Origin of the sequence: Burkholderia stabilis (genome assembly GCF_001742165.1) — a bacterium.
Taxonomy (GTDB): Bacteria; Pseudomonadota; Gammaproteobacteria; order Burkholderiales; family Burkholderiaceae; genus Burkholderia; species Burkholderia stabilis.
In genome coordinates this window covers 1,413,030-1,466,908 of the sequence record NZ_CP016442.1, presented here as the reverse complement: position 1 = coordinate 1,466,908, position 53,879 = coordinate 1,413,030, and the positions used below count along the sequence as shown (strand labels likewise).

Below are 53,879 nucleotides of genomic sequence, written 5' to 3'. Positions count from 1 at the left end.
GCCGCCCGTGCGGCCTTCGTACTGGATGCCGGTATCCGCGCGCAGCGTCTGCAGGCAGTCGCGGCTGTATTCGGCGAGGCGGACCATGCGGCCCTTGTTGACTGCATAGCGCTCGGCCGTGCAGTTGCGCAGCATCTGCCACATCCACTGGAGCTGGAAGCGCGTGCCGTCGAGGCGGATCGCGAGCGGCGCGTGCTTCTCGAACATCCATTTGACGGCCTTCAGCGGCACGCCGGGCGCGGCCCACGGTGCGGCATAACCGGGGGAGATCTGGCCTGCGTTCGCGAAGCTCGTCTCGAGCGCCGGGCCGGCTTCCCGGTCGATCACCGTGACTTCATGACCGGCCCGCGCGAGGTAATACGCGCTTGCCACGCCCACCACACCGCTGCCCAGAATGACGACTCGCATAGCTGCTCCAGATGGAAGGGACCAGATCGAGGCCGGGCGCACCTGCGGCTCCGTGTAACCTCTAGCTGATCTAGTTTTTTGCGCTATGGTATTGTCGAATGTCCAGGTTTTGTTATCGTATTTTTCAGGTTTTCAGCATAAAAAAATGAGAACGCAACGTCAGCCCGTACGCTCACTCGACAAGCTCGACCGGCGCATCCTCAAGCTGCTCCAGGACGACGGCCGGATGGCGATGAAAGACCTCGCGGAACAGGTCGGACTGACCGTCACGCCGTGCATCGAGCGCGTGCGGCGCATGGAGCGGGACGGCGTGATCACCGGCTATCACGCGCGGGTCGACCCGGGGCAACTGGGCGCCGCGCTGCTGGTGTTCGTCGAGATCACGCTCGGCCACAAGGGCGGCAACATGTTCGAGCAATTCCGCCGGGAAGTGATGAAGATCGACGAGGTGCTCGAATGCCATCTCGTGTCCGGCGATTTCGATTACCTGATCAAGGCGCGGATCGGCGAGATGGCCGATTACCGGAAGCTGCTCGGCGACATCCTGCTGCAGTTGCCCGGCGCGGTGCAGTCGAAGAGCTATGTCGTGATGGAAGAAATCAAGGAGACGCTGACGATTGCGGTCGGCGACTGACGTGCCGGCGGCCCGCTGTCGGGCCCCTTATCCCGCCCTTGGCATGCTGCGCCCAATACTGTATAAATGTACAGTATTGGGCGCAGGCGAATGGGTGGGCACATGGACGATCGGTTCGACAACGAATTTCCGGTAGCGCCGCCCGCGCCCCGCAAGGGGCGCGGTGCGGTCGACAACCTGCAGGGGCGGTACGAGATCGCGCAGCGCGAGGCGGTCGACGACGGCTGGACGCACGAGTCGGACGATGGCGACTTTCCCGCACCGTTGCGCACGCAGGTATTCGAGGAGCGGGCGAAGAGCATTCTCACGCACAACCAGTCGCCCGATATTCCGTTCAGCGTATCGCTCAACCCGTATCGCGGTTGCGAGCACGGTTGCATCTACTGCTTCGCGCGGCCGACGCACAGCTATCTCGGCCTGTCGCCGGGGCTCGATTTCGAAAGTCGCATCTATGCGAAGGTGAATGCGGCCGAACTGCTCGAGCGCGAGATTGCGCGGAAGCGCTACGTGCCGGAGCCGATCGCGCTCGGCGTCAACACCGACGCCTACCAACCGGTCGAGCGCGACCTGCGCATCACGCGCAGCGTGATCCAGGTGATGCACGATCACGGGCTGCCGTTCGCCGCGATCACGAAATCGTCGCTGATCGAGCGCGATCTCGACCTGCTCGCACCCATGGCCGAGCGCGGGCAGGTCATGGCGGCGGTCACGATCACGACGCTCGACGCCGATCTCGCACGCACGCTCGAGCCGCGCGCGGCGACACCGGCGCGCCGGTTGCGCACGATCCGTGCGCTGCGCGATGCGGGCGTGCCGGTTGGCGTGAGCATTGCGCCGATGATTCCGTTCGTCACCGAGCCCGACATGGAACGTGTGCTCGAAGCCTGTGCGGAGGCCGGTGCGACGCATGCGAGCTACATCATCCTGCGGCTGCCGTGGGAGGTCGCGCCGCTGTTCAAGAACTGGCTTACCGCCCATTTTCCCGATCGTGCGGAGCGCGTGATGAATCGCGTGCGCGACATGCGCGGCGGAAAAGACTACGACTCGGATTTTTCGAAGCGGATGAAGGGCGAGGGGATCTGGGCCGACCTGTTGCGGCAGCGCTTTCGTCAGGTCGTCAAGCGGCTCGGGCTGAACGAGCGCACGAACGGTATTCTCGATCTGTCGCAGTTCCGCGGTGCGCCGTCTGCGGCGGTGCCGGCGCAGCGCATTGCTGTTCGTTCGGTCGGTGCGAAGCCGCGCGACGACATGCAGTTGAACCTGTTCTGAGCGACAGGCCGATCCGCTGCCGGTCGGGGGCGGAATAGGGCACAGCGGCGAGCGACGGGTGTTGCTGCGTTGCGCCCGCTTCGCTTACTGCGAAATCTGCTTGGCCGCTTCGACCTGCGATTCGAAATACGTCTGGAACGACAGCGCGAGAGCGGTCATCAGCAGGAACGCGCCGATCAGCAGCGAGAAGATCACGACAAAGATCACGGCCCAGCCCGAGCGGCTGTGTTTGCCTGTTTCCGCGTTGAATTGCGCGTCCCACTTTTCGTCGGGGCGCAACCCGTAGACGAGTGCGGCGAGGAACGCCGCCAGCAGCGAGATCGCACCGGGCAGCGCGAGCCACCAGCCGAGGCCGGCCGTACGCTGGGTGGCGGCGAGCAGGAGGAAGCCCGGGATGCCGACGATCGTCGCAAGCAGGTGCGCCCAACCATACACGTCGCGAAGGCCGTACAGATAGAAGCGGTGCGCGCCGAGCGAGCCGAACAGGAAGGCGAGGGCGGCGGTGAGCGTCTTGGAGCGGAAGCGGCGGGACGGTGCGGTGCTGCTGGACATGGATGGCGGCGTATTGTCGTTGGCATGGGCGGCCGGCAGGCCGGCGCGGGCGCGCGGCCCGGCACGCATTCTACGATGCCCGGTCGGGGCCGGTCACCCCCGGGCTGCGTCAAGGTGCCGCATAAGTCACGCGGTAGATGGCACCCGCATAGTCGTCGCTGACGAGCAGCGAACCGTCCGGCAACGGCAGCACGTCGGCCGGTCGTCCCCATACCGTGCCGTCCGGCCGCAGCCAGCCCGTCACGAACGGAGTCTGGCGAGCCTGGCTGCCGTCTGCCGAGACGACGACGCGCATCACGCGATAGCCGACCTTCGTGCTGCGGTTCCATGAGCCGTGTTCGGCAATGAACACGTTATTGCGATACGACGCCGGAAACATCGGCCCGGTGTAGAAGCGCATGCCGAGCGATGCGACGTGTGCGCCGAGTTTCAATACGGGCGGGACGTAACGGCGGCATACGTCGGCGCTGCCGAATTCGGGGTCGGGCGTGTTGCCGCCATGGCAGTAAGGGAAGCCGAAGTCGAGGCCGGCGCGCGGCGCGCGGTTCAGCTTGTCGTCGGGCACGTCGTCGCCCATCATGTCGCGCCCGTTGTCGGTAAACCACAGCTCGCCCGAATCGGGGTGCCATGCGAAGCCGACCGTATTGCGCACACCGCGGGCGAAGACTTCGCTGCCGCTGCCGTCGGCTTTCATGCGTGCGATGATCGCGTAGCGGCTGCGATCGGCGAGGCAGACATTGCACGGCGCGCCGGTCGGCACGTAAAGCTTGCCGTCGGGGCCGAACGCGATGAATTTCCAGCCATGATGGTGTTCGGTCGGCAGTGCGTCGGTTACGACGACGGGGGCTGGCGGCCTGGCGAGCCGGTCATCGATGCGGTCGAGACGCAGGATGCGCGATACCGCAGATATATAGAGCGCGCCGTCGCGATAGGCAACGCCGACGGGCATGTCGAGCCCGGACGCGATCACGTAGCGTGCGCTGATCCGGCCCTCGTGCATCACGAATGCATGCACGCGTCCTTCCCGTGTGCCGACATACAGAATGCCGCGCGGCGACCACGCCATTTCGCGCGCGGTCGGTACCGCATCGGTCAGGACCTCCACGCGGAAACCGGGCGGAACAACGAGTTCGTCCACCGGCAACGGCGCCGCGAACGCCGTTGCGGACACGAGGCAGGCGAGGCCGGCAAGCAGTGCCGCGAACGGTGCTGCGCGCGGGCGCGTCGAGGCGGTGCGAAGGGGCGACATGACGACGGGGAACGTCCTGAACACGACGATTGTAGGCCCGTCGGACAGGGCTTCCGCGGATTTTTTCCGCGTAAGTGTTTGTTGTACCTCTGGTTTCCGGCTATAATCGCGTGTTTCAGTAGTTTCGAACCCGGTTTTCCGAAGGACATCATATGGTTATCATCCGTCTGGCTCGTGGCGGCTCGAAGAAGCGCCCGTTCTACAACATCGTTGCTACCGATTCGCGTAACCGTCGTGACGGCCGCTTCATCGAGCGCGTCGGCTTCTACAACCCGGTTGCCACGAAGGGCGAATCGCTGCGTATCGCTCAGGATCGCCTGACGTACTGGCAAGGCGTTGGCGCGCAACTGTCGCCGACCGTCCAGCGTCTCGTGAAGGAAGCGCAAAAGGCGCAACCGGCTGCCTAACATGGCACGGTGTGCCGGTCGTGCCGGCTGTGAGGTGCATTGATGGCGGGTCACGATTCCGGTAATGCAAGGCGCGGGCGTGCGTCATTTGGCGCATTCGTCCGCAAGCCGGTCGAGCGCGACGTCGTCGCGAACGCCGGTGAGGCTGCCGAGCAAGGTGGTCTCGAAGCGGCGCAAGCCTGGCCCGACGATGCCGTCGAGGTCGGGGCGGTAGTCGACGCCTACGGCCTGAAGGGCTGGGTCAAGGTGGCGACGCATGCCGACGCCGGTCGCGGCGGCGACGCGCTGCTCAAGGCACGCCGCTGGTGGCTGGAACGCGGTGCGGAGCGGCTGTCCGTTCGCATCATGCAGTCGAAGACGCACAGCGACACGGTCGTTGCGCAACCCGCGGGCGTCAGCGACCGCGATGCTGCGCTGGCCATGCGCGGCTTTCGCGTGTTCGTGCGCCGGGAAGATTTCCCGGCACTGGCCGCGGACGAATTCTATTGGGTCGACCTGATCGGTCTCGATGTCGTCAACGAGCAATCGGTGGCACTCGGGAAAGTGAGCGGGATGATCGACAACGGCGTGCATTCGATCATGCGTGTCGAATATCCGGCGACCGGCAAAGACGGTCAGCCGACCACCGACGAACGGTTGATTCCGTTTGTCGGCGTATACGTCAAAACGGTGGACCAGGCGGCGCGTCGCATCGTCGTCGACTGGGAAGCCGATTACTGAAATGAACCAGGTTACCGAGAGCGCGGTGCAGTTCGACGTCGTCACGCTCTTTCCCGAGATGTTCCGCGCACTGACCGACTGGGGAATCACCAGCCGGGCCGTCAAGCAAGGGCGCTTCGGGCTGCGCACCTGGAATCCGCGTGATTTCACGACGGACAACTACCGCACGGTCGATGATCGTCCGTACGGCGGCGGTCCGGGCATGGTGATGCTGGCCAGGCCGCTCGAAGCCGCGATCGGCGCCGCGAAAGCGGCGCAGGCGGAGCAGGGTATCGCGAGTACGCGCGTCGTGATGATGTCGCCGCAGGGCGCACCGCTCACGCACGAGCGCGCGGTGCGGATGGCGCAGGAGCCGGGTGTCGTCGTGCTGTGCGGCCGCTACGAGGCGATCGACCAGCGCCTGCTCGACCGTTGTGTCGACGAGGAAATCAGCCTCGGCGATTTCGTGCTGTCGGGTGGAGAGTTGCCGGCGATGGCGATGATGGATGCAGTCGTACGGTTGCTGCCCGGCGTGCTGAACGATTCGCAGTCGGCCGTACAGGACAGTTTCGTCGACGGCCTGCTCGATTGTCCGCATTACACGCGCCCCGAGGAGTACGACGGCGTGCGCGTGCCGGACGTGCTGCTCGGCGGGCATCATGCCGAGATCGAGCGGTGGCGGCGCCAGGAAGCATTGAGGAATACGTTGCGGAAGCGGCCGGACCTGATCGTCCGGGCGCGCCGCGAGAAGTTGTTGAGCCGTGCCGACGAGGCATGGCTTGCGAACCTCGCACGCGAAGCGAAGAACGCCTCCTGAGGCGAAGTCGCGGGCGGGAATTGGCGGTGCTGTACATGCGTGTGCGGTGCCTGATGTGAATCCATCCTCTATCGGGGCCAGGCCTGGAAGCAGGCGGGTGCCAACGCCGACACGATGGCATAAGGAGTCAGTAATGAATCTGATCGCAAAACTTGAGCAGGAAGAAATCGAGCGCGCGCTCGCCGGCAAGACGATCCCCGAATTCGCCCCGGGCGACACGGTGATCGTGAACGTGAACGTGGTTGAAGGTACCCGCAAGCGCGTTCAGGCTTACGAAGGCGTCGTGATCGCGATTCGCAACCGTGGCCTGAACTCGAACTTCATCGTCCGCAAGATTTCGTCGGGCGAAGGCGTCGAGCGTACGTTCCAGACGTACTCGCCGCTGCTGGCAAGCATCGTCGTGAAGCGCCGCGGTGATGTGCGTCGCGCGAAGCTGTACTACCTGCGCGAGCGTTCGGGCAAGTCGGCTCGAATCAAGGAAAAGCTGGTGTCGAAGGATCGCACCGCAGCAGCTTCCCAAGAGTAAGAGCTGTAAGGAAAAAGCACCCGACCTGAACTGACCCCACAAAGTTGGACAGTTTAAGAAGGCTAGGCGCCCAAGGGCTGAGTTCTGTATTGAACGGGACTCAGCCCTTTTAGTTTGAGCTTGATGCGATCGTGGTTGTAGTAATGGATGTAGCGATCCAACGCATCGCGTAACTGTTCGACGCTAGCAAAGCGTTGCAGCCTGTAGCACTCTGACTTGAGCGTACCGAAGAAGCTCTCCATCGCGGCGTTGTCCAAGCAGTTGCCTTTGCGTGACATGCTCTGCGTCAACGCGTGCTGGCCAAGCAGCCGACGATACGCTGGCATCTGATACTGCCAGCCCTGATCCGAATGCAGCAGCGGTCGATCCTTGCGTCCAAGCTTGGTCAGCGCCTTCTTCAGCATACGGCTGACCATCTCGAAGCTTGGCCGTCGATCCATCTGATAGGCGACGATCTCCCCGTTGTACAGATCCATCACTGGCGACAGGTACAGCTTCTGGCCACCGACGTTGAACTCAGTCACGTCGGTTACCCATTTCTGATTCGGGCGCTCGACATCGAACTTGCGCTGCAGCAGATTAGGCGCGACACGACCAACTTCGCCTCGCCAGGAGCGGTATTTCTTTGGGCGCACCAAGGACTTCAGTCGCAATTGTCCCATCAGTCGTTGCACGGTCTTATGGTTGATCGCGTGTCCTGCCTGCCGGATTGTGGCGGTGATTCGCCGATAGCCGTAACGACCTTGGTGATGCTCGTACACGGTCCGGATCCTGGCTTTGAGATCGGCATGTCGATCACCGGCATCCAGCACCTTCAACTGATAGTAGAACGTGCTGCGCGCCAGATCTGCTGCTTTCAGAAGGGCTGCTATCGGATGGCATTGCCTGAGCTCGCGCACTATTTGCGCTTTTTCTTTGGCGCTGCTTGCTCCTTTGATCGCAGCAGCGCATCGAGCTTTTTTAGGTACGCCACCTCCGCACGCAGATATTCGTTCTCTTTGAGCAGGTCGTCGCGTGAGAGCGTGTCCGGCGTGCGTGCCTCATCGGGCTGCAGCGGGAACTCCGGTTTCATGTCTGGTTCAGGCTTCATGCTGGGCGGGCGTCCTCGTCGGCGAGGCTTCAGAGCATCTATACCGCCGTCATGATACAAGCGCACCCAAGTTGCCACGGTTCGGTCACCACGAATGTTGAATAGTGTCGCGACCTCGCGATACGAAAGCTCATCGCGCCACATACGCTGTAAAACCGAAAGCTTGAACTGCTCATCATAGTGGCTGTATTTCTTACTCAGTCCGGCAACGCCGTGCTCACGATACCGGGCGACCCACCGGTGCACTAGCGTATAGCTCAGGCCGTATCGCTTGCCCAACGCCTTCACTCCAGCGTTGCCGGCAAGGTACTCGTCTACGATTTGCCGCTTGAACTGCTCGTTGTACTTCGTCATGAAAAAACACCCCAAAGGTTGGATCGATGTCCAACTTTTGGGGTGCAGTTCAACCGGGTGCTTTTTTCATTCTGGCGCGACAATATGCTCGATACGACACGAACCCGAGAGCCCCATTGAATCGCCGCCCCATCATCGATCCCGAAGTATTGCCGGTCGAAGGCACCGGCGCCGGCCTGCCCGCCATTGATCCCCGCCTGTTGACGCCGTCCGGCCTGCGCGACCGTTTTGCGCGCACGCTCGAGTGGAGTGTCGAGCCCGGAGAGGCGAGACTGCAGGAAGGCATCGATCCGCGCAGCGCGGCCGTCCTCGTCCCGCTCGTCGTCCGCGAGTCGGGCCTCACCGTGCTGTTGACCCAGCGCGCCGATCACCTGAATGACCACGCCGGGCAGATCAGCTTCCCCGGCGGCCGCCGCGAGCCGTTCGATCGCGATGCGACCGCAACCGCGTTGCGCGAGGCGAAGGAAGAAATCGGGCTGGCCGCCGAGCGCGTCGAAATCCTCGGCGCGCTGCCCGACTACCTGACCGGCACCGGCTTTTGCGTGACGCCGGTGGTCGGCCTCGTGCATCCGCCGTTCACCGTGCAGGCCGACACGTTCGAAGTCGCTGAAATATTCGAGGTGCCGCTCGCGTTTGTGATGAATCCGGCGAATCACCAGGTCCGCGTGTTTCGCTGGGAAGGCGGCGAACGTCGTTTTTTTGCGATGCCCTATCCAAACGGCAAACCGGGCGGGCATTACTTCATCTGGGGCGCAACTGCCGCCATGTTTCGCAATCTGTACCGCTTCTTGGCCGCCGGCTAGGCGCACACACCGGCCGGCGCGTACGGCCGGCTGCCGGGCAACCGCGCCGGCAGCCATGCGGTGCTTACGCTGTGCTATCGTTATGCAAAAAATGACATAACTCCGAAGACGGCGCCACGCATGACTTTCTTTTCGGTTCTCCTCGCCCTCATCATCGAACAGGTCCGCGCGTTGTCGCCGAACAATCCGGTGTTCGCGCTGTTCCAGTTTCATGCGGAAACCGTCGCGCATGGCCTCGACGCCGGCAAGCAGAAGCACGGCATCCTCGCATGGCTCGCGGTCGTGCTGCCGTGGGTGCTGATCGTCGCACTGATTTATTTCCTGCTGTACAAGGTGAGCTTCGTGCTCGCGTTCGCGTGGAACGTCGTCGTCGTGTATTTCACGCTCGGCTTCCGCCAGTTCAGCCATTACTTCACCGATATCCATCTCGCGCTCAACAACGACGACGTGCCGCGCGCGCGCGAAATCCTGCACGAGTGGACGGGAATCGACACGGTCGACATGCCGGTCGGCGAAATCGTCCGTCATACGCTGATTCACGCCGTGGTCGCATCGCATCGCCACGTGTTCGGCGTGTTCTTCTGGTATGTGCTGCCGATCGGCCCGGCCGGTGCCGTGCTGTACCGCATTTCGGAATATCTCGCGCGCAGCTGGTCGACGCCGGGTGACGACCGCACGGCCGCATTCTCGACGTTCGCACAGCGTGCGTTCTTCGTAATCGACTGGATTCCCTCACGGCTGACCGCGCTCGGCTTCGCGATCGTCGGCAACTTCGAGGATGCGATCTACGCGTGGCGCAACCACACGCGCCAGTGGCCCGACCCGAACGACGGCGTGTTGCTCGCAGCCGGCAGCGGCGCGCTCGGCGCGCGTCTCGCGGGGCCGCTCGCGGAACCGTCGAGCCTCGATGCGCTGGCGGTCGGCGACAGCGGTCCGCTGACGGTCGGTGACGATTGCACGCCGCGTACGCTGCAGTCGGCAGTCGGCCTCGTCTGGCGCGCGGTGATCCTGTGGATGATCCTGCTGCTGATGCTGACGCTCGCCGTCTGGGTGTCGTGACGGGGTAGCGCAGCACCCGATGAAAGAAAAAGGCCGGCTTGATGCCGGCCTTTTTGCTGTGCTTCAGTCGTCAAGCGGATTGCGCATGGCGCCACACTGCCAGCACGCGGTGAACTGGGCTTCGAGCGCTTCGCCGCATTGCCGGCAGCGCCACGGCGCGGCACCGGCCGACGGGCCGTGCGACGCGGCATCGAGGAGCCGGCGCGCGAGCGCGTCGTCGCGTTCGTCGTCGAGCCACAGTTCGGGCGTGCACGCGTCGGCGGGTAGGCCGCCGAGCGCGCCGGTCGCGTAGCAGTTATGCAGCTCGCAACCGATGCCGGCCGCCTGAAGCACGTTGGCCCAATGCTGCGCGGTCGCGAGATTGGGTGCCTTGAAACGCATGACGGCTCCTGTCGGTGAAGGCCGGCCGCCGCGCGCCTGCCGCGCGCTCAGCGGACGATCTGGCTCGCCTCGTGCACGAGCTGCGCGTACAGCGCATGCCGCGACGGCGCGATGCGGCCGTCGGCGACGGCTTCGAGAATCGCGCAGCCGGGCTCGTGCAGATGATGGCAATTATAGAAACGGCAGTCCGCGAGCAGCGGCCTGAACTCCGGAAATGCGCGCTCGAGACGCCCTTCGGTCAGATGGTAGAGGCCGAATTCCTGGAACCCCGGCGAATCGATCAGCGCACCGCCGCCCTCCAGCGGGTAGAGCCGCGTGAACGTCGTCGTGTGGCGGCCGCTGTTGAGCGCGGCCGAAATCTCGCGCGTCGCGGCTTCGGCATCCGGAACGAGCAGGTTCACGAGCGTCGACTTGCCCATCCCGGACTGGCCGAGCAGGATCGTCGAATGGCCGGTGAGGTGCGGCATCAGTTGCGCGCGCGCGTCGTCGGGCGAACCCTTCACCGACAGCTCGAGCACGTCGTAGCCGAGCGCGCGGTACGGCGCGAGGCGCTCCCGTGCGACCGGCAGCGCGGCCTCGACGTCGATCTTGTTCAGCACGACGAGCGGCTTCAGCTCGTTCGCCTCGGCGGCGATCAGCGCGCGGCCGAGCAGATCCTCGCTGAAATAGGGCTCGGTCGCGAGCACGATCAGCAACTGGTCGAGGTTGGCCGCGAAAAGCTTCGACTTGAACTGGTCGGAGCGATACAGCAGGTTGCGCCGTTCGCCGATTTCGACGATCACGCCCTGGTCGGCCGACGCCTGCTCGTACACGACGCGGTCGCCGACCGCGATATCGCTCTTCTTGCCGCGCGGGAAGCACTGCAGCATCGGGCCGCCGTCGTCGGGCGCGACGATGTAGTGGCGCCCATGAGCCGCGATCACGCGGCCTTCGACACGCTGTGCGCCCGACGCGCGCGGGGCCGGCTTGCGGGAGGTCGGCCGGCTCATGCGTGCTGCATCAGGCGGTCGATCCGCTGCGAGGCGGGCGGATGCGAGTAGTAGAAGGCCGTGTAGACGGGGTCGGGCGTCAGCGTCGACGCGTTGTCCTCATAGAGCTTCACGAGCGCGCTGACGAGATCCTGTGCGTCGGTCTGGCTGGCCGCGAACGCGTCGGCCTCGAATTCGTGCTTGCGCGACGTGAGGCTGCTGAACGGCGTCGCGAAGAACAGGAACACGGGAATCGCCAGGAAGAACAGTACGAGCGCGGCGCCGGCGTTGCTCGTGTCGAGCGACGGCGTGACGCCGAGCCCTGTATAGAACCACGTGCGCTGCGCAAGCCAGCCGAGCAGCGCGAGGAGCACGAGGCTCAGCACGAACGACACGAGCATCCGCTTCATCACGTGGCGGCGTTTGAAATGGCCGAGTTCGTGCGCGAGCACCGCTTCGATTTCCTGGCCGGACAGGCGCGCGAGCAGCGTGTCGAAGAACACGATCCGCTTCGATGCGCCAAAGCCCGTGAAGTACGCGTTGCCGTGCGCGGAACGGCGGCTGCCGTCCATCACGAACAGCCCCTTCGCCGCGAAGCCGCAGCGCTTCATCAGCGACTCGATGCGCGAGCGCAGCGCGTCGTCCTTCAGCGGCTCGAACTTGTTGAAGATCGGTGCGATGAAGGTCGGGTAGATCAGCAGCACGAGCATCTGGAACGCGACCCAGACGATCCAGGTCCACAGCCACCACAGGCTGCCGGCCTGGTTCATCAGCCACAGCACGACGAACAGCAGCGGCAGGCCGAGCGCGGCGCCGAGCAGCGAATTTTTCAGCATGTCGGTGAAGAACAGCCGCTTCGTCATGCGGTTGAAGCCGAAACGCTGTTCGATCCCGAACTGGCGGTAATACTCGAACGGGACGTCGATGACGCTCGTGACCACGAGCACCGAGGCGACGAGCGCGACCTGCTGCCCGTAGCCGCGGCCGATCCAGCCGGTCAGCAGCGTGTCGAGCGCACCGACGCCGCCGAGCAGCGTGAGGCCGACCAGCGCGGCCGCGCTGACGACGATCTCGAGCATCGTCAGCCGGGTGCGCTCGACCGTATAGTCGGCCGCGCGCTGGTGGGCGGTCAGCGGGATGGTTGCGCTGAACTGCGCAGGCACGCCGTTGCGGTGCGCGGCGACGAAGCGGATTTGCCGCGACGCGAGCCAGAGCTTGGTGACGACCATCGCGAGTACGGCGAGCGCGAACAGCAGGGTGAACGAAAAGGGTGACATCGAAGGCGCCAAAGGGTTCTATGCGAGAATTATATGTTCTTGCGGACCGGGCCCGCTGATGCGATGCCGGCCGCCCGGGCGGCGCTGCGCGCCGCCTGCCATTTTCCAGGATGACTCATGACCGATACCGCCGCTTCCACCAGCCAGCCCGCGCTCGTGCGCAACGAGTTGAACCTCGTCTGGCTCGACATGGAGATGACGGGCCTCGACCCGGATAACGACCGTATCATCGAGATCGCGGTCGTCGTGACCAATTCCACGCTCGACATCGCGATCGAAGGCCCGGTGTTCGCGATCCACCAGAGCGACGAAACGCTCGCGAAGATGGACGACTGGAACAAGTCGACGCACGGCCGCTCGGGCCTGATCGACCGCGTGCGCGCGTCGACCGTGACCGAAGCGGAAGCCGCCGCGCAGCTGCAGGCGTTCCTCGCGCAGTACGTGTCGCCCGGCAAGTCGCCGATGTGCGGCAACTCGATCTGCCAGGATCGCCGTTTCATGGCGCGCTGGATGCCGGAATTCGAGAAATTCTTCCACTATCGCAATCTCGACGTCAGCACGCTCAAGGAGCTGTGCCGCCGCTGGCAGCCCGCGATCTACAAGGGCTTCCAGAAGCGCGCGATGCACACGGCGCTCGCGGACATCCATGAGTCGATCGACGAGCTGAAGTACTACCGCGAGCATTTCCTGATTCCGGCCGCGTCGGCGTCGGCTGGCGAGTCCGCGCCGGCCGCCTGAGCGGGCCGGCACGCGCTCAGCGCTGGGCGCTTTTCGGCCGGAACGCCGCGACCACCGCGGTGTCGGTCTCGACGTACGGGCCGCCGATCAGGTCGATGCAGTAAGGCACCGCGGCGAAGATCCCGGGCACCGTCGACTTGCCGTCGGCGTCGCGCAGCCCTTCGAGCGTTTCCCGGATCGACTTCGGCTGGCCGGGCAGGTTGATGATCAGCGCTGCATGGTCGGCCGTCTCGCGGATCACCGCGACCTGCCGCGACAGAATCGCGGTCGGTACGAAATTCAGGCTGATCTGCCGCATCTGCTCGCCGAATCCCGGCATTTCCTTCGTCGCCACGGCCAGCGTGGCCTCCGGCGTCACGTCGCGGCGCGCGGGGCCCGTGCCGCCCGTGGTCAGCACGAGATCGCAGCCGGCGACGTCGACGAGTTCGGCGAGCGTGGCGGAGATCGTCGGCGCATCGTCCTGGATCAGCCGCGTCTCGGCGCGCCACGGCGACGTCAGCGCGCCGCCGAGCCATTCCTGCAACGCCGGAATGCCCTTGTCCTCGTAGACGCCGGTGCTCGCGCGGTCGCTGATCGACACGAGGCCGACGACGAGTTCGTCCGGATGGTTACGCTTCGTCGTCGTCATGGTCGTCTCCGGCATCGTCCGATGCTTCGTCGTCCGCATCGGGCGTGCCGCTCGCGGTCTTGATCCACTGGAACAGCTCGCGGAAATAGCGCGGCGGCTTGCCTTGCTGCGCTTCCTTGCGTGCGTTGCGGATCAGCGTGCGGCCTTCCTGGATGTCGGCTTCCGGGTGTCGGCGCAGGAATTCGGTCAGCGCGTCGTCGTTGGCGAGCAGCTGTTCGCGCGTGCGCTCGATCCAGTGCAGGCGGGCCGTCGCGGCCTTGTTCACGCCGCGCTGCGCGTCGAGCGCGGTGCGCAGCGCGGCCGTCTCGTCGTCGGTCAGCGTGCGCATCACACGGCCGACGTACTGCAACTGGCGGCGCTTGCCTTCGTGATCGGTGATCCGGCGGGCCTCGCGGACGGCGTCCGAGAGACTTTCGGGCATCGGCATGCGCTTCAGCGCGTCTTTCGGCAGGTCGACGAGCGCTTGGCCGAGCACCTGCAGCTCGTGCATTTCGCGCTTCAGTTGGGATTTGCTGGGGCGATCGTAGCCGTTGTCGTCGTCCTCGACGGCATGCTCGATCGGCTGGATTCGGGTTTTGCGTGTCATAGGCGGCATTGTATCGCGGCGCGGACACCCCAAGCTTGTCTGTGCCCGGCCCCGGACCTTGCTATGATCGCGGGATACGCAACATTTTGAACATGCGGGCGCCCGCCCGCCACCGGATACCAAGACGATGGCAGCCAATCTCGACGTACAAGCGCGCTATTTCCCGCACACGCAGGACCAGCTCAAAGAAATCGCCTCGGACATCCTTCGCCATGCGAAGGCACTCGGCGCGACGGACGCCGCGACCGAAATTTCCGAGGGCGACGGCCTGTCGGTGTCGGTGCGCCGCGGTGAAGTCGAAACGATCGAGCACAACCGCGACAAGATGGTCGGCGTGACCGTGTTCATCGGCAAGAAGCGCGGCAATGCGAGCACGTCGGACTTCTCGCCGGCCGCGATCAAGGATACCGTCGCCGCCGCCTACAACATCGCGCGCTTCACGGCCGAGGACGAAGCGGCCGGCCTCGCCGAGGCCGAGCTGCTCGAAACCGATCCGCGCGACCTCGATCTCTACCATCCGTGGGCGCTGACGGCCGACGAAGCCGTCGAGCTCGCCCGCCGCGCGGAAGATGCCGCATTCGCGGTCAGCCCGCAGATCCGCAATTCGGAAGGCGCGAGCGTGTCGGCCCAGCATTCGCAGTTCGTGCTGGCGACGTCGCGCGGCTTTCTCTCCGGTTACCCGTACTCGCGCCACTACATCGCATGCGCGCCGATCGCGGGCAGCGGCCGCCACATGCAGCGCGACGACTGGTATTCGTCGAAGCGCAGCGCGATCGATCTCGCCGAGCCTGAAGCGGTGGGCCGTTACGCGGCCGAACGCGCGCTCGCGCGGATGGGCGCACGCCGCCTCGACACCCGCAAGGTGCCCGTGCTGTTCGAGGCGCCGCTCGCGGCCGGCCTGCTCGGCGCATTCGTGCAGGCCGTGAGCGGCGGTGCGCTGTACCGCAAGACGTCGTTCCTCGTCGACAGCCTCGGCAAGCCGGTGTTCGCACCGCACATCCAGGTCGTCGAGGATCCGCACGTGCTGCGTGCGATGGGCAGCGCACCGTTCGACGAGGAAGGCGTGCGCACGCGCGCGCGCAGCGTCGTCAAGGACGGCGTCGTCGAGGGTTACTTCCTGTCGACCTATTCGGCACGCAAGCTCGGCACGCAGACCACCGGTAACGCGGGCGGCTCGCACAATCTCGCACTGCGCAGCTCGAACACGCAGCCGGGCGACGATTTCGACGCGATGCTGAAGAAGCTCGGCACCGGCCTGCTGCTGACCGAACTGATGGGGCAGGGCGTGAACTACGTGACGGGCGACTATTCGCGCGGTGCGGCAGGCTTCTGGGTCGAGAACGGCGTGATCCAGTATCCGGTCGAGGAAATCACCGTCGCGAGCACGCTGCAGGAGATGTTCCGGCATATCGTCGCGATCGGCGCCGATTCGATCGTGCGCGGGACGAAGGAAACGGGCTCGGTGCTGATCGAGCAGATGACGATCGCCGGGCAGTAAGCGGCGCGCGGCGCCGGCCGCGATCAAATGAAAAAGCCCGATCGGCGCGAGCCGGTCGGGCTTTTTTCATGCCGCGCGACGTGTCAGCCGCGCTTGCGCTCGTAGACGACGAACGCGTAGCCGAACGTGTTCGGTGCAGCCGCCTCGTGCGCATCGCGCGAGACTTCCTGCCAGTGCGCGGCGTCGGGCGCCGGGAACGATGCGTCGCCGTCGAAGTCGGCATCGATCTCGGTGACGACCAGCTTGTCGGCGAGCAGGAGCCCTTCCGCGTAGAGCTGTGCGCCGCCGAGCAGGAATGCCTCGGGCACGCCGTCGCGCGCGGCGAGCGCCAGTGCATCGGCGAGCGACGTGACCGTGTCGCAGCCATCGAAGCGGCGCGTTGCGTCGCGCGTGACGACGATGTTGCGGCGGCCCGGCAGCGGCCGGCCGATCGACTCGTGGGTCTTGCGGCCCATGACGATCGGCGCGCCCATCGTCGTGCGCTTGAAGAACGCGAGATCTTCGGGAAGTTTCCAGGGCAACTGGTTGTCGCGGCCGATGATGCCGTTGCGGGCGCGCGCGACGATCAGGGTCAACGTCGTCATGAAGGTCGGGGAGGAGGAAAACCGGAATGGCGCCGATTCTACCGGAACGGCGGCGCGTGCCGGATTCCGTGTGGGTGCGGAATGCATCCGCCTCCCTGCGCTGCGCGCCGCGACGCGGCATGCAATGCATCGCGGCGGCGGATCGAATAAAAAGAGTGCCCGCCGGGGGACGGAGCACGAAACCGTTTCGTGTCGCGAGATCAGCGGCGCCGGTCCCGATCGTTGCTATCCGGCCCGATCAAATCAATACGCAATCCTCATCGAATCGATTGGCGTATAGATCACTGGTGCGTACTGCCTTGTGCGTTTCCTTCCATCGCGTGCTGTGCTTCGCCTGGCTGCGGGGCCGGGAGCGGCATCGGCAACTGGGGCGGCGGCGGGATCTCGTCCCACAGCGTCACCGAAGTCTTGCCGGCCGACAGCGGTCGCGGTGCCGACACCGTCACGATGCCGAACCCGCTGCCGTGCTGCATGCTCGGCGCGTTGGCGGCAAGCAGCATGGCGCCATCCTGTTTCACGCTTTCGTCCGCATGTGCCGGTGCGGATGCGCAGGCGGCCGCGAGCGCAATTGCCATCGGTACGAAAGAAAGTAAAAGAAGTTTTCGCATGGTTACGGTCTCCGATGTATTCCGTATTCAGCGAAATACATGCCATCGTGCCGGGACCGTTGTCGCCACTGCGATTCGCGCGCAAGCGTTGCGAATTGTGGCCAAAAACGCCTGAAAATGTTTCATGCCTGAAACGAGGGGGCTCGGGAATACTGCGGATTCAATCAATACGCTTCAAGGATGAAAATCGACGCGTGTGTCGATGGAAGAACATTTCGCTGCGCACGTGCTATGTGCAGATGATTGACATGCGTCGACCTCCTGAGCGATCCGGCCGCATCGCTCACGGCACTGAAATCGGTTTGTCGTATTCAGTGCCTATAACTAAGCTGTCTTGACCAAAATACTGGACGCGAGATAAGCGCCATCATGCGAGGCCTTGCGTTGCCGCGCATTGATATGGCGAATCGAGCTGCCTTCGGCTGACCCGATTCGATCTTTTCCGCACGAGACTTAACGTGCGCGGCAATCGTTAGATGGTTGATGAACGGGGTGAGCATATGGGAGCCGATCAGCGGCACGTCATCTATTACTCGCGCGAACCGAACGACGCGTTGCGCGGCCATTTCGACGAATGCGGCTGGCGTGTCGATCTCGCGGAGACGGTACGCGATGTACGGCGCGTCGTGCAGCATGGCGTCGCGACGGCCGGCCTGCTCGATTTTTCGCCGGGCTTCAAGCCCTCGGATCTGCGCGAGCTCGAAACCTGTCTGAGCATTCAGCACATCGGCTGGATCGCGGCGACGCGTCGCGGCCAGTTGCAGGACGCCACGCTGCGCCATCTCATTCGCGACTATTGCTTCGACTACGTGACGATGCCGTACGAGACGTCGCGGATCGTCGAGACCGTCGGTCACGCGCACGGCATGGTCGCGCTGACCGAACCCGTTGCGCCGCCTGTCGGCGCCGGGCGCAGCGAAGGCGAGATGGTCGGCACCTGCGATGCGATGCTCGGGCTCTTCAGGACGATCCGCCGTGTCGCGGCGACTGATGCGCCGGTGTTCATCTCGGGCGAATCGGGCACGGGCAAGGAACTGACGGCGGTGGCGATTCACGAGCGTTCGTCGCGCGCACAGGCGCCGTTCGTCGCGATCAATTGCGGTGCGATCCCGTCGACGCTGCTGCAGGCCGAGCTGTTCGGTTATGAGCGCGGCGCGTTCACCGGCGCGAACCAGCGCAAGATCGGCCGCGTCGAAGCTGCCAACAGCGGTACGTTGTTTCTCGACGAGATCGGCGACCTGCCGCTCGAAAGCCAGGCCAGCCTGCTGCGTTTTCTCCAGGAGGGGAAGATCGAGCGGCTCGGCGCGCACGTGTCGGTGCCGGTCGACGTGCGCGTGATCTGCGCGACGCACGTGGACATGGAAGCTGCGTTGCGCGAAGGACGTTTCCGCGAGGACCTGTTCCATCGCCTGTGCGTGCTGAAGATCGACGAACCGCCGCTGCGTGCGCGCGGCAAGGACATCGAGGTGCTCGCGCGCCACATGCTCGAGCGTTTCAAGGGCGATGCGCATCGCCGCCTGCGCGGTTTTTCTCCTGACGCGGTCGCCGCGCTGTACGGTTATTCGTGGCCGGGCAACGTGCGTGAACTGATCAATCGTGTGCGCCGCGCGATCGTGATGTCGGAGGGCAGGATGATCACCGCGGCCGATCTCGAGCTGAACGACTACGCGACGCTCGCGCCCGTGTCGCTGCTGGAGGCGCGCGAGGCCGCCGAACGGCAGGCGATCGAGCAGGCGCTGTTGCGTCATCGCGGCCGTTTCGCCGATGCCGCGCGCGAACTCGGCGTGTCGCGCGTCACGCTCTACCGGCTGATGTGCGCGCACGGCATGCGCGATCGCGGCGACACGCTGGCAGGGTTTTCGGCGCCGTTGCCGGAGCTTCCCCGGCACGCTTGCTAAAATTGGCGGGTACGGCCGCCCTCGCGGCCGAAGGAACCCGCATGAAACAGTATCTCGACCTCGTTCGTACCATTCTCGATACCGGCACCTGGCAGGAGAACCGCACGGGGATCCGCACCATCAGCATGCCCGGCGCGATGCTGCGCTTCGACCTGCAGCAAGGCTTCCCGGCCGTGACGACCAAGAAGCTCGCGTTCAAGTCCGCGATCGGCGAACTGGTCGGTTTCCTGCGCGCGTCGCGCAGCGCGGCCGATTTCCGTGCGCTCGGCTGCAAGGTGTGGGACGCGAACGCGAACGAGAACGCGCAGTGGCTCGCGAACCCGTATCGCCAGGGCGTCGACGATCTCGGCGACGTGTACGGCGTGCAATGGCGCCAGTGGCCGGGCTACAAGGTGCTCGACGCGGGCGCCGACGCGCAGATCGCCGACGCGACGCGCCGCGGCTTCCGGATCGTCACGCGTTTCGACGAGGACGGCGCGCCGAAGGTGCTGCTGTACAAGGCGATCGACCAGTTGCGCCAGTGCCTGGACACGATCATGGAGAACCCGGCCGACCGCCGCATCCTGTTTCATGCGTGGAATCCGGCCGTGCTCGACCAGATCGCGCTGCCGGCGTGCCATCTGCTGTACCAGTTCCTGCCGAACGCCACGAAGCGCGAGATCTCGCTGTGCCTGTACATCCGCAGCAACGACGTCGGGCTCGGCACGCCGTTCAACCTGACGGAAGGCGCTGCATTGCTGTCGCTGGTCGGCCGGCTGACGGGCTATACGCCGCGCTGGTTCACGTATTTCATCGGCGACGCGCACATCTACGAGAACCAGCTCGACATGCTGCAGCAGCAGCTCACGCGCGAGCCGTATGAAAGCCCGCGGCTCGAGATCGCCGCGCGCGTGCCCGAATATGCGAAGACGGGCGTTTATGCGCCCGAGTGGCTGGAGCAGGTCGAGCCGTCCGATTTCTCGCTCGTCGGCTACCGTCACCACGAGCCGCTGACCGCGCCGATGGCGGTCTGATCGCCCGGCCGGGCCGGGCGGTTTCACCGATTCGTGTCCCGACGAAAGAAAGCCCGACCGGCATCAGCCGGTCGGGCTTTTTTGTTTCATGTTTGCGGCAGTTACTGGCGGTGCCGCTCTTCGTGACCGCCTTGCGGCGGCGGATTGCTCGGGCGCGGCGCCTCGACGTGCGGCGCCGGTTGCGGTCGCGGTTCCATGTGCGGCGCGGGCGTCGGCGGCCGCGGTTCCATGCGGGGCGCAGGCATCGACGGCCGCGGCTCCATGCGCGGCGCTTGCGGCTGCTGACGCGGCATTTCATGCACGGCGGGGGCCGGTGGGCGGTACTCGTTCACGCGCGGCGGCGTGATGTCGCGATGCGGCGCGGGTTGCGCGAATTCGGGACGCGGTTGCGGTGCCGGGGCGGCCCGTTCCGGTTGCGTCTGCGCTTGCCGGGCCGGCGTCGGGAAATCGGGGCGCGGACGCGGCTGCGGAATCTGCGCCACGTTGTCCACCCGCGGTTGCGGCAGCGCGCGCGGCGCCTCGTTCCGGCTGCCGGGCTGCGCGGCCTGCGGCGCCGGCGCGCCGTCCGGATGCGGGACCGGCACGGCACTGCGCACGGGCGGCAGCGCATTCTGTCCCGCCGCATGCAGTGCGGTCGGCGGAGCGGGGCGCTGACGCTCCATCGGCGTGTGCGGCTGCATCCACGCGGGCGACGGCGCCTCGGCTGCGTGCGCGTTGCCGATGCCCGACGGAGCGTTACCGGCCACCGGCGGATGCGGGACGCCGTTTCCGGGCCCGAATGCCTGGTGCGGCACCGGGTTGCCGGGTGCCTGAGGCATGCCGCTGTTTGCGAAGCGCGGCGCGCCCGGGCTTTCGCCGTTCGCGGGCCGCGCGACATTCGGCGCACCCGGCACCGGCGCGCCCGGCCGTCCGGCCTGCATGGCGGGCGGCTGGCCTTCGCGCGGCGCGCGTCCCGGCTGCACGACGGGGCCGTGCGGATTCACGAGCTGCACGTTGTGCATCGCCCATGCGCCGCCGCCCGGGCTGCCCGGGACGCGGACCGGGCGAGCCGTATAGTCGGCCGGCACGTTCGTCTTCACGACGGGAGCGCCGGCGCCCGGTACGCGCCCGCCTTGCTGTGCGAGATGCGCGGCAGCCTGGTCGCGATACGCGGCCGGGACGGCAGGATTGCGCGTCGCGACGTACGGGTGCTGTGCAATTGCCGCCGGCGGACGGTAGGCGGCATTGCGCAGCCCGCCGGTAAAGCTCTGGCGCACCGGCGCGATGCCGGGCGTACCCGGCGTGACGTGCGCATTGCGCCATTGCTGCGGATCGACGTGCTGCGAGAAGTGCGCGACAGGCTGGCCGTGCACGAACGCGGAGGCCGGCACGGCCGTGATCGCGTGCGGCGCGCGGAAGTTCACGTACGTCTTGTTGATGTTGGTGATATTCGTGATGTTCGTCACGTTCACCGTCTTGTTCACGTTGATGTTGTTCACCACGACGTTGCGATTCACGCGGTCGTAGTAGTGCGGGCTCCAGCCGCCCCAGCCCGGGTGCCACGGTTCGCCGGGGCCGAGCGCGAACCATGCGCAACCGGCCGCGGCGACGCCGCCGACCGTGAGCGCAACGCTCCAGTCGGGACCGCCGCCGCCGCCCACGAATGCGACCAGTGCCGGCGCATAGACCGGCGGCTGGCTGACGACGACCGGGCCGGGCACCCACGCCCAGCTGTCGTCCACGTATGCCCAGCGGCCGTAGTGATACGGCGCGAAGCCCCACGGTGCGTCGTCGACCCACGTCCAGCCCCACGGCGCCTGCCAGATCCAGTGGCCATCGTGGTACGGCGCCCAGTCGGCCGGCGTGTCGTTCGGCACCCAGACCGCGCCGTAATTCGGGGTATCGCGCCACGTGCCGTTCGCGTCGAGATCCTGGTAGCCGGGAACGTCACGGGAGACATAACGCGCCGATACCGAGCGCTCCTCGGCCGCGTCGCGGCTGCCGGCCCACTGGTCGAGCGCGTCGGGGCCCGGCGCGGCCGATTGCTGCGCGACCTGCAGGTCGGTGCCCGTGAACACGACCTGCTGCCCGGGCGACAGCGGGTACTGGCCGTTGCTGCCGTAGACGGTGGCGCTGCCGCTGCGCATCGTGACCGTCGTGCTCGCACCGTTCGGCGCGACATCGACGCGATAGTCGCCGGGGCTCGTGATGCCGAGTGCGAGGTTCGGCGTGTCGATTTCGTATGATCCGCCGGCCGGCAACTGGCGCACGTGCGTCGAGACGGTGCCGAGGCCCACTTTCAGTTGCGTCGCCGTGTCGTCGAGGTTCAGCACGGACAGGCTCGTCGATTCGCCGAGCCGCACCGCGGTCGAGCCGATGTGCAGTTCCGAGCGCGCGCCGGCATCGTTCCAGAGCTGGTCGCCGGTTGTCAGCGGCCGGTTCACCGCGGCATACGACCAGGTATCGGTCCCCGCCGGTTCGGTCGTCACCGCGCCCGACAGGTAATTGAGCCGCGCGACGCGGCCGGGCGGATCGCCGCCCGGTTGCCGGGCCGCGGCCGCATACGGAGCGGCATCGGCCGATTGCGCGAATGCGGGGGGCAGGGCCGCAAGCGCGATGAACGCGAGCAGCGTGCAGCGGGCGGTTCGCTTGAGCGTGAACAGGGTGGCCATGATGAGCGTCTTCGTTATCGCGGCGCGTCGATTCGTGCCGTTGAATTCACAATATCCGCTCGGCCTGTTTCAATGCTCGGTGTTTTGTAAGTCGAATGGCACGCGATGTAACAAAACCTGTCCATCGCGCGCCGTTGTCGTGCAGCCGCAATGCAGGCGTCAAGCGGACGTAAGCCACGCGTCGAAAACCTGCTGTCCGGGCACGGTGACGCGCAGCACGCGCGGCCGTGCGGCGCGCTCGATCCAGCCGTGCGCGCAGAAGCTGTCGAGCAGCGCCGCGCCGAGCGCGCCGCCGAGATGCGCGCGCCGTTCGCTCCAGTCGAGGCAGCCGCACGCGAAGCGGCGCCGGCGCGTGCGCTGCTGCGCGACGTCGATGCCCCATTGCGCGAGCGCCTGGGTGCCGAGCTCGGTGGTCTCGATCGCATCGCCGTCCGCGAGCAGCCAGCCGCGCGCGGTGAGCCCGTCGAAGATGCGCACCGCGAGTTCGCCGGCCATGTGGTCGTAGCAGGTGCGCGCATAGCGCAGTTCGGCCGGCACCGTGCGCGACGGCGGCGGAACCGGGCGGTGCGGCGCGGCCGCGCGGGCGACGTTCGCGAGCGCCTCGAGCGACGCCGCGATATCGGCCGACGCGATGCGGTAATAGCGGTGCCGGCCGCGCACCTCGGGCGCGAGCAGTCCGCCTTCGGTCAGCCGCGCGAGGTGCGCGCTCGCGGCGGACGGCGACAGCCCCGCGATCATCGTCAGTTCGCCGGCAGGTCGTGCGCTGCCGTCCATCAGCACCCACAGCATCGCGGCGCGCCCCGGGTCGGCGATCAGTGCGCCGATGCGGCTCAGGCCCGGGAAGTGGTGGTCGTCTTGATCGGTCATCGTCGTGTCTCGTCAGGCGGGATGACTTGCAGTGTAGTGGGTGCAGGCATTCGATGTTTCGCGTCCGGCTGAAATGTCGGATGCCGCGGACGCGGGCGAGAGCGCCGCCGATGCCGCGGATCGAACCGCGGCCCCGTGCGGGCCGCGCGTAGAATGGCCGGACGCGGCGGCAACGGGCCGCCGCACGTGACGCGATGCAACGATGAAGACGATTTTCTGCCTGTTGGTGGCCGCGCTCGTTTGCGCGGCCTGTGCGCAAGGCGGCGCGGGCGCCGCCGGCGAGCGGGGCGGCAGCCTCGAGATGTACGGGACGATCGACCAGGGCATCACGGTGCGCCGCTGAACGGCGCCGTCCGGGTGCGGCCGGCGCAGCCCCGCCACACGGGGCGCGCCGCGACGCGTTGCCGCAGTGCAACGTATAATGGCCCGATTACAGCGCCCCCGCCGCCTGGAGCCAACAAGATGTCCCAACCGTCCCCCGTACCGGCCGCCCTCGACCGCACCGAAACCGTATTCCGCTTCCTCGCCGAGCCGTCGTCCGTGAACTTCGGCGGCAAGGTGCATGGCGGCGCGCTGATGAAGTGGATCGACGAGGTCGCGTATGCGTGCGCGGCAGTCTGGTCGAGCCGCTATTGCGTGACGGTCAGCGTCGGCAACATCCGTTTCCAGCGTCCGATCCTGGTCGGTAATCTCGTCGAGCTGAAGGCGCGCGTCGTCGCGACGGGCCGCACCAGCATGCACATCCATGTGTCCGTGCACGCCGGCGATCCGAAGGGCGGCGTGCTGCGCCAGACGACCGATTGCCTCGTCGTGTTCGTCGCGGTCGACGAGAACGGCAACCCGGTGCCGGTGCCGCCGTTCGTGCCCGAGACCGACGAGCAGAAGGTGCTTGCGAAATATGCGGCCGACGTGCGCGCCGCGCTCGACAAGATCGTCGAGATGAAACCGGAAGAAGTCGCGAAGGGCGCGGTCTGATACCAACGGGCGCCGCGCCGCTCGCGCCGCGCCCGTCGTGCAGCCGTTACTGCGACCCGATCATCTGTTCGGGGCGCACCCACGCATCGAATTCCGCCTCGGTCAGGTAGCCGAGCGCGAGCGCGGCGGCCTTCAGCGTCGTGCCTTCCTTGTGCGCCTTCTTCGCGATCTGCGCCGACTTGTCGTAGCCGATGTGCGGATTGAGCGCCGTCACGAGCATCAGCGATTCGTTCAGCAGCAGGTCGATGCGCGCGCGATTCGGCTCAATGCCCACCGCGCAATGATCGTTGAAGCTCTGCGCTCCGTCGGCGAGCAGCCGCACCGATTGAAGCAGGTTGTGCGCGATCATCGGCCGGAACACGTTCAGCTCGAAATTGCCGCTTGCGCCGCCGAAGTTGACCGCGACGTCATTGCCGAACACCTGGCAGCACAGCATCGTCACGGCCTCCGACTGCGTCGGGTTCACCTTGCCCGGCATGATCGAGCTGCCCGGCTCGTTCTCCGGAATCGACAGCTCGCCGAGCCCGCAGCGCGGCCCGCTCGCGAGCCAGCGGACGTCGTTTGCGATCTTCATCAGGCCGGCCGCAACCGTCTTCAGCGCGCCGTGCGCGAACACCAGCGCGTCGGCGGCCGCCATCACCTCGAACTTGCTCGGCGCCGTCACGAACGGCAGCTTCGCGAGCCGGCCGATTTCGTCGGCGACGCGCACCGCGAATTCCGGATGCGCGTTCAGCCCCGTGCCGACCGCGGTGCCGCCGAGCGCGAGTTCGTACAGGTGCGGCAGTGCGGATTCGACGTGCCGGATGCCCTGGTCGAGCTGCGCGACGTAGCCGGAGAACTCCTGGCCGAGCGTGAGCGGCGTGGCGTCCTGCAGGTGCGTGCGGCCGATCTTCACGATGTCGGCGAACGCTTTCGATTTCGCGTCGAGCGTCGCGCGCAGCGTGCGCAGCGCCGGCAGCAGGTGGTTGACGATCGCGTACGCGGCCGCGATGTGCATCGCGGTCGGGAACACGTCGTTCGACGACTGCCCGCGGTTCACGTCGTCGTTCGGATGAACCTTGCGCGCTTCGCCGCGCTCGCCGCCCATCAGCTCGCTCGCGCGGTTCGCGATCACTTCGTTGAGGTTCATGTTGGTCTGCGTGCCGGAGCCCGTCTGCCAGACCGCGAGCGGGAATTCGCGCGGATGCTTGCCGGCGATGATCTCGTCGGCCGCGTCGATGATCGCGCGCGCCTTGTCGTCGGCCAGCACGCCGAGCGACTGGTTCACGGCCGCCGCGGCGCGCTTGACGATCGCCAGCGCGTGGATCAGCTCGGGCGACTGCTTCTCGGTCGAAATCCGGAAATTCTGCAGCGAGCGCTCGGTCTGCGCGCCCCAGAGCCGGTTGGCCGGCACGGCGATTTCGCCGAACGTGTCGCGTTCCATCCGAACTGCTTCATTCATGATGCACTCCTCCTGGAAAGGGGAAAGGCCGCGCGTCGCGCGGCGTCAGACGTATCGTGAGGCAGTCGCGCCGCTCGCGCGGCGTCTTGATGTCTCGGGCCTTCAACCGACAAGCATAGCGTCGGCCGCGATTTCGTGTCGTGTCGCGCTCAGTGCCGCGTCGCGATGAGCGACGCAGTCTTCAGATGAAAGCGCCATGCCATCAGCGCGGCGACGCTCGCGAGGCCGGCCGCGAGCCCCCACCACAGGCCGCGCGCGCCGAGGCCCGCGTGGAACGCGAACCAGTAGCCGGTCGGAAAGCCGATGCCCCAGTAGCCGAAGGTTGCGGCGAGCATCGGGATGCGCGTGTCCTTCAGGCCGCGCAGCGCGCCCGACGCGACGGTTTGCATCCCGTCGACGATCTGGAACACCGCGGCGATGCCGAGCAGCGAAGCGGCGAGCGATACCGTGGCCGTGTTGGCCGGGTCGTCGAGGTGCAGGTACAGGCCGACGATCGCATGCGGCGCGACGATCATCACGATGCCCGACAGCGACATGAACGCGACGCCGAGCGCGAGCGCGACGAAGCCGGCATGCCGCGCGGCGACGGGCGAACCCGCGCCGACCCAGTAGCCGACGCGGACATTGGCGGCCTGGCCGATCGCGAGCGGCACCATGAACGACACCGACGCGACGTTCAGCGCGATCTGGTGCGCGGCGAGCGAGGTCGCGCCGAGCACGCCGACCGTGAGGCCGGTGGCGAGGAACAGCGTCGATTCGACCCCGTACGTGATCGCGACGGGCCAGCCGATGCCGATCAGCTCGCCCATCACGGGCAGCTTCGGGCGCGCGGCGGTCACGAAATGGCGGAACCGTTGGCGGCCATGCAGCAGCCAGATCAGCGCGAGCGCGGTGAGCCAGATCGTGATCGTGGTCGCGACCGCCGAGCCGAGAAAGCCGAGGCGCGGCAGCCCGAATGCACCGTGGATCAGCCCGTAGTTCAGCACGCCGTTGATCCCGACGCCGCTGATCGACACCCACAGCAGCCGCCGTGCGGCGCCGATCGCCGGCAGGAACGCGCGCATCAGCCCGACGCCGATCAGGCTGCCGAGCGCGGCGAAACGCAGGATGCCCGTGTATTCGCCGACGTGATGCGCGAGCAGCGGCGGCTCGTGGAACATCAGCAGGATCGGTTCGGCCAGCGACAGCGCGATGATCGCCGGAATCGCGAGCAGCACGGACAGCGCGAAGCCCGTCCAGTAGATGTGCGGCACGCGGTCCTCGGCCTGGGCGCCGCGCGCATGCGCGACGCTCACGCTGATCGACGACAGCACGCCTTGCAGGATGGTGACGATGACGAAGAAGAAGTTCGCGCCGAGCCCGCCCGCCGCGAGCGAATCGGGGCCGAGCGAGCCGAGCAGCACCGTGTCGGTGACGCTCATCGCCATCTGCGAGAGTTGCGCGATCGCGAGGGGAGCGGCGAGGCGCGCGGTATCGGCGGCGTGACTGGACAGGGACGGCGGCGCGGCGGCCGTCCGCGTAAGACCGGAATGCGACATGGAATGGGCGCTCGCGCGGGTGCGGGCCCGCGCTGTATGTATTTATTTTGAGAGACGGTTAGCTTACGGCTTTATTCGAACCGTGTCGAACGCGCGCGCCGATGGCCATGTCGCGGAAAGGGGAACGGTCGCGCCCTAGGCTTCGCGCACCGCGATGCGCGTGTCGCCGAGCAGCACGACCTGTCCTGCGCGGATCTTGCAGGTCTTGCGCAGTTCGACCGCGCCGTCGACTTTCACCGCGCCGGACGCGACGATCAGTTTCGCCGTGCCGCCGCTGTCCGCGAGGCCGGTGATCTTGAGAAGGTTGTGCAGCTCGACGTATTCGCCGGTCAGCGTGAAATCCAGATTGGGCATGACGAAGAAGGTGCGCGATGCGCGGGAGGAATCGCCCCGCATCATACGGCACCACGGGCCGGCGCGCGAGCGCGGGCGGCTGCGGCGCGCAGTTGTTAAGGACTGTGAGCGATTCGTCAGCAAATGAAACGGTGGGTAACAGTCTGAGAGATTCGAGAACCGGCCGTGTGCGCCGCGGGTCTTTTGTCGTACCTGCTGCGTGTTGCGGCGGGGGACGCGACGGGCCGCATCGCTGCGGTTCTCGCCCACAACTTCCTGAGGAGAATTGCCATGTCCAAGATTCGTACGATGCTGATCGGTGCCGCGCTGACGGCGTTCGCTACTTCGGCTGCATTTGCCCAGACGGGCACGGCGGCGCAGGGCGCGGCAGGCGCCGGCATGCAGGCGCAGACCCCGGCGGCGGGTGTCGGCGCGGGCGTGCAGGGCGGCGCCGGCGTGAACGCGTCGGGCAATGCGGTCGGCGGCGCAACCAATGCGGTCGGCGCGGCGGCAGACGGCGCGAAGGATACGGCGTCGTCGGCCGTCCATTCGACCAAGAAGCACGCGAAGCATGCGGCGAAGTCGGCCAAGAGCCATGCCGGCTCGGCCAAGGCGAAGGCCGGCGAAGCGACCGAAGGCGGCGCGTCGGTCGGCGCGGAAGGTGGTGCATCGGCCCAGGGCGCCACGCAGTAAGCGTCGCCCGGCGCGACGCTTACCCTGAGCGGCGCGTCGCGACGGCGGCCATCCGGCGGCCCGGTTCGTTTCGTGCGAACCGGGCCGCTTTCATGTGTGCGTGCGCACCGTTACGGCCGGCGTTGCCCCTGGCCCTGGCCTTGTCCCTGCGCCGGTCGCGTGGCAGCCGGCGTGAATACGGCGCGCAGCCACGCGGCGAGTCGCGCGAAGACGTCGTACGGTTCCTCGACGAAAATTTCCGGCTTCAGCAGCCGCAGGTATTCCATGATCTGCTGCGCTTCCTGCTTCTGGAACGAGCCATGCGCGAGCCCGAGCCGCAACAGGCCGCGCAGTTCACCGAGCTTGTCGCGCGCGGTGCTGCCCACGCTCATTTCGCACGCGAGCTTCGCCTCGTAGATCCGTTGCCGCAGCGATTCCGCGAGCCGCCACGCGGGCGTCTGCATCAGTTCCTCGAGCGTCTGGATGTCCTGCGCCGCGCCCTTGATCTGCGAGGCGAGCGGGTCGATCAGCGACGGGTCGCCCTGCGCTTCGGCGACGATCGCCTTCGCCCAGTCGCGGCACGCCTTCGCGAGTTCGTCGGGCGTCCATTCGGAACGCGACGCGAAGCCGAAGCCGAATTCGCCGGCCTGCCGCATCAGGATCGCGACGACGTCCGGAAATTCCTTGTCGAGCGTGCGCTTTGCCCATGCGTACTGGCCGCCCTGCAGCATGCGCTGCACTGCGTGCTCGGTCAGCGGCACCATGTTGTCGAGCAGCTTGGCGCGCAGGAAATCCTCGAACGACGGCGTCGCGAACTGCGGGTCGAGTTTCAGCGACACGCGGACGAACGCGTCGTAGTCCTTGCGCAGGGACTCGAGCGTGTCGTCCTTGAGGGAAAGGGTGATCTGGCCCATGAATCGTCTCGATGGCGGCCCGCGCAAGCCGGCGGCCGGCACGGCGCACCGGTGCGGGCGCAGCGTCGACTGACCGGTGCGCGCCGAGGCCGGTGGCGGGTCTTCATACCCTATATCGGCGCGTCGGGCGGAAACTTGAGCGTGCGTGACCGAGCGTTTGCTCAGGCGGGCAGCCAGTGCGGCAGCACGATCCCTTGCCAGAAAAAGAACACCGCGAGACCGGCGGCGATCGTCACGAGCGGCCGGCGGGTCGCCGCCGACACGAGCACGGCGGCGAGTGCGCCGACGAGCTGCGGATTGCGCCAGGTGAGCTCGGCCGTGCCGCCGTGCGGCGAGACGGTCATCGGCACGATGATCGCGGTCAGCACGGTGACGGGCACGAAGCCGAGCGCGGTCCGCACGAGCGGCGGGAAGGTCAGCCGCTCGCCGAACAGGAACAGCGTCGTGCGGATCGCGTACGTGATGACGGCCATGCCGAGGATCAGCAGCGCGTAGCTCACGATGCGGCCTCCGTGCGCGAGCTGGCGCGCGCGCGTTCGTGCAGCAGCGTGAGCGCGACGCCGATCGCGACGCCGGCGGCGACCGCGCCGAGCAGCCCGAGCTTGTACGGCCAGCCCTGCCAGAAGTACGCGAGCGTGCCGGCCGTCGCGGCCGCCGCGAAGTAGCGCAGCGTGCCGAGCTGCGGCACGACGATCGCGATGAAGGTCGCCGCCATCGCGAAATCGAGACCGAGCGACTGCAGGCCCGGGAACGCCGCGCCGAAGCCGATGCCCGCGAGCGTCCAGACCTGCCAGTTCAGGTACATCGCGAGCCCCGACCCGAAGAAGTAGTGGGGGCCGATCGTGCCGGGCGGGAAGTGCCGGTAGTGCGCGTAGGCGACCGCGAACACCTCGTCGGTCATCAGCGCACCGAGCGTGGCGCGCCAGCGCAGCGGCAGGTGCGCGACATAGGGCGCGAGCGTCGCGCTGTACAGCAGGTGGCGCAGGTTCACGATCAGGGTCGTCGCGAGCACGACGACGAAGCTCGCGCTGCCGGCGATCAGGCCGAGAGCGATGAACTGCGCGGAGCCCGCGAACACGGCGAGCGACATCAGCGCGCCATGCCAGGCGGCGAGCGGGCCGCCGCCGACGAGCGTGCCGAAAATCACGCCGAACGGCGCCGCGCCGATCATCATCGGGATCGTGTCGCGCGCGCCGTCGAGCCATTCGTTGAGCGGGCGGCGAGGGGGCGATGGGGGTGTCGGGTTCAAAGCGTGCTTCTCCATGAACTCGAGGATAGCGGGCCGGTGGCGGGACGGCTTGTATGTTCTTGCGGTCGCGGGATCGGGATCGGGGTTGGCGCTGGGGCGTTTGTCGGTGTGGCGGTGTGGCGTTGTCGCGGTGGCCGTGTGCAGGGACGGGCGGAAAGCGGCGTGTCAGCGCGCCTGCCAGCGCCCGGGCGGCACGCCGAACATCCGTTTGAAATGCCGCGTGAAGTGGCTCTGGTCGACGAAGCCGCTGGCCGCCGCGACATCGGCGACGGGCACGCCCGCGCGCAGCGGCGCCAGCGCGCGCTGCAATCGCAACTGGTTGCGCCACGCATGCGGCGGCATGCCGGTCGTGCGCGTGAACAGGCGCGCTGCGTGGAACGGCGACAGGCCGGCCGCCTGCGCGACTTCGTCGAGCGTCACGGTGCATGTGAGATCAGCGGCGAGCCGCTCGCGCATCGCGTCGACGCGCGGTTCGTCAGCCATGAACGGCGCCGGGCGCGGCAGCGCGTCGGCATGACGCACGATCAGCGTCGACAGCGCGTCGAGCATCGCCGTTTCGGCGGCGAGCGGATCGTAGATGCGCGGGGCGCCGGCCGCCGGATCGTCGGCTGGCTGCCCGTGCGCATGCGAGGACGGCGCGCGCTCGCTGCCGGCCTCCATCATCCGGTGCGCAAGCGCGAGCCGGGCCGCGAGGTCGGCGTCGCGAATCACGTCGGGGGCAAACCACGGCGCATCCTGCGGGCGGCCCGCGATCGCGCTCGTGAGTGCGCGGATGAAGTCGACCGGCATGTAGCTGACGCGATAGCACCAGCCTTCGTCGGCTGCGCGCGAACCCGTGTGCACTTCGCCGGGATTGATCACGGGGACGGTGCCCGTTTCGGCGACATAGCCGCTGCCGCGATAGGTGAAGCGTTCCGCGCCTTCGAGAATCACGGGGATCGTGTACGCGTCGTGCCAGTGCGGCGCGAACGTGTGGTCGCGATAGGTGGCCGTGACGAGATCCGCATCCGGCAGCAGCGGCGTGCGCCAGTAGCGTGCGGAATCTGGGAGGCGGGTGGCGGACATGATCGGGCGCGGAGCGGTCGAACCGACAGTGTATCGCTCGCGCGCCCGACAGGCGCGGGCTTTACTTGACCGGAATCGTCGTACCGGCCGGCATCGGCACTGCGGTGACGGCGTTCTTCGGGCTGCCGCTGACGATACGGTCGCTGTAGGTCAGGTAGACGAGCGCGTTGCGTTTCTTGTCGACCACGCGCACGACGTGCAGTGTCTTGAAGATGAACGACATGCGCTCGCTGAACACGTCGGTCTGCTGCTTGAGCGGTTCCTTGAACGTGATCGGGCCGACCTGACGGCACGCGATCGACGCTTCGCTCGGATCCTCGGCGACGCCGAGCGTGCCCTTGATCCCGCCCGTGCGGGCGCGCGACACGTAGCAGGTCACGCCCTGGACGAGCGGATCGTCATACGCTTCGACGACCACGCGGTCGGAGCCCGTCACGCGGAAATGGGTGTTGACGCTGCCGACTTCCTCCGCGTGCGCGAGCGGGGCCGCGGCGACGGCGGAGAGCAGGAGGGCGAGCGGGGCAGCAGAGAGGAGGCGGTGCTTCATCGATGGAGCCGGATGCGAATGCGGGACGGAAACTCTAGCATGCGCGGAACCGGGCCACGAGAAAGCGAAAGGGCGGCCGGAAAAACAAAAGGCCCGTCGAATGACGGGCCTTTCATTGTCTGGCTCCCCGACCTGGGCTCGAACCAGGGACCTACGGATTAACAGTCCGGCGCTCTACCGACTGAGCTATCGGGGAATAAATCGGTACATCTGCGTGTTTTGTTTCCAACAAAAAACCCGTTCACTTTCAACGGGCCTTTGTGTTTTTGGCTCCCCGACCTGGGCTCGAACCAGGGACCTACGGATTAACAGTCCGGCGCTCTACCGACTGAGCTATCGGGGAACAAACAACAACAGCAGAGAAACGAGATTTTAAGGAGCGTTCGCTAACCTGTCAATACTTTTGGGCTGCGGCACACAAAAAATTTTGCAGCCACCGCGCGATCAGCGCTCGAGCAGGTGCAGCTTGTCCTGCACGTCCTTCCACTCGTCCGCGTCGGCCGGTGCCGGCTTGGTCTTCGTGATCGACGGCCAGCCCTTTGCCAGCTCGGCGTTCAGCTCGGTGAACTGCTGCTGGTCGCCCGGAACGTCTTCTTCGGCATAGATCGCATTGGTCGGGCACTCGGCGACGCACACGGCGCAGTCGATGCATTCGTCCGGATCGATGGCGAGAAAGTTGGGACCTTCACGGAAGCAATCCACCGGGCACACATCCACGCAATCCGTGTATTTGCACTTGATGCAGCCTTCGGTCACAACGTGAGTCATTAAAACGCTCCTGCTTGGCGGTATATATGGGGTGGCGTTTGCGCCAAAAGCGGCATTGTAACTGAAGCGCAAAACCCGCATGGCGTGGTCGGCTATCCGGCTTATATCGTTTCGTGATTAGTTTATGGGGGCAGCCGAGGGCGCGACGGGAGCAGGGCGGTGCGCGGTTTCGCGATGGTCGGGCACGCATTCGGGTAACATGGCCGACAGACCGGGCGGCGCGCGGTGCGCCGGGGCCCTGTCACGATATTGGCGGTGCCGTAATCATATGATCATCACTTCGCTGCTCGACACGGATCTCTACAAATTCACGATGATGCAGGTCGTCCTGCATCATTTCCCGGCCGCAAACGCCGAATACCGTTTCAAGTGCCGCACGCCCGGCGTCGATCTCGTGCCGTACATCGACGAGATTCGCGACGAGGTGCGCGGCCTGTGCGCGCTGCGCTTTTCCGACGTCGAGCTCGACTACCTGCGGCGGATGCGCTTCATCAAGAGCGATTTCGTCGACTTCCTCGCGCTGTTCCACCTGAACGAGAAGTACATTTCGATCACCCCGTCGCCGAAGGGCAGCGGCGAGATCGACATCGAGATCAAGGGGCCGTGGCTGCACACGATCCTGTTCGAGATCCCGGTGCTCGCGATCGTCAACGAAGTCTATTTCCGCAACACGCAGCGCGAGCCCGACTATCGCGAAGGCCGCGAACGGCTGCGCGAGAAGATCGCGCTACTCGGCGCGAAACCCGAGTTCGCCGACTGCAAGATCGCCGACTACGGCACGCGACGGCGCTTCTCGAAGGTCTGGCACGAGGAAGTCGCGCTCACGCTGCGCGACGGCCTCGGCCCGCAGTTCGCGGGCACGAGCAACGTGCTGTACGCAATGAAGCACGACATCACGCCGCTCGGCACGATGGCTCACGAGTACCTGCAGGCGTGCCAGGCGCTCGGCCCGCGGCTGCGCGACTCGCAGATCTACGGCTTCGAGATGTGGGCGAAGGAATACCGCGGCGACCTCGGGATCGCGCTGTCGGACGTCTACGGGATGGACGCGTTCCTGAACGACTTCGACATGTACTTCTGCAAGTTGTTCGACGGCGCGCGCCACGATTCGGGCGATCCGTTCGAATGGGGCGAGCGGATGCTGCGCCATTACGAGGCGAACCGCTGCGACCCGCGCACCAAGGTGCTCGTGTTCTCGGACGCGCTCGACATCCCGAAGGTCATGCAGCTGTACGAACGATTCCGCGGCCGCTGCAAGCTCGCGTTCGGCGTCGGCACGAACCTCACCAACGATCTCGGCTACGTGCCGCTGCAGATCGTGATCAAGATGGTCCGCTGCAACGGCCAGCCGGTCGCGAAGCTGTCGGATTCGCCGGGCAAGAGCATGTGCGACGACAAGGCGTATCTCGCGTACTTGCGCCAGGTGTTCGGCATCGCGCAGCCGGTCGAGGAAAACGCGTCGAAGTGAGCGTCGGCCGAACGGCCAAAGCTGCGTCGTGGCGAGGGCGGCCGGTATAATCCGACGGTATCGCCCGCCAACGTCACGAGGACCGTTCATGGACACTTCCGCTGCCCGTCGCCAGATCCTCGCGCGCATTCGCGCGGCGCAGGGGCGCGCGGCCGAACCCGATGCAGCGGAGCGCGACGGCGTCGCCGACTATCTCGCGCGTCATCCGCAGGGCCCGCGCCCGCCGGCGCCGGCCGATCTCGTCGCCGCATTCGTCGACGAAGCGGCGCGCCTGTCGACGACCGTCGACGAAGTCGCGACGCTCGCCGATGCACCGGCCGCCGCCGCCCGCTATCTTTCCGCTCATGGCCTGCCCGCGCAGGCCGTCGCCTGGCGCACGCTGGCCGATCTCGACTGGGCAGGCGCAGGCCTGTCGGTCGAATGCCGCAAGCCGCGCGACGGCGATCTCGTCGGCCTCACGGGCTGCTTTTGCGCGACGGCCGAAACGGGTTCGCTGGTGCTGCTGTCCGGCCCCGACACCTACGCGTCGGCCGGCCTGTTGCCGGAGACGCACATCGCAATCGTGCCCGCCTCGCGGATCGTCGCCGGTCATGAAGACGCGTTCGCGCTAATCCGCGCGGAGCGTGGCGAATTGCCGCGCGCGGTCAATTTCGTGTCGGGCCCGTCGCGCACGGGCGACATCGAGCAAACCATCGTATTGGGCGCGCACGGCCCGTACCGCGTGCACGTGATCGTCGTACGGGGCGCATGACGCGCCCGCCGTATCCACTACCACTCGAACAAGGAAGTTCTGCATGAAACGACATGCCGCCTGGGCGGGCATGGCGTCGGGAGTCGCGCTTGGCGCCGCTCCCGCGCTTGCATCGGCCGCAACGCTCGACGGTGCCACGCTGTCTGCCCTCTGGGGTATCCCGTTTGCCGGGATCCTGCTGTCCATCGCACTGTTCCCGCTCGTCGCTCCGGTGTTCTGGCATCACCACTTCGGCAAGATCGCGGCCGGGTGGGCGGTCGTGTTCCTGATCCCGTTCGCGTTCGCGTTCGGCGCGGGCACCGCGTTCGGCACGCTCGTGCACGCGCTGCTCGAGGAATACATTCCGTTCATCGTGCTGCTCACCGCGCTCTATACGGTGGCGGGCGGCATCTGCGTGAACGGCAACCTGCACGGATCGCCGAAGCTCAATACCTCGATCCTCGCGCTCGGCACGCTGCTCGCGAGCGTGATGGGCACGACGGGCGCCGCGATGCTGCTGATCCGGCCGCTGCTGCGCGCCAACGACAATCGCAAGCATGTCGTGCATGTCGTGATCTTCTTCATCTTCCTCGTCGCGAACGCGGGTGGTTCGCTGTCGCCGCTCGGCGATCCGCCGCTGTTCCTCGGCTTCCTGAATGGCGTGAGCTTCTTCTGGACGACCACGCATCTCGCACTGCCGATGCTGTTCATCTGCGTCGTGCTGCTGGCGCTGTTCTTCGCGCTCGATACGTACTTCTACCGGAAGGGCGGCGAGGAGCGGCCGGCCGCGCTCGACCCGACGCCGGACGGCGCGGTGCTGTCGATCGACGGCAAGATCAACTTCGTGCTGCTCGCGGTCGTCGTCGCGCTCGTGCTGATGAGCGGCATCTGGAAGCCGGGTATCACGTTCGACGTCTGGGGCACGCACGTCGCGCTGCAGAATCTCGCGCGCGACGTCGCGCTCGTGGTCGTCACGCTCGCGTCGCTTGCGCTGACGCCGCGTTCCGCGCGTGAAGGCAACGCGTTCAACTGGGCGCCGATCGAGGAGGTCGCGAAGCTGTTCGCGGGAATCTTCGTGACGATCGCGCCGGTGATCGTGATCCTGCGCGCGGGCGCGGACGGTTCGTTCGCGCAGATCGTCCATCTCGTCACGGGCCCGGACGGCAAGCCGATCGACGCGATGTATTTCTGGGCGACGGGCCTGCTGTCGTCGTTCCTCGACAACGCGCCGACCTATCTCGTGTTCTTCAACCTCGCGGGCGGCGATGCGCAGTCGCTGATGACCACGGGCGCGTCGACGCTCGCCGCGATTTCCGCGGGTGCGGTGTTCATGGGTGCGAACAGCTATATCGGTAACGCGCCGAACTTCATGGTGAAGGCGATCGCCGAATCGCGCGGCGTGAAGATGCCGAGCTTCTTCGCGTATCTCGGCTGGGCGCTCGTGATCCTGATACCCGTGTTCCTGCTGACGTCGTGGATATTCTTCCCGGCGTAAGCTGACGTTTTTCAACCTCGCGCGGGCGATCGCGGCGGCGCACGGCGCGCCGCGACGGGCCTGCTGCATGCGGAGATGGCGATGCAGAAGATTCTGGTCGCGCGTCCGATCTTTCCGGACGTGATCGAACGGCTCAAGCAGTATTTCGAAGTCGATTGGAACAATGGCGACGCACTGACCGCCGACGCGCTCGCCGCGCGTCTGGCCGACAAGGACGGCGCGCTGACGGCGGGCGACCCGGTCGGCGCGGCGGCGCTCGCGGCCGCGCCGCGTTTGCGTGTCGTGGCGAACATGGCGGTCGGCTACAACAACTTCGACATGGCCGCGTTCAACGCGGCGAACGTGCTGGGTACCAACACGCCCGACGTGCTGAACGAGTCGACCGCCGATTTCGGCTGGGCGCTGATGATGGCCGCCGCGCGCCGGATTGCCGAATCCGAGCACTGGCTGCGTGCCGGGCACTGGCAGAAGTGGGCGTACGACGGGTTCCTCGGCTCCGACATCTATGGCTCGACGCTCGGCGTCATCGGGATGGGCCGTATCGGTCAGGCGCTCGCGCGTCGTGCGCGCGGCTTCGGGATGCAGGTGATCTATCACAACCGGTCGCGGGTCGCGTCCGAGATCGAGGCCGATCTGAATGCCGAATACGTGTCGAAGGATGCGCTGCTCGCGCGCGCCGATCATGTCGTGCTCGTGCTGCCGTACACGAAGGAGAACCATCACACGATCGGCGCGGCCGAACTCGCGAAGATGAAGCCCACCGCGACGCTGACCAACATCGCGCGCGGGGGGATCGTCGATGATGCGGCGCTGGCCGTTGCGCTGCGCGACGGGACGATCGCCGCGGCCGGCCTCGACGTATACGAAGGCGAGCCGACCGTGCATCCGGCGCTGCTCGAGGTGCCAAACGTGGTGCTGACGCCGCATATCGCGAGCGCGACCGAAAAGACGCGCCGCGCGATGGCGAACCTCGCTGCCGACAACCTGATCGCCGCGTTGGGCGAGGGGCCGCGCGCAGGGCAGCCGCCGAATCCGATCAATCCTGACGTGATCGGGAAGCCGCGCGCATGACGATGACGTTGTTGCTTGCGGCGGTCGTCGTACTGGCCGTCGCGCTCGCGGTGGCGATCGTCGCGATCGTGCGTGGCGGAGGCCGCCACGACGATGCGGCGGTGCTCGGCGACCAGATCGAGGACGCCGCGCATGCGCAGGCGCGCGCGGTCGAGCGGCTCGAGCGCGAACTGCGCGGCGAGATCGTCGAGAACGCGCGCGGGTCGCGTACCGAGCTGGCCGGCAGCTTCACGCAGCTTCAGCAGACGCTCGCCGCGCAACTGACGAGCGTGGCGACCGTGCAGAACAACCAGATCGAGGGGTTCGCGCAGCAGCTCGGCAAGCTCGTCGCCGGCAATGCGCAGCAGTTCGATGCGATGCGCGAGAGTGTGCAGCGCCAGGCGCAGCAGGCGCGCGAGGAGCAGACGGGCGCGCTCAGGCTGTTCGGCGACACCTTGAACCGGCAGCTTACGCAACTGACCGAGGCGAACGATCGCCGGATCGGCGAGGTGCGTGCGACGCTCGAACAGCGGCTGAAGGAAATCGAGACCAACAACGCGGCGAAGCTCGAGGAGATGCGCCGCACGGTCGACGAGAAACTGCACGCGACGCTCGAGCAGCGGCTCGGCGAATCGTTCAAGCTCGTGTCGGACCGGCTCGAACAGGTCCATCGCGGGCTCGGCGAGATGCAGACGCTGGCGGCGGGCGTCGGCGATCTGAAGAAGGTGCTGACGAACGTGAAGACGCGCGGCACCTGGGGTGAAGTGCAGCTCGAGGCACTGCTCGAACAGATGCTGACGCCCGACCAGTACGCGAAGAACGTCGCGACGGTGCCGAAAAGTACCGAGCGCGTCGAGTTCGCGATCCGGCTGCCGGGCCGCGATGCCGGCACGCGCGACGCGCTGCCCGTGTGGTTGCCGATCGACGCGAAATTCCCGCGCGAGGATTACGAACGGCTGATCGACGCGCAGGAGCGCGCCGACGCGGCGGCGGTCGAGGAGGCGGCCCGCGCGCTCGAAGCGCGCGTTCGGCTGGAGGCGCGCACGATCGCCGAGAAGTACGTGTCGCCGCCGCACACGACCGATTTCGCGCTGCTGTTCCTGCCGACCGAGGGGCTCTACGCGGAGATCCTGCGCCGCCCGGGGCTGACCGACTTGCTGCAGCGCGACTATCGCGTGACGGTCGCCGGGCCGACGACGCTCACCGCGCTGCTGAACAGCCTGCAGATGGGGTTCCGCACGCTTGCGATCGAACAGCGGTCGAGCGAGGTGTGGCAGGTGCTCGGCGCAGTCAAAACGGAGTTCGGCAAGTTCGGCGACGTGCTCGCGCGTACGAAGGCGCAGCTCGAAACGGTCACACGCTCGATCGAGTCCGCCGAGCAGCGTACGCGCGTGATGAGCCGCAAGCTGAAGCAGGTCGAGGCGCTGCCGGGCGATACGGCGGCCGGGCTGCTCGGGGCGGAAGGTAACGACGGCGCCGATGCGGACGACGCGTGACGCGCGTCGTTGAAACCGGCAGAAAAGAAAGCGGGCGCCTTGGCGCCCGTTTTCTTTTGCAGCGATCGACTTGCGCTTACTGTCCGGCGAGCGCGTCCAGCGCGTCGTCCGTCACGCGAACAATGCGCCATTCGGGCAGCACGGTCGCGCCCATCTTCTCGTAAAAATCGATCGCGGGCTGGTTCCAGTCGAGCACCGTCCATTCGAAGCGCGCGCAACCGCGCTCGACGGCCCGTGCCGCGAGGTGGCGCAGCATCGCGGTGCCCAGGCCGGTGCCGCGCTGCGACGGCTGCACGTACAGATCCTCGAGATAGAGGCCGCGACGGCCGAGGAACGTCGAATAGTTGTGGAAGAACAGCGCATACGCAACGATTGCGCCGTCGCGTTCGGCGACGAGCGCTTCGGCAGCGGGCCGTTCACCGAACAGCGCGTCGGCGAGATCCGCTTCGCTCGCGACGAACAGGTGCGTGAGCTTCTCGAATTCGGCCAGCTCGCGCATCAGCGCGAGGATCGCGCCGACGTCGCGCGCTTCGGCCGAGCGGATCAACGGCGTGTCGCTCACGCTTCCTCCGGCGGATCGGACAGCACGATCTCGATGCCGCCGAAGCGCGACGCGACCCAGTTGTACGCGTGGCACGCGATCCACAGCAGCACGAAGCCGAGGATCGCGTTCAACAGCAGCGCGCTCAGGATCGTGCTCAGTTCGACCATGCCGTAGCGGATGTACGCGACGAGAATGCCGAGCAGCACGATCGGTACGCTGAACGTCAGGTAGACGAGGATCAACGCTTTCGCGGTCTGCCCCGCGGCGATCGACGAGATTTGTTTCTTCATGTGTGGATTGCCCCGTAGAGATATGCCGATAGTGGAATTCAGATCAGGCCGTCGAGCGGCAGGATGTCGACCGGGGTGCCCGCGTCGACCGCCGCGGTATCGTGACCCAGGACGATGAAACAATTGGCGGCCGCGAGGCCGCTCAGCGATGCGGAGCTCTGCGAACCGGCCGGCGCGACGTGCCAGCGGCCGTCGGCGGCGCGCGTCGCGATGCCGCGCAGGTATTCGGTGCGGCCCGGACGCGTTTTCAGCGCATGCGTGCTGATTGCCGTGTACATCGCCGTCGGCAGCGCCTGTGCGCCGGCGAGCGTCAGCAACGCGGGACGCACGATCGCGTAGAACGTTACGGCGGACGCGACCGGATTGCCGGGCAGCCCGAAGAACAGCGCGTGACCGGCGCCGTCGGCCGCGCGTGCGAGCGTGCCGCACGCAAGCGGCCGGCCGGGCCGCAGCGCGAGGCTCGCGAACGTCACGTCGCCGAGCCGTGCCATCACGTCGCGCGTGAAGTCGGCTTCGCCGACCGATACGCCACCCGACGTGATCACCGCGTCGGCCTGCGCGGCGACGGCGTCGCGCAATGCGGCTTCGAGCGCGGCCGGGTCGTCGCGGACGATGCCAAGATCGATCGCGTCGACATGCAGCCTTTCGAGCATCGCGATCAGCATTCCGCGATTGCTGTCGTACAGTGCGCCGCGGCCGAGCGGTTCGCCGGGCTCGCACAATTCGTCGCCGGTCGAGAACACGGCGACGCGCACGCGCCGGCGCACCGTGACGTCGGTCATGCCGAACGACGCGAGCAGGCCGAGATCGGACGGCCGCAGGATGCGGCCCGCGGCGAGCGCGCAGGCGCCGCGCGCGAGATCCTCGCCGGCCTTGCGGCAGTTCGCGCCGCGCACGACGTCGTGTGCGGCGAAGCGGATCGTGTCGCCGTCCACGCGCACGTGTTCCTGCGGAATCACCGTGTCGCATCCGGCCGGCATCGGCGCGCCCGTCATGATGCGCACGCACGAACCGGCCGCTACCGTGCCGTCGAACGGATGGCCCGCGAACGCGGTGCCGATGACCGTCATCGCAACGTCACCCTGCGGCGACGCGTGAGCACCGGCGCCGCCGTCGAACGCATAACCGTCCATCGCCGAGTTGTCGTACGCGGGGATGTCGAACGGCGGGCTCACGTCGGCCGCGAGCACGCGGTCGAGCGCGTCGCGCAGCGTCACCGTGTCACATGCATCGACGGGCACCGCGAAGCGGCACGCGAGCGCCTGCGCGTCGGCGAGCGACAGCGGAGCATCGGAATCGGGTGCGGTTCGGGGAGCGGGCGAGGATTGCGTGATCATCAGTCGGACTGCGCCGCAAGGCGTATCGGGTTCGTGGCCGGTGGCGCGAGGGGGTGCCTGGGCGCGGGTTTCGCGTGCGGTGGGCGCCGGGCGGGAACGGCGCGGGCGCCGTCAGCGGCGGGCCAGCGCGGCGAGTTCCTGCCAGGAGTTGGCATTGTAAAACGCACGCTCGTCGCGAAACTCGACTTCGACCGTCTTGTGGCGTGCGTACCACGCACGGACCTTGCGGTCGCCGGCCGCGAGCCGGGCGGCGAGATCGTCGGCCAGCGCCGTGCGCAGTAACGCGAAAGTAGGCTGCGGCGAGCGTGTGCTTTCGGCGTCGATGGTCACCGCCATCGCGATGTCGGCCTGTTGCGCGTCGAGCGCCGCATGCAGCCGCGCGACGAGGTCGGCGGGCAAATAGGGTGTATCGCACGGCGAACACGCGACGAGCGGCGCGCGTGCCGCCCGCATGCCGGCGAGCAGGCCCGCGAGCGGGCCGGGGAAATCGGGCGTTTCGTCGGCCACGATACGCGCGTCGAACGGCGCGCCGAGTTCGGCATAGCGGTCGGCGTGGCGATTCGCGCTGATCAGCGTCTCGTCGACCTGTGGCGAGAGCCGGTGCAGCACATGCAGCGCGAGCGGCGTGCCGTCGAGCAGTTGCAGGCCCTTGTCGACGCCGTCCATGCGCGTGGCGCGCCCGCCTGCGAGCAGCAGGCCGGCGATCGAGGGGGAGGCGGAAGCGGGCATCGTGCGAGGGTGAACGGGGCGGCGCGCGTCAGCCGCCGATATACGACATTTCGACGCGCTTGCCCGTGCCGTCGGGCGCGGATTCGGCCGGTGCGTTGCCGCGCAGTTGCGAATAGCGGTCGGTGCGGGCCTGCCAGATGCGGGCGATAGCGGTCGCGATCTCGGCGTCGCTCGCGCCGCCGCGCACGAGTGCGCGCAGGTCGTGGCCCGTCGACGCGAACAGGCACAGGTACAGCTTGCCTTCGGTCGACAGCCGCGCGCGCGTGCAGTCGCCACAGAAGGCCTGCGTGACGCTCGAGATCACGCCGATTTCGCCGCTGCCGTCCGCATAGCCCCAGCGCTGCGCGGTCTCGGCCGCCGTGTGCGGCTCGAGCGGCACGAGCGGGAAATGCTCGGCGATTCGCGCGACGACGTCCGCCGACGGCAGCACCTCGGTCATGTTCCAGCCGTTCGACGTGCCGACGTCCATGTATTCGATGAAGCGCAGGATCACGCCGGTGCCGCGGAAGCGCTCGGCCATCGGCAGGATCTCGCTGTCGTTGGTGCCGCGCTTCACGACCATGTTGACCTTGACGGGCGCGAGGCCCGCGGCCTGCGCGGCGAAGATGCCGTCGAGCACGTCGGCGCTCGCGAACTCGGCATCGTTCATGCGCTTGAACAGCGCATCGTCGAGCGCGTCGAGGCTGACCGTCACGCGCGTGAGTCCGGCGTCCTTCAGTGCGCGCGCCTTGCGCGCGAGCAGCGAGCCGTTGGTCGTCAGCGTCAGGTCGAGCGGGCGGCCGTTGTGTGTCGTCAGGCGCGCGAGGCGCTCGATCAGGAATTCGAGATTCTTGCGCAGCAGCGGTTCGCCGCCCGTGATGCGGATCTTCTCGACGCCGTGTGCGACAAAGAGCCGCGCCACGCGTTCGATTTCCTCGTGCGTGAGCAGCGCGCTGTGTGGCAGGAACGGATAGTCCTTGTCGAAGACCGCGCGCGGCATGCAGTACACGCAGCGGAAGTTGCAGCGATCCGTCACCGAAATGCGCAGGTCGCGCAGCGGCCTGGCGAACGTGTCGGCCAGTGTGCCGTCAGGGGCATGCGCGACGCCGGAGACGTCCGGCATCCCGCTGACGTCGGCGAGAGGAATGATGCGTCGGGACATGTTGAAAGAAGTGCGAGCCAGACCTGTATTTTAGCCGCAAGCGGCCGGTAGGGCCGGTGGGCGGAAACCCGCAGCGCGGACATGAAAAAGCCCGCCGGAGGCGGGCTTTTCCTGGTCGGGCGACGCGCCGGTTAGTGGTGCGTCGTTTCGACCTGCTGCATCGGGGCCGTATCGGCCGGCGGCAGCACCTTGCGTTCGCGCGGCACGCGAGCCGGACGCGGGAGTTGCGACGCGGCTTCCTGCGCAGCGGCGAACTTGCCGGCGTCCGTGTTCACCCAGACGAGACCAGCCTGCTCCAGCACGACATCCAGGCTCGCCGAAGCGGGCGCGGCTGCCGGTTGCGCGGGAGCGGGAGCCGGCGCGGCGACGGCCGCGACCGGTGCCGGTTCGATGTGCGCCGGTTCGACGTGCACGGGTTCGACAGCCACCGGAGCGGCTTCGGTCACCACCGCCGGTGCGGCTTGCTCGACGGGCGCGGACTGCGGCGCCTCGACAGCGGCCGGCACTTGCGGCACTTCGAACGCGTCGGTCGGCGAAACGGCGACCGGAGCCGGGCCGGCTTCCGTGTCGACGGCCGGTGCGACCGGTGCCGGTTCCGCTGCCTGGACGGCAACGGCCGGTTCGACCGGAGCAGCCGGAGCCGCTTCGACGTGTACCGGTGCCGGTTGCGGCTCGACCGCGGCCGGTGCAACCGGTTCGGCATGCTGCTCGACCGCAGCTTCGACGACGACGGCGCTCACCGTGGCCACGGCCGCGACGACTGCCGATGCGGCCGTGTGGGCCGGTTCGACAGCGGCCGGTGCTTCCGGCGCCGCGGTTTGTGCTGCGCTCACGTCATCCGTGCCTTGCTCGGCCTGGTCGACGACTGCGCCGTCTTCCTCGCGTTCGCGACGACCGCCGCGGCGGCCGCGACGGCGGCGGCGGCGTTCCTCGCCGTCACGCGCGACAGCTTCCGCATCGGCTGCCAGGTCGGCGCCGGGCAGCGCTTCCGCGACAACCTTGTCGGCTTCCGATTCCGGATGGTTTTCGCCACGGGTGACGGTCTCGAGCGTGGCCGCATGCTGGGTCGGCTTGCGGCGTTCGCGACGCTCGCCGCGTTCCTGGCGCTCGCCACGGCCGGCCGCGTCAACGGCTTCCGGCTGCTCGGCACGTTCGCGCGGTTCGCGGTTCTCGCGCGGTTCGCGCGGCTCACGGCTTTCACGCGGCTCACGCGGTTCGCGACCTTCGCGCTGGCCACGGCCCTCGCGACCTTCGCGATTTTCACGGCCTTCACGGGTCTCGCGACCTTCACGCGGTTCACGACCCTCGCGCGGCTCGCGGCCTTCACGCGGTTCGCGCGCTTCCTTGCCTTCGCGTTCCAGGCGTTGCGGCTGGCCACGGCCTGCCGCGGCCTGGTCGCGGCCGCCTTGCGCCTGCTGGGCGCCGCCGCGACGGTTGCGGTTGCGATCGCCGCCGCGCTGCTCGGTCTTCTCGGTACGTTCACGAGCCGGGCGGGCTGCCTGTTCCTTCGCCGGTGCCGGAGCAACCGGTGCGGGCGCCGGAGCCGACGACACGCCGAACAGGCCCTTCAGCCAGCCGATGAAACCGCCGCTTGCCGCGGCGACAGGTGCCGGGGCCGGAACGGGTTCGACCGGGCGCTGCGGGGCCGCGCTCGGAGCCGGACGCTCGGGCGTGATGCCCTTGACCGCGGCTTCCTGCTTCGGCTTCACGTCGGCGGTGCGCTTGCTGTAGCCGGTTTCCGACTCGAGTTCGCGTGCGGCTTCCTCGGCCATCTTCCAGGAGGCGCGCGGATCGTCGAGGCGTGCGTCGTCGTGGCGCAGTCGCTCGAGCTTGTAGTGCGGCGTATCGAGGTGCTTGTTTGGGATCAGCACGATGCCGACCTTGAAGCGCGACTCGATCTTGTTGATTTCCTGACGCTTTTCGTTAAGCAGGAAGGCGGTCACCTCGACCGGCACCTGGCAGTGGATCGCCGCGGTGTTTTCCTTCATCGCTTCTTCCTGAATGATCCGCAGGACCTGCAGCGCGGACGATTCGGTATCGCGGATGTGGCCGGTGCCGTTACAGCGCGGGCAGGTCACGTGGCTGCCTTCCGACAGCGCCGGACGCAGGCGCTGGCGCGACAGCTCCATCAGGCCGAAGCGGGAGATCTTGCCCATCTGCACGCGTGCGCGGTCATGCTTGAGCGCGTCTTTCAGGCGCTGCTCGACTTCGCGCTGGCTCTTTGCCGATTCCATGTCGATGAAATCGATCACGATCAGGCCGCCGAGGTCGCGCAGGCGCAGCTGGCGGGCGACTTCGTCGGCCGCTTCGAGGTTCGTGCGGGTTGCCGTTTCCTCGATGTCCGCGCCCTTGGTCGCGCGCGCCGAGTTCACGTCGATCGCGACGAGCGCTTCGGTGTGGTCGATCACGATCGCGCCGCCGGACGGCAGCGGCACCGTGCGCGAGTACGCCGTTTCGATCTGATGTTCGATCTGGAAGCGGGAGAAGAGCGGCACGTCGTCGTGGTAGCGCTTCACCTTCGACACGTTGTCCGGCATCACGATGTCCATGAACGCACGGGCCTGATCGTGGATCTCGGTCGTGTCGATCAGGATTTCGCCGATATCGGGCTGGAAATAGTCCCGGATCGCGCGGATCACGAGGCTCGATTCCAGATAGATCAGCATCGGCTGGCCGGCGTTGCCGCTTTGCGAAGCCGCTTCGATCGCGCGCCACAGTTGCAGCAGATAGTTCAGGTCCCACTGCAGTTCCTCGGCGCTGCGGCCGATGCCCGCGGTACGGGCGATCATGCTCATGCCGTCGGGAATCTGCAGTTGCGCCATCGTCTCGCGCAGTTCCTGGCGCTCGTCGCCTTCGATCCGGCGCGACACACCGCCGCCGCGCGGATTGTTCGGCATCAGCACCAGGTAGCGGCCGGCGAGCGAGATGAAGGTGGTGAGGGCGGCGCCCTTGTTGCCACGTTCTTCCTTCTCGACCTGGACGATCAGTTCCTGGCCTTCGCGCAGCGCATCCTGGATGCGCGCGGAGCGCATGTCGATGCCTTCCTTGAAGTACTGGCGGGCAACTTCCTTGAACGGCAGGAAACCGTGGCGATCTTCGCCGTAGTTGACGAAACACGCTTCGAGCGACGGCTCGATGCGGGTGATGACACCTTTGTAGATATTGCCTTTGCGCTGTTCGCGCCCGGCTGTCTCGATGTCGATGTCGATGAGCTTTTGCCCATCGACGATGGCGACGCGCAGCTCCTCCTGCTGCGTCGCATTGAACAGCATGCGTTTCATGAACGACTCCAGGCGACTCCGCAGCCGGCGCCTCGCGGTTGTCAGTCGCGAGAGCGGGAACGACGGCAGGCCGCACCTTGTTGTGTTGTCACGAGCACGCTGGAGCGGGAACGATGGCGGGGAGAATTGCCTGAAGAGGCGCTTGGGCCCGATAGACGGGGCCGGCGGCCATAGGGCACCTGCGAATACGGCTTCAAAGCACGGCGTTCACACACCGCACGCTGCAAAAAAGCGCGCTAAGCCTGAGTCCGGGCATTGCCACGGGCGCGCGCAATGCGTCGCGCGCGCCGACGGGCGGCAGATGCTGCGGCTTGGGCCGCAGCGGGGAGTATCGAATCCAGCCCGACTTTCCCGCTTGGGGTGTACTTCCCTGGTTTGACGTCGCCAAGCCCCGCACGCTTCGCGGGGCCAAATCGGGCGCAACGCCGTAATTTTCGCAACCGGCAGCCTGCGGACGCACTTCGCGCCGTCGGGCTGCCGATCAAATTCTTTTCAACCAACTTTCCGTTACCGCGGCGCCTTGCCGACCGAATCCGCCTGTGGGCGCGATCCTTGCCGACGGGCGGCGCCGTGCGTGCAACTTGCTGCATCTCTTTGATTAGGGGCGAGCAGCGGACCCCCGGCGCAAGTAAAATAACGGTTTCCGCTTGCGCCTTGCCCGACTCGGTCGGGGCCGGCCGGTCAGGCCACCCTCAACGTCAGGCTGGGCAAAATTATATTCAGTATGAATGAGTTAGGCAAAATATCCCAGAATTCAGTCGCAAGCGGCCAGGTATCGATGATCGAGATCGACGAAAACTCGGCCGGTCAGCGGATCGATAACTTCCTGTTGCGCGTCTGTAAAGGCGTGCCGAAAAGCCATATTTACCGGATCCTCCGCAGCGGCGAAGTGCGCGTGAACAAGGGCCGGATCGACGCGCAGTACCGCCTCGCCCTGGGCGACATCGTCCGCGTGCCGCCCGTGCGCGTGGCGGCGGCGGACCTCGCGCGTGCCGACACGCCCGTCGTGCCGCCCGCGAATTTCGACGTGCTGTACGAGGACGATGCGATGCTCGTCATCGACAAGCCGGCGGGAGTCGCCGTGCATGGCGGCAGCGGCGTCGCGTTCGGCGTGATCGAGCAGATGCGCCAGGCGCGCCCGCGCGCCAAATTCCTCGAGCTCGTGCACCGGCTCGACCGCGAGACGTCCGGGGTGCTGATGCTCGCGAAGAAGCGTACGGCGCTCGTGGGCCTGCACGAGCAGATCCGCGAGAACCGGATGGACAAGCGCTATTTCGCGTGCGTCCACGGCGAATGGCAGCCCGACTGGGGCCGCCGCCGCGCGGTGAAGGCGCCGTTGTTCAAGTATTCGACCCCGGAAGGGGAGCGCCGCGTGCGGGTGCAGGACGACGGGCTGCCGTCGCATACGGTGTTCAATCTCGTCGACCGCTGGCCCGATTACGCACTCGTCGAAGCGGAACTCAAAACGGGTCGGACCCATCAGATCCGCGTGCACCTCGCGCATCTTGGCCTGCCGATCGCCGGCGACGCCAAATATGGCGATTTCGCACTGAACAAGGCGCTGGCGCGCGCAAATGCGCAGCCGTCGCTGAAACGGATGTTCCTGCATGCGTATCGGCTGCGGCTTGCCCATCCGTTGACCGGCGAGGCGCTGCAGTTCGATGCGCCGCTGCCGGACGAATGCCGGCGCTTTCTCGACCAACTCAGCGCACTGCGCGATACCGCCTGAACCGCATGGCTCGACAGCAATTTGACCTGATCGTCTTCGACTGGGACGGCACGCTGATGGATTCGACTGCGCACATCGCGCACAGCATCCAGGCAGCATGCCGCGATCTCGGCCTGCCCACGCCGTCCGACGAGGCGTCGCGTTACGTGATCGGCCTCGGCCTGCGTGATGCGCTGCAGATTACGGCGCCGACCCTCGATCCGTCCGATTATCCGCGGCTGGCCGAACGCTACCGCTATCACTATCTGCTCGACGACCAGCGCATCGAGCTGTTCGCCGGCGTGCGCGAACTGCTCGCCGAGTTGCGCGACACGGGCTACCTGCTCGCCGTTGCGACCGGCAAGGGGCGGGTCGGGCTGAACCGCGTGCTTGACCAGTCGAAGCTCACGAGCCTGTTCGATGCGACGCGCTGCGCGGACGAGACGTTCTCGAAACCGCATCCGGCGATGCTGCACGAGTTGTCCCGGGAATTGGGGCAGGATCTGGCGCGCACCGTGATGATCGGCGACACGACGCACGACTTGCAGATGGCAGCGAGCGCTGGCGCGGCCGGCGTCGGTGTCGCGTACGGCGCGCATACGGCCGATGCGCTGGCCGCACTGACGCCGCGCTTCGTCGCGCCGGACGTCGACGCGCTGGCCGCATGGCTGCGGGAGTACGCATGAGTGCGGCGTCGGACGCCGTGCGCGTGTGCGCATCGGACGCGCTGGCCGACGGCGGCGTGGGCGTGCGCGTCGAAGCGACGCTGCGCGGCGAGCAGGCCGTCGTGTTCTTCGTGCGCTACGACGGGCACGCATACGGCTACCTGAACCGCTGCGCGCACGTGCCGATGGAGCTCGACTGGGCGGAAGGGCAGTTCTTCGAATCGTCGGGCCTCTACCTGATGTGCGCGACGCACGGCGCGATCTACGCACCGGATACCGGCAAGTGCGTTGGCGGCCCGTGCCGCGGCGGCCGCCTGCGGCCGGTCGAGGTCGACGAGCGCGACACGCCCGACGGGCGTGCGGTATTCTGGGTGCCCGACGCCGACCTGCGTCCCGCCGTTTCTGCCACGACCGACTGACGACAACACTGCATGGCCGACCAACCGAATTCTCCTGATTCCTCCCCCCGTCCCGACAGCCGTGAACCGAACTGGGAGCGCGCGGCGCTCGAGCGGATCGCGCTCGCGGCCGTGAAGGAACAGCGCGCGGCGCGGCGCTGGAAGATCTTCTTCCGCTTTGCGTTTCTCGGCGTGTTCGTCCTGTTCGCGTTCGCGCTGATCGATTTTTCGAGCGATTCGAAGTTCTCGTCGAGCGGGCGGCATACGGCGCTCGTGACGATCGACGGCGAGATCGCGGCCGGCGTCAATGCGAACGCCGACGACATCAACACGGCGCTCGACGCCGCGTTCGACGACGACGGCACGGTCGGCGTCGTGCTGCGGATCAACAGCCCGGGCGGCAGCCCCGTCCAGGCCGGCATGGTCTACGACGAGATCCGGCGGTTGCGCGCGAAGCACCCGGACAAGCCGCTGTACGTCGTCGTGACCGACATGTGCGCATCGGGCGGTTATTACATCGCGGCGGCGGCCGACAAGATTTTCGTCGACAAGGCGAGCATCGTCGGGTCGATCGGCGTGCTGATGGACGGTTTCGGCTTCACCGGCCTGATGGGCAAGCTCGGTGTCGAGCGCCGCCTGCATACGTCGGGCGAAAACAAGGGCTTCTACGACCCGTTCTCGCCGGAGACGCCGAAGATGGACGAACACGCTCAGGCATTGCTCGACCAGGTGCACGCGCAATTCATCAAGGCCGTGAAGGATGGCCGCGGCAAGCGGCTGCACGAGACGCCCGACATGTTCTCGGGCCTGTTCTGGACCGGCGAGAAGAGCGTCGAGCTTGGTCTTGCCGACGGCTTCGGTACGACCGACACGGTTGCGCGCGACGTGCTGAAGGCCCCCGATCTCGTCGACTATACGGTGAAGGAAAGCCTGACGAATCGTGTCGCGCGCAAGTTCGGCGCGGCCGTCGGCGGTGCTGCGATGAAGGCGTTGACGGCAGGCGGCGCGTCGGTCAGCCTGCGCTGACCGGCGCCAGGCGACCTGCAAGCCGCGACGGCTTGCAAGCAGCCGGCCGCAGCTTCAGTTCGCGAGCAGCAGGAAGATCGCAGGGCGCTTTTGCAGATTGGGCGCAGGCGCCTTTTTCCAGTCTGCGGCCGTGCGGCTGGCGATCGTCTCGGTTGTGAGGGTCAGGTCGGCCGCGACGCAGATCTGCGTCGACGGCGCGCAGGTTGCGACGAGCGTGTCGAGCATCGCTTGATTCCGGTACGGCGTTTCGATGAAGATCTGTGTCTGGCGTGCTTTGCGCGAGAGTTGCTCGAGTTCGCGCAGGCGTTTTGCGCGCGCGGCCGCATCGACCGGCAGGTAACCGTTGAACGCGAAGCTCTGGCCGTTCAGGCCCGACGCCATCAGCGCGAGCAGGATCGAGCTCGGCCCGACGAGCGGCACGACCTTCACGCCGCGCTCGTGCGCGCGGTGTACCAGCAACGCGCCGGGATCGGCAACGGCCGGGCAGCCGGCCTCCGACACGAGGCCGGCGTCCGCGCCGGCCAGCACGGGCGCGAGCAGCCGGTTGATTTCACCGGCCGGCGTATTGACGTTCAACTCGCGGATCTCGATTTCCTGGATCGGGCGCGTCGTGCCGATCTTCTTCAGAAAGGCGCGCGTCGTTTTCGCGTTCTCGCCGATGTAATAGCCGAGCGTGCCGGCGCGTGCCTGCACGGCGGCGGGCAGCACGGCGGCGAGCATCGATTCGTCGCCTTCGCCGAGCGTGTTCGGGACGAGATAAAGCGTGCCGGCGGTCATGCGCGGTCTCCACGGGTGGTTGCAAACAGGGGGTATTCCGCGGCGCGCAGCATCCGCGTGAGTGCGATCAGCGGCAGGCCGACGAGCGCGGTCGGGTCGTCCGAGTCGATCGCATCGAGCAGCGCGATGCCGAGCCCTTCGGACTTTGCACTGCCGGCGACGTCGTACGGCGTTTCCGCGCGCAGGTATGCATCGAGTTCGGTTTCGGGCAGCGAGCGGAAGCGCACGTGCGTGACGACGTCCTCGATCTGCGCTTCGCCCGTGCGGCTGTCGTACAGGCACAGCGCGCTGTGGAATTCGACTTCGCGGCCCTGCATCGACACGAGTTGCGCGAGCGCACGCTCATGCGTGCCGGGCTTGCCGATCTGAAGCCCGTCGAAGGTCGCGACCTGGTCCGACCCGATCACGAGCACGCCGTCCGGCGCGTCGATCGATGCCGCGACGGCGCGCGCTTTCGCGCCGGCGAGACGCAGTGCGGTCGCAGCCGGCGTTTCGCCGTCGAGCGGTGTTTCGTCGAGGTCCGGAGACACGACGTCGAAGGGGATGCCGAGGCGCTCGAGGAGCGCACGGCGGTAGCGGGAACTGGAGGCAAGAATCAGCCGCGGCGGGCGGCAAACGGTATCCGGCATGGTCGGTTGGGGCGGTGAGTCGTCGAGTGTTGTGCGGACGCAAGCTTAAGTGATTGACCGTAAAAGGTAAAACAGGTATGCTTTCCCGCTTTTCGTCGACAGGCTTCTGTTGTAGTGGCGCCTGTCGGGTCTTCGGAATAAAGTACCTGAACGTACGTGAGCGCGTACGTTGGCGGCACCAAGCCGGATCCGCAAGTCAGCCTGTAGGCAGGAGCGCACATGAACACTTCTTCTGGCAAACCGGCGGCGTCGTTTGATCCGCACGCAGTCGACCTGTTCGAATTCGCCCGCAGCGGGCGGCAGGCAGCGGGTGCGGTGCGCCTCTCGCAGCTGCCGCGGATGTTGAACGAAGTGCCGGCGGATGCGCCGGATCGCGACACCGTCTTCACGTGGCAGGCAGAAGGGTTCACCCAGAAGGAGTTGCAGGACGACGGCGCCGATGGGCAGCAGCCGTACCTGCGTCTCGCGGTGCATGGCCAGGCGTGGCTCACGTGTCAGCGCTGCATGACCCCGTATGATCAGTCGTTTGACGTCGACATGGTTTACCGGGTCGTCGCGACCGAAGAAGAAGCTGAAGAATTTCCGCTCGACGACGATGAAGCCGATGTGATCGTGGGCTCACGCCAGTTCGATCTCGTCGACTTGATCGAAGAGGAATTGCTGCTTTCGTTGCCGCTCGTGCCCAAGCACGAGGTTTGCCCGGCAGTTCACGAAAGCCTCGTGTCGGGTGCGAGCGGTCCCGAGGAAGAGACGGACGAAGCGTCCGACGAAGCCGGGGACGAAGGCAAACGGCCGAATCCGTTCGCAGCGCTGGAAGCGCTGAAGAAGGACGGGGACGGCACCAAGAAACACTAAGCAGTTGTGGCGCGGGAAGGCGTAGGGCTTTGGGCCAGGGTAGTTAAGCGCCGGATCGGGCTGTGTTAGAATCCGGAAAATTATTTAGGAGTTAGTCATGGCAGTCCAGCAAAACAAGAAGTCGCCGTCGAAGCGCGGCATGCATCGTTCGCACGATTTCCTGACGGCATCGCCGCTGGCAGTCGAGCCGAGCACGGGTGAAGTGCATCTGCGTCACCACGTCAGCCCGAACGGCTACTATCGCGGCAAGAAAGTCGTCAAGACGAAGAACGACTAAGCGTCAAGTCACGCGTTGCGCGCTACGTTCGCCGTTCGCGTGACAACTGGTTCGCTTGACACTTTCCTGGCGCAACAAAAAGGCGGCATTCTACTGCCGCTTTTTTGTGCCTGAAATTCGTCGCATTCCATGACCGTAAAGCTCACTATCGATTGCATGGGAGGCGACCACGGCCCGTCCGTGACCGTTCCCGCGGCAGTCAAGTTCGTCCGCGCGCATCCTGATGCGCACCTGATGCTCGTCGGCATCGAAAGCGCGATCCGCGCTCAGCTGAAGAAGCTGAAAGCCCTCGACGATCCCGCGCTGACCATCGTGCCCGCCACCGAAGTCGTGGCGATGGACGACCCTGTCGAAGTGGCGCTGCGCAAGAAGAAGGATTCTTCGATGCGCGTCGCGCTCAACCACGTCAAGGAAGGCGCGGCGCAGGCCTGCATCTCCGCCGGCAATACCGGCGCGCTGATGGCCGTTTCCCGTTACGTACTCAAGACGCTGCCCGGCATCGAGCGGCCCGCGATCGCGTTCGCGCTGCCGAACCCGACCGGCTACACGATGATGCTGGACCTCGGCGCGAACGTCGACTGCGAGCCGCAGCACCTGCTGCAGTTCGCGGAGATGGGGCATGCGCTCGTGGCCGCGCTCGAGGGCAAGGAGCGACCGACCATCGGCCTGCTGAACATCGGCGAAGAGGTCATCAAGGGCAACGAGACGATCAAGCGCGCAGGCGAGTTGCTGCGCGCCAGCACGCTGAATTTCCGCGGCAACGTGGAAGGCAACGACATCTATAAGGGCACCGTCGACGTGATCGTGTGCGACGGCTTCGTCGGCAATGTCGCGCTGAAGACGTCCGAGGGGCTTGCACAGATGCTGTCCGACATCATCCGCGAGGAGTTCGGCCGTTCGCTGATGTCCAAGCTGAT

At 66.7% G+C, this 53,879-nt stretch carries 57 protein-coding genes and 2 tRNA genes (2 of these 59 cut by a window edge); 27 read left to right on the top strand and 32 right to left on the bottom strand.

Annotated elements, in window-relative coordinates:
* On the bottom strand, positions 1 to 408 hold the beginning of the coding sequence (locus tag BBJ41_RS06830; RefSeq protein ID WP_069745873.1) for a D-amino acid dehydrogenase. Its footprint begins 879 nt before the window's first position; the window shows 408 of its 1,287 coding nt (coding positions 1-408); it begins with the start codon at positions 406 to 408; its stop codon lies beyond the left edge, outside the window.
* A 145-nt stretch (positions 409 to 553) separates the two neighbouring features.
* On the opposite strand from BBJ41_RS06830, the gene BBJ41_RS06825 reads away from it, so the two are divergent.
* Together BBJ41_RS06825 and BBJ41_RS06820 are read left to right on the top strand one after the other, a co-directional pair.
* Positions 554 to 1,042 (top strand): Lrp/AsnC ligand binding domain-containing protein, encoded by a 489-nt coding sequence (locus tag BBJ41_RS06825; RefSeq protein WP_027783879.1) that lies wholly within the window; start codon positions 554 to 556, stop codon positions 1,040 to 1,042.
* Between the two features lie 90 nt (positions 1,043 to 1,132).
* Positions 1,133 to 2,311 (top strand): PA0069 family radical SAM protein, encoded by a 1,179-nt coding sequence (locus BBJ41_RS06820; protein WP_069745872.1) that lies wholly within the window; start codon positions 1,133 to 1,135, stop codon positions 2,309 to 2,311.
* 84 nt (positions 2,312 to 2,395) lie between these two features.
* Here BBJ41_RS06820 and BBJ41_RS06815 read toward each other — a convergent pair whose 3' ends face one another.
* Complete coding sequence (locus tag BBJ41_RS06815) at positions 2,396 to 2,863, bottom strand: NINE protein (protein WP_069747614.1); 468 nt, start codon at positions 2,861 to 2,863, stop codon at positions 2,396 to 2,398.
* 109 nt (positions 2,864 to 2,972) lie between these two features.
* Positions 2,973 to 4,112 carry a PQQ-dependent sugar dehydrogenase gene (locus tag BBJ41_RS06810; RefSeq protein WP_069745871.1) on the bottom strand — a complete coding sequence of 380 codons (1,140 nt, stop codon included), beginning with the start codon at positions 4,110 to 4,112 and terminating at the stop codon, positions 2,973 to 2,975.
* Positions 4,113 to 4,264: 152 nt separating this feature from the next.
* Between BBJ41_RS06810 and rpsP the strand changes: the two genes are divergently transcribed.
* The 4 genes from rpsP to rplS all read left to right on the top strand — a co-directional run bounded on the left by rpsP (position 4,265) and on the right by rplS (position 6,561).
* Positions 4,265 to 4,519, top strand: a complete 255-nt coding sequence (gene rpsP / locus BBJ41_RS06805; protein ID WP_006476550.1) for a 30S ribosomal protein S16 — start codon at positions 4,265 to 4,267, stop codon at positions 4,517 to 4,519.
* A 42-nt stretch (positions 4,520 to 4,561) separates the two neighbouring features.
* Positions 4,562 to 5,239, top strand: coding sequence for a ribosome maturation factor RimM (gene rimM, locus BBJ41_RS06800; RefSeq protein ID WP_069745870.1), 678 nt, complete (start codon positions 4,562 to 4,564; stop codon positions 5,237 to 5,239).
* A 1-nt stretch (position 5,240) separates the two neighbouring features.
* Positions 5,241 to 6,035, top strand: a complete 795-nt coding sequence (trmD, locus tag BBJ41_RS06795; protein WP_069745869.1) for a tRNA (guanosine(37)-N1)-methyltransferase TrmD — start codon at positions 5,241 to 5,243, stop codon at positions 6,033 to 6,035.
* Between the two features lie 133 nt (positions 6,036 to 6,168).
* Entirely contained in the window at positions 6,169 to 6,561 is a 393-nt protein-coding gene (gene rplS / locus BBJ41_RS06790) for a 50S ribosomal protein L19 (RefSeq protein ID WP_006761288.1), read from the top strand.
* Positions 6,562 to 6,623: 62 nt separating this feature from the next.
* On the opposite strand, the gene BBJ41_RS40255 is transcribed toward rplS, so the two are convergent.
* Positions 6,624 to 8,005 (bottom strand): IS3 family transposase gene (locus tag BBJ41_RS40255; protein WP_156814746.1). Its coding sequence is split into 2 segments (ribosomal slippage): positions 6,624 to 7,525 and positions 7,525 to 8,005, totalling 1,383 coding nucleotides; the frame shifts between segments, so codons are not numbered across the junction.
* A gap of 116 nt (positions 8,006 to 8,121) precedes the next feature.
* On the opposite strand from BBJ41_RS40255, the gene BBJ41_RS06775 reads away from it, so the two are divergent.
* Positions 8,122 to 8,808: a CoA pyrophosphatase gene (locus tag BBJ41_RS06775; RefSeq protein WP_069745868.1), complete on the top strand. Its 687-nt coding sequence runs from the start codon at positions 8,122 to 8,124 to the stop codon at positions 8,806 to 8,808.
* Between the two features lie 120 nt (positions 8,809 to 8,928).
* Positions 8,929 to 9,867, top strand: coding sequence for a CobD/CbiB family protein (locus tag BBJ41_RS06770; protein ID WP_069745867.1), 939 nt, complete (start codon positions 8,929 to 8,931; stop codon positions 9,865 to 9,867).
* A gap of 63 nt (positions 9,868 to 9,930) precedes the next feature.
* Here BBJ41_RS06770 and BBJ41_RS06765 read toward each other — a convergent pair whose 3' ends face one another.
* The 3 genes from BBJ41_RS06765 to BBJ41_RS06755 are packed head-to-tail and all read right to left on the bottom strand — an operon-like array spanning position 9,931 to position 12,493.
* Positions 9,931 to 10,248, bottom strand: a complete 318-nt coding sequence (locus BBJ41_RS06765) for a putative signal transducing protein (protein ID WP_069745866.1) — start codon at positions 10,246 to 10,248, stop codon at positions 9,931 to 9,933.
* A gap of 47 nt (positions 10,249 to 10,295) precedes the next feature.
* Complete coding sequence (gene rsgA, locus BBJ41_RS06760; protein ID WP_069745865.1) at positions 10,296 to 11,237, bottom strand: ribosome small subunit-dependent GTPase A; 942 nt, start codon at positions 11,235 to 11,237, stop codon at positions 10,296 to 10,298.
* On the bottom strand, positions 11,234 to 12,493 hold the full coding sequence (locus BBJ41_RS06755) for a M48 family metallopeptidase (protein WP_069745864.1): 1,260 nt from the start codon (positions 12,491 to 12,493) through the stop codon (positions 11,234 to 11,236). Before BBJ41_RS06755 ends, rsgA begins: the two co-directional genes overlap by 4 nt.
* A 117-nt stretch (positions 12,494 to 12,610) precedes the next feature.
* On the opposite strand from BBJ41_RS06755, the gene orn reads away from it, so the two are divergent.
* On the top strand, positions 12,611 to 13,231 hold the full coding sequence (gene orn / locus BBJ41_RS06750; RefSeq protein WP_069745863.1) for an oligoribonuclease: 621 nt from the start codon (positions 12,611 to 12,613) through the stop codon (positions 13,229 to 13,231).
* Between the two features lie 16 nt (positions 13,232 to 13,247).
* Here orn and mog read toward each other — a convergent pair whose 3' ends face one another.
* Positions 13,248 to 13,859 (bottom strand): molybdopterin adenylyltransferase, encoded by a 612-nt coding sequence (gene mog, locus BBJ41_RS06745; protein WP_069745862.1) that lies wholly within the window; start codon positions 13,857 to 13,859, stop codon positions 13,248 to 13,250.
* On the bottom strand, positions 13,840 to 14,445 hold the full coding sequence (gene yjgA / locus BBJ41_RS06740; protein ID WP_272481937.1) for a ribosome biogenesis factor YjgA: 606 nt from the start codon (positions 14,443 to 14,445) through the stop codon (positions 13,840 to 13,842). Before yjgA ends, mog begins: the two co-directional genes overlap by 20 nt.
* A gap of 127 nt (positions 14,446 to 14,572) precedes the next feature.
* On the opposite strand from yjgA, the gene pmbA reads away from it, so the two are divergent.
* Positions 14,573 to 15,943: a metalloprotease PmbA gene (pmbA, locus tag BBJ41_RS06735; RefSeq protein WP_069745860.1), complete on the top strand. Its 1,371-nt coding sequence runs from the start codon at positions 14,573 to 14,575 to the stop codon at positions 15,941 to 15,943.
* An 83-nt stretch (positions 15,944 to 16,026) separates the two neighbouring features.
* On the opposite strand, the gene BBJ41_RS06730 is transcribed toward pmbA, so the two are convergent.
* Positions 16,027 to 16,527: a dihydrofolate reductase gene (locus BBJ41_RS06730; RefSeq protein ID WP_069745859.1), complete on the bottom strand. Its 501-nt coding sequence runs from the start codon at positions 16,525 to 16,527 to the stop codon at positions 16,027 to 16,029.
* Positions 16,528 to 16,808: 281 nt separating this feature from the next.
* The gene (locus tag BBJ41_RS06725) at positions 16,809 to 17,027 is read right to left on the bottom strand and encodes a hypothetical protein (protein ID WP_236872054.1); all 219 of its coding nucleotides are present in this window, start codon (positions 17,025 to 17,027) and stop codon (positions 16,809 to 16,811) included.
* 608 nt (positions 17,028 to 17,635) lie between these two features.
* On the opposite strand from BBJ41_RS06725, the gene BBJ41_RS06720 reads away from it, so the two are divergent.
* Both BBJ41_RS06720 and BBJ41_RS06715 read left to right on the top strand, forming a co-directional pair.
* A complete protein-coding gene (locus tag BBJ41_RS06720) occupies positions 17,636 to 19,033 on the top strand; it encodes a sigma-54 dependent transcriptional regulator (protein WP_069745857.1) in 1,398 nt (465 codons plus the stop codon).
* A gap of 41 nt (positions 19,034 to 19,074) precedes the next feature.
* Positions 19,075 to 20,046 (top strand): thymidylate synthase, encoded by a 972-nt coding sequence (locus BBJ41_RS06715; RefSeq protein WP_069747613.1) that lies wholly within the window; start codon positions 19,075 to 19,077, stop codon positions 20,044 to 20,046.
* A gap of 101 nt (positions 20,047 to 20,147) precedes the next feature.
* On the opposite strand, the gene BBJ41_RS06710 is transcribed toward BBJ41_RS06715, so the two are convergent.
* Together BBJ41_RS06710 and BBJ41_RS06705 are read right to left on the bottom strand one after the other, a co-directional pair.
* Positions 20,148 to 22,697 carry a DUF6600 domain-containing protein gene (locus BBJ41_RS06710; protein ID WP_069745856.1) on the bottom strand — a complete coding sequence of 850 codons (2,550 nt, stop codon included), beginning with the start codon at positions 22,695 to 22,697 and terminating at the stop codon, positions 20,148 to 20,150.
* A gap of 159 nt (positions 22,698 to 22,856) precedes the next feature.
* Entirely contained in the window at positions 22,857 to 23,564 is a 708-nt protein-coding gene (locus BBJ41_RS06705; protein ID WP_069745855.1) for an ArsR/SmtB family transcription factor, read from the bottom strand.
* A gap of 202 nt (positions 23,565 to 23,766) precedes the next feature.
* On the opposite strand from BBJ41_RS06705, the gene BBJ41_RS41105 reads away from it, so the two are divergent.
* Together BBJ41_RS41105 and BBJ41_RS06700 are read left to right on the top strand one after the other, a co-directional pair.
* Positions 23,767 to 23,907: a hypothetical protein gene (locus tag BBJ41_RS41105; RefSeq protein ID WP_167362193.1), complete on the top strand. Its 141-nt coding sequence runs from the start codon at positions 23,767 to 23,769 to the stop codon at positions 23,905 to 23,907.
* 119 nt (positions 23,908 to 24,026) lie between these two features.
* The gene (locus BBJ41_RS06700; protein ID WP_012328135.1) at positions 24,027 to 24,539 is read left to right on the top strand and encodes an acyl-CoA thioesterase; all 513 of its coding nucleotides are present in this window, start codon (positions 24,027 to 24,029) and stop codon (positions 24,537 to 24,539) included.
* 46 nt (positions 24,540 to 24,585) lie between these two features.
* Here BBJ41_RS06700 and fumC read toward each other — a convergent pair whose 3' ends face one another.
* The 3 genes from fumC to BBJ41_RS06685 form a co-directional block, all read right to left on the bottom strand.
* Positions 24,586 to 25,980 carry a class II fumarate hydratase gene (gene fumC / locus BBJ41_RS06695; RefSeq protein WP_069745854.1) on the bottom strand — a complete coding sequence of 465 codons (1,395 nt, stop codon included), beginning with the start codon at positions 25,978 to 25,980 and terminating at the stop codon, positions 24,586 to 24,588.
* A 149-nt stretch (positions 25,981 to 26,129) separates the two neighbouring features.
* The gene (norM, locus tag BBJ41_RS06690) at positions 26,130 to 27,518 is read right to left on the bottom strand and encodes a multidrug efflux MATE transporter NorM (RefSeq protein ID WP_069745853.1); all 1,389 of its coding nucleotides are present in this window, start codon (positions 27,516 to 27,518) and stop codon (positions 26,130 to 26,132) included.
* A gap of 135 nt (positions 27,519 to 27,653) precedes the next feature.
* Positions 27,654 to 27,872, bottom strand: coding sequence for an RNA-binding S4 domain-containing protein (locus BBJ41_RS06685; RefSeq protein ID WP_006486208.1), 219 nt, complete (start codon positions 27,870 to 27,872; stop codon positions 27,654 to 27,656).
* A 270-nt stretch (positions 27,873 to 28,142) separates the two neighbouring features.
* Here BBJ41_RS06685 and BBJ41_RS06680 point away from each other — a divergent pair, with 270 nt between their 5' ends.
* A complete protein-coding gene (locus BBJ41_RS06680) occupies positions 28,143 to 28,544 on the top strand; it encodes a hypothetical protein (protein ID WP_069745852.1) in 402 nt (133 codons plus the stop codon).
* 110 nt (positions 28,545 to 28,654) lie between these two features.
* Here the strand turns inward: BBJ41_RS06680 and BBJ41_RS06675 are convergent, their stop codons facing one another.
* The 8 genes from BBJ41_RS06675 to fdxA form a co-directional block, all read right to left on the bottom strand.
* Complete coding sequence (locus tag BBJ41_RS06675) at positions 28,655 to 29,437, bottom strand: DUF4088 family protein (RefSeq protein ID WP_069745851.1); 783 nt, start codon at positions 29,435 to 29,437, stop codon at positions 28,655 to 28,657.
* A 161-nt stretch (positions 29,438 to 29,598) separates the two neighbouring features.
* Positions 29,599 to 29,937 carry an AzlD domain-containing protein gene (locus tag BBJ41_RS06670; protein WP_034183072.1) on the bottom strand — a complete coding sequence of 113 codons (339 nt, stop codon included), beginning with the start codon at positions 29,935 to 29,937 and terminating at the stop codon, positions 29,599 to 29,601.
* Entirely contained in the window at positions 29,934 to 30,701 is a 768-nt protein-coding gene (locus tag BBJ41_RS06665) for an AzlC family ABC transporter permease (RefSeq protein ID WP_069745850.1), read from the bottom strand. The genes BBJ41_RS06670 and BBJ41_RS06665 overlap by 4 nt, the downstream gene beginning before the upstream one ends.
* Positions 30,702 to 30,851: 150 nt before the next feature.
* Complete coding sequence (locus BBJ41_RS06660; protein WP_069745849.1) at positions 30,852 to 31,751, bottom strand: AraC family transcriptional regulator; 900 nt, start codon at positions 31,749 to 31,751, stop codon at positions 30,852 to 30,854.
* Between the two features lie 61 nt (positions 31,752 to 31,812).
* A complete protein-coding gene (locus BBJ41_RS06655; RefSeq protein WP_069745848.1) occupies positions 31,813 to 32,298 on the bottom strand; it encodes a CreA family protein in 486 nt (161 codons plus the stop codon).
* A 120-nt stretch (positions 32,299 to 32,418) separates the two neighbouring features.
* A tRNA-Asn gene (locus BBJ41_RS06650) sits at positions 32,419 to 32,494 on the bottom strand.
* A gap of 71 nt (positions 32,495 to 32,565) precedes the next feature.
* Positions 32,566 to 32,641 (bottom strand) — tRNA-Asn (locus BBJ41_RS06645).
* A 101-nt stretch (positions 32,642 to 32,742) separates the two neighbouring features.
* Positions 32,743 to 33,066: a ferredoxin FdxA gene (fdxA, locus tag BBJ41_RS06640; RefSeq protein ID WP_034183076.1), complete on the bottom strand. Its 324-nt coding sequence runs from the start codon at positions 33,064 to 33,066 to the stop codon at positions 32,743 to 32,745.
* Positions 33,067 to 33,334: 268 nt separating this feature from the next.
* On the opposite strand from fdxA, the gene pncB reads away from it, so the two are divergent.
* The 5 genes from pncB (at position 33,335) to BBJ41_RS06615 (ending at position 39,305) form a co-directional block, all read left to right on the top strand.
* The gene (gene pncB / locus BBJ41_RS06635; RefSeq protein ID WP_069745847.1) at positions 33,335 to 34,534 is read left to right on the top strand and encodes a nicotinate phosphoribosyltransferase; all 1,200 of its coding nucleotides are present in this window, start codon (positions 33,335 to 33,337) and stop codon (positions 34,532 to 34,534) included.
* 88 nt (positions 34,535 to 34,622) lie between these two features.
* Entirely contained in the window at positions 34,623 to 35,285 is a 663-nt protein-coding gene (locus BBJ41_RS06630) for a LutC/YkgG family protein (RefSeq protein ID WP_069745846.1), read from the top strand.
* 43 nt (positions 35,286 to 35,328) lie between these two features.
* Entirely contained in the window at positions 35,329 to 36,759 is a 1,431-nt protein-coding gene (locus tag BBJ41_RS06625) for a sodium:proton antiporter (RefSeq protein ID WP_069745845.1), read from the top strand.
* An 81-nt stretch (positions 36,760 to 36,840) separates the two neighbouring features.
* A complete protein-coding gene (locus BBJ41_RS06620) occupies positions 36,841 to 37,830 on the top strand; it encodes a 2-hydroxyacid dehydrogenase (RefSeq protein WP_069747612.1) in 990 nt (329 codons plus the stop codon).
* On the top strand, positions 37,827 to 39,305 hold the full coding sequence (locus BBJ41_RS06615; RefSeq protein ID WP_069745844.1) for a DNA recombination protein RmuC: 1,479 nt from the start codon (positions 37,827 to 37,829) through the stop codon (positions 39,303 to 39,305). Before BBJ41_RS06620 ends, BBJ41_RS06615 begins: the two co-directional genes overlap by 4 nt.
* A gap of 76 nt (positions 39,306 to 39,381) precedes the next feature.
* Here the strand turns inward: BBJ41_RS06615 and BBJ41_RS06610 are convergent, their stop codons facing one another.
* The 6 genes from BBJ41_RS06610 to BBJ41_RS06585 all read right to left on the bottom strand — a co-directional run bounded on the left by BBJ41_RS06610 (position 39,382) and on the right by BBJ41_RS06585 (position 46,627).
* Complete coding sequence (locus BBJ41_RS06610; RefSeq protein ID WP_069745843.1) at positions 39,382 to 39,867, bottom strand: GNAT family N-acetyltransferase; 486 nt, start codon at positions 39,865 to 39,867, stop codon at positions 39,382 to 39,384.
* Positions 39,864 to 40,139, bottom strand: coding sequence for a hypothetical protein (locus BBJ41_RS06605; protein WP_006476519.1), 276 nt, complete (start codon positions 40,137 to 40,139; stop codon positions 39,864 to 39,866). The genes BBJ41_RS06610 and BBJ41_RS06605 overlap by 4 nt, the downstream gene beginning before the upstream one ends.
* Before the next feature lie 38 nt (positions 40,140 to 40,177).
* A complete protein-coding gene (gene moeA, locus BBJ41_RS06600) occupies positions 40,178 to 41,476 on the bottom strand; it encodes a molybdopterin molybdotransferase MoeA (protein WP_069745842.1) in 1,299 nt (432 codons plus the stop codon).
* A 111-nt stretch (positions 41,477 to 41,587) separates the two neighbouring features.
* Positions 41,588 to 42,205, bottom strand: a complete 618-nt coding sequence (mobA, locus tag BBJ41_RS06595) for a molybdenum cofactor guanylyltransferase MobA (RefSeq protein WP_069745841.1) — start codon at positions 42,203 to 42,205, stop codon at positions 41,588 to 41,590.
* Between the two features lie 28 nt (positions 42,206 to 42,233).
* Entirely contained in the window at positions 42,234 to 43,346 is a 1,113-nt protein-coding gene (gene moaA, locus BBJ41_RS06590; RefSeq protein WP_069745840.1) for a GTP 3',8-cyclase MoaA, read from the bottom strand.
* A 131-nt stretch (positions 43,347 to 43,477) separates the two neighbouring features.
* The gene (locus BBJ41_RS06585) at positions 43,478 to 46,627 is read right to left on the bottom strand and encodes an Rne/Rng family ribonuclease (protein WP_069745839.1); all 3,150 of its coding nucleotides are present in this window, start codon (positions 46,625 to 46,627) and stop codon (positions 43,478 to 43,480) included.
* Between the two features lie 724 nt (positions 46,628 to 47,351).
* On the opposite strand from BBJ41_RS06585, the gene BBJ41_RS06580 reads away from it, so the two are divergent.
* The 4 genes from BBJ41_RS06580 to BBJ41_RS06565 are packed head-to-tail and all read left to right on the top strand — an operon-like array spanning position 47,352 to position 50,424.
* Entirely contained in the window at positions 47,352 to 48,356 is a 1,005-nt protein-coding gene (locus BBJ41_RS06580; protein WP_069745838.1) for an RluA family pseudouridine synthase, read from the top strand.
* A gap of 5 nt (positions 48,357 to 48,361) precedes the next feature.
* A complete protein-coding gene (locus tag BBJ41_RS06575; protein ID WP_069745837.1) occupies positions 48,362 to 49,021 on the top strand; it encodes an HAD-IA family hydrolase in 660 nt (219 codons plus the stop codon).
* Entirely contained in the window at positions 49,018 to 49,419 is a 402-nt protein-coding gene (locus tag BBJ41_RS06570; RefSeq protein WP_069745836.1) for a Rieske (2Fe-2S) protein, read from the top strand. The genes BBJ41_RS06575 and BBJ41_RS06570 overlap by 4 nt, the downstream gene beginning before the upstream one ends.
* A 12-nt stretch (positions 49,420 to 49,431) precedes the next feature.
* A complete protein-coding gene (locus tag BBJ41_RS06565; protein WP_069745835.1) occupies positions 49,432 to 50,424 on the top strand; it encodes a S49 family peptidase in 993 nt (330 codons plus the stop codon).
* A gap of 54 nt (positions 50,425 to 50,478) precedes the next feature.
* Here the strand turns inward: BBJ41_RS06565 and BBJ41_RS06560 are convergent, their stop codons facing one another.
* Together BBJ41_RS06560 and BBJ41_RS06555 are read right to left on the bottom strand one after the other, a co-directional pair.
* A complete protein-coding gene (locus BBJ41_RS06560) occupies positions 50,479 to 51,201 on the bottom strand; it encodes an SAM-dependent methyltransferase (protein WP_069745834.1) in 723 nt (240 codons plus the stop codon).
* Entirely contained in the window at positions 51,198 to 51,830 is a 633-nt protein-coding gene (locus tag BBJ41_RS06555) for a Maf-like protein (protein ID WP_069745833.1), read from the bottom strand. The genes BBJ41_RS06560 and BBJ41_RS06555 overlap by 4 nt, the downstream gene beginning before the upstream one ends.
* Before the next feature lie 219 nt (positions 51,831 to 52,049).
* Here BBJ41_RS06555 and BBJ41_RS06550 point away from each other — a divergent pair, with 219 nt between their 5' ends.
* The 3 genes from BBJ41_RS06550 to plsX all read left to right on the top strand — a co-directional run.
* Positions 52,050 to 52,685, top strand: coding sequence for a DUF177 domain-containing protein (locus BBJ41_RS06550; protein ID WP_069745832.1), 636 nt, complete (start codon positions 52,050 to 52,052; stop codon positions 52,683 to 52,685).
* A gap of 97 nt (positions 52,686 to 52,782) precedes the next feature.
* The gene (rpmF, locus tag BBJ41_RS06545) at positions 52,783 to 52,962 is read left to right on the top strand and encodes a 50S ribosomal protein L32 (protein WP_047900174.1); all 180 of its coding nucleotides are present in this window, start codon (positions 52,783 to 52,785) and stop codon (positions 52,960 to 52,962) included.
* A 129-nt stretch (positions 52,963 to 53,091) separates the two neighbouring features.
* Positions 53,092 to 53,879, top strand: partial view of a phosphate acyltransferase PlsX gene (plsX, locus tag BBJ41_RS06540; protein WP_069745831.1) — the 5' portion only. It continues 319 nt past the right edge of the window; only the first 788 of its 1,107 coding nucleotides appear in the window; the start codon lies at positions 53,092 to 53,094; the stop codon falls past the right edge of the window.

What these genes read in the sequence shown, in the direction of transcription:
- rimM (WP_069745870.1), top strand. Translation starts at nt 4,562, where the DNA reads ATGGCGGGTCACGATTCCGGTAATGCAAGGCGCGGGCGTGCGTCATTT.
- BBJ41_RS06565 (WP_069745835.1), top strand. Translation starts at nt 49,432, where the DNA reads ATGGCCGACCAACCGAATTCTCCTGATTCCTCCCCCCGTCCCGACAGC.
- BBJ41_RS06770 (WP_069745867.1), top strand. Translation starts at nt 8,929, where the DNA reads ATGACTTTCTTTTCGGTTCTCCTCGCCCTCATCATCGAACAGGTCCGC.
- fdxA (WP_034183076.1), bottom strand. Translation starts at nt 33,066, where the DNA reads ATGACTCACGTTGTGACCGAAGGCTGCATCAAGTGCAAATACACGGAT.
- BBJ41_RS06715 (WP_069747613.1), top strand. Translation starts at nt 19,075, where the DNA reads ATGAAACAGTATCTCGACCTCGTTCGTACCATTCTCGATACCGGCACC.
- BBJ41_RS06820 (WP_069745872.1), top strand. Translation starts at nt 1,133, where the DNA reads ATGGGTGGGCACATGGACGATCGGTTCGACAACGAATTTCCGGTAGCG.
- trmD (WP_069745869.1), top strand. Translation starts at nt 5,241, where the DNA reads ATGAACCAGGTTACCGAGAGCGCGGTGCAGTTCGACGTCGTCACGCTC.
- BBJ41_RS06810 (WP_069745871.1), bottom strand. Translation starts at nt 4,112, where the DNA reads ATGTCGCCCCTTCGCACCGCCTCGACGCGCCCGCGCGCAGCACCGTTC.
- rpsP (WP_006476550.1), top strand. Translation starts at nt 4,265, where the DNA reads ATGGTTATCATCCGTCTGGCTCGTGGCGGCTCGAAGAAGCGCCCGTTC.
- BBJ41_RS06655 (WP_069745848.1), bottom strand. Translation starts at nt 32,298, where the DNA reads ATGAAGCACCGCCTCCTCTCTGCTGCCCCGCTCGCCCTCCTGCTCTCC.
- BBJ41_RS06605 (WP_006476519.1), bottom strand. Translation starts at nt 40,139, where the DNA reads ATGAAGAAACAAATCTCGTCGATCGCCGCGGGGCAGACCGCGAAAGCG.
- BBJ41_RS06585 (WP_069745839.1), bottom strand. Translation starts at nt 46,627, where the DNA reads ATGAAACGCATGCTGTTCAATGCGACGCAGCAGGAGGAGCTGCGCGTC.
- BBJ41_RS06705 (WP_069745855.1), bottom strand. Translation starts at nt 23,564, where the DNA reads ATGACCGATCAAGACGACCACCACTTCCCGGGCCTGAGCCGCATCGGC.
- BBJ41_RS06680 (WP_069745852.1), top strand. Translation starts at nt 28,143, where the DNA reads ATGTCCAAGATTCGTACGATGCTGATCGGTGCCGCGCTGACGGCGTTC.
- BBJ41_RS06700 (WP_012328135.1), top strand. Translation starts at nt 24,027, where the DNA reads ATGTCCCAACCGTCCCCCGTACCGGCCGCCCTCGACCGCACCGAAACC.
- BBJ41_RS06620 (WP_069747612.1), top strand. Translation starts at nt 36,841, where the DNA reads ATGCAGAAGATTCTGGTCGCGCGTCCGATCTTTCCGGACGTGATCGAA.
- BBJ41_RS06685 (WP_006486208.1), bottom strand. Translation starts at nt 27,872, where the DNA reads ATGCCCAATCTGGATTTCACGCTGACCGGCGAATACGTCGAGCTGCAC.
- BBJ41_RS06765 (WP_069745866.1), bottom strand. Translation starts at nt 10,248, where the DNA reads ATGCGTTTCAAGGCACCCAATCTCGCGACCGCGCAGCATTGGGCCAAC.
- pmbA (WP_069745860.1), top strand. Translation starts at nt 14,573, where the DNA reads ATGGCAGCCAATCTCGACGTACAAGCGCGCTATTTCCCGCACACGCAG.
- BBJ41_RS06570 (WP_069745836.1), top strand. Translation starts at nt 49,018, where the DNA reads ATGAGTGCGGCGTCGGACGCCGTGCGCGTGTGCGCATCGGACGCGCTG.
- rpmF (WP_047900174.1), top strand. Translation starts at nt 52,783, where the DNA reads ATGGCAGTCCAGCAAAACAAGAAGTCGCCGTCGAAGCGCGGCATGCAT.
- BBJ41_RS06755 (WP_069745864.1), bottom strand. Translation starts at nt 12,493, where the DNA reads ATGTCACCCTTTTCGTTCACCCTGCTGTTCGCGCTCGCCGTACTCGCG.
- fumC (WP_069745854.1), bottom strand. Translation starts at nt 25,980, where the DNA reads ATGAATGAAGCAGTTCGGATGGAACGCGACACGTTCGGCGAAATCGCC.
- moaA (WP_069745840.1), bottom strand. Translation starts at nt 43,346, where the DNA reads ATGTCCCGACGCATCATTCCTCTCGCCGACGTCAGCGGGATGCCGGAC.
- BBJ41_RS06615 (WP_069745844.1), top strand. Translation starts at nt 37,827, where the DNA reads ATGACGATGACGTTGTTGCTTGCGGCGGTCGTCGTACTGGCCGTCGCG.
- BBJ41_RS06720 (WP_069745857.1), top strand. Translation starts at nt 17,636, where the DNA reads ATGGGAGCCGATCAGCGGCACGTCATCTATTACTCGCGCGAACCGAAC.
- BBJ41_RS06730 (WP_069745859.1), bottom strand. Translation starts at nt 16,527, where the DNA reads ATGACGACGTTGACCCTGATCGTCGCGCGCGCCCGCAACGGCATCATC.
- yjgA (WP_272481937.1), bottom strand. Translation starts at nt 14,445, where the DNA reads ATGACACGCAAAACCCGAATCCAGCCGATCGAGCATGCCGTCGAGGAC.
- BBJ41_RS06725 (WP_236872054.1), bottom strand. Translation starts at nt 17,027, where the DNA reads ATGCTGCTTGCCGCCAACGCGCCGAGCATGCAGCACGGCAGCGGGTTC.
- BBJ41_RS06630 (WP_069745846.1), top strand. Translation starts at nt 34,623, where the DNA reads ATGGACACTTCCGCTGCCCGTCGCCAGATCCTCGCGCGCATTCGCGCG.
- orn (WP_069745863.1), top strand. Translation starts at nt 12,611, where the DNA reads ATGACCGATACCGCCGCTTCCACCAGCCAGCCCGCGCTCGTGCGCAAC.
- pncB (WP_069745847.1), top strand. Translation starts at nt 33,335, where the DNA reads ATGATCATCACTTCGCTGCTCGACACGGATCTCTACAAATTCACGATG.
- BBJ41_RS06675 (WP_069745851.1), bottom strand. Translation starts at nt 29,437, where the DNA reads ATGGGCCAGATCACCCTTTCCCTCAAGGACGACACGCTCGAGTCCCTG.
- BBJ41_RS06575 (WP_069745837.1), top strand. Translation starts at nt 48,362, where the DNA reads ATGGCTCGACAGCAATTTGACCTGATCGTCTTCGACTGGGACGGCACG.
- BBJ41_RS06660 (WP_069745849.1), bottom strand. Translation starts at nt 31,751, where the DNA reads ATGTCCGCCACCCGCCTCCCAGATTCCGCACGCTACTGGCGCACGCCG.
- norM (WP_069745853.1), bottom strand. Translation starts at nt 27,518, where the DNA reads ATGTCGCATTCCGGTCTTACGCGGACGGCCGCCGCGCCGCCGTCCCTG.
- BBJ41_RS06825 (WP_027783879.1), top strand. Translation starts at nt 554, where the DNA reads ATGAGAACGCAACGTCAGCCCGTACGCTCACTCGACAAGCTCGACCGG.
- mog (WP_069745862.1), bottom strand. Translation starts at nt 13,859, where the DNA reads ATGACGACGACGAAGCGTAACCATCCGGACGAACTCGTCGTCGGCCTC.
- BBJ41_RS06550 (WP_069745832.1), top strand. Translation starts at nt 52,050, where the DNA reads ATGAACACTTCTTCTGGCAAACCGGCGGCGTCGTTTGATCCGCACGCA.
- BBJ41_RS06710 (WP_069745856.1), bottom strand. Translation starts at nt 22,697, where the DNA reads ATGGCCACCCTGTTCACGCTCAAGCGAACCGCCCGCTGCACGCTGCTC.
- BBJ41_RS06665 (WP_069745850.1), bottom strand. Translation starts at nt 30,701, where the DNA reads ATGGAGAAGCACGCTTTGAACCCGACACCCCCATCGCCCCCTCGCCGC.
- BBJ41_RS06560 (WP_069745834.1), bottom strand. Translation starts at nt 51,201, where the DNA reads ATGACCGCCGGCACGCTTTATCTCGTCCCGAACACGCTCGGCGAAGGC.
- BBJ41_RS06580 (WP_069745838.1), top strand. Translation starts at nt 47,352, where the DNA reads ATGAATGAGTTAGGCAAAATATCCCAGAATTCAGTCGCAAGCGGCCAG.
- rsgA (WP_069745865.1), bottom strand. Translation starts at nt 11,237, where the DNA reads ATGAGCCGGCCGACCTCCCGCAAGCCGGCCCCGCGCGCGTCGGGCGCA.
- rplS (WP_006761288.1), top strand. Translation starts at nt 6,169, where the DNA reads ATGAATCTGATCGCAAAACTTGAGCAGGAAGAAATCGAGCGCGCGCTC.
- BBJ41_RS06815 (WP_069747614.1), bottom strand. Translation starts at nt 2,863, where the DNA reads ATGTCCAGCAGCACCGCACCGTCCCGCCGCTTCCGCTCCAAGACGCTC.
- moeA (WP_069745842.1), bottom strand. Translation starts at nt 41,476, where the DNA reads ATGATCACGCAATCCTCGCCCGCTCCCCGAACCGCACCCGATTCCGAT.
- mobA (WP_069745841.1), bottom strand. Translation starts at nt 42,205, where the DNA reads ATGCCCGCTTCCGCCTCCCCCTCGATCGCCGGCCTGCTGCTCGCAGGC.
- BBJ41_RS41105 (WP_167362193.1), top strand. Translation starts at nt 23,767, where the DNA reads ATGAAGACGATTTTCTGCCTGTTGGTGGCCGCGCTCGTTTGCGCGGCC.
- BBJ41_RS06555 (WP_069745833.1), bottom strand. Translation starts at nt 51,830, where the DNA reads ATGCCGGATACCGTTTGCCGCCCGCCGCGGCTGATTCTTGCCTCCAGT.
- BBJ41_RS06625 (WP_069745845.1), top strand. Translation starts at nt 35,329, where the DNA reads ATGAAACGACATGCCGCCTGGGCGGGCATGGCGTCGGGAGTCGCGCTT.